Origin of the sequence: Segatella maculosa OT 289 (assembly GCF_000243015.1) — a bacterium.
Taxonomy (GTDB): Bacteria; Bacteroidota; Bacteroidia; order Bacteroidales; family Bacteroidaceae; genus Prevotella; species Prevotella maculosa.
Genome location: NZ_JH594503.1, coordinates 164,792 through 222,462, shown reverse-complemented (window position 1 = coordinate 222,462; position 57,671 = coordinate 164,792). Strand labels below are relative to the sequence as shown.

37 protein-coding genes and 1 pseudogene (1 of these 38 cut by a window edge) are annotated in these 57,671 nt (G+C 49.5%); 24 read left to right on the top strand and 14 right to left on the bottom strand.

Features of this window, described 5'->3' with window-relative positions:
* The 3 genes from HMPREF9944_RS06885 to rnr form a co-directional block, all read right to left on the bottom strand.
* A protein-coding gene (locus HMPREF9944_RS06885) for a zinc-dependent metalloprotease (protein WP_008565402.1) crosses the window boundary here: on the bottom strand, positions 1-1,405 show its 5' portion. The gene continues 1,076 nt to the left of window position 1, outside the view; the window shows 1,405 of its 2,481 coding nt (coding positions 1-1,405); the start codon lies at positions 1,403-1,405; its stop codon lies off the left edge, out of view.
* A 96-nt stretch (positions 1,406-1,501) separates the two neighbouring features.
* Positions 1,502-2,158 (bottom strand): PAQR family membrane homeostasis protein TrhA, encoded by a 657-nt coding sequence (trhA, locus tag HMPREF9944_RS06880; protein WP_044113486.1) that lies wholly within the window; start codon positions 2,156-2,158, stop codon positions 1,502-1,504.
* 231 nt (positions 2,159-2,389) lie between these two features.
* A complete protein-coding gene (gene rnr / locus HMPREF9944_RS06875) occupies positions 2,390-4,585 on the bottom strand; it encodes a ribonuclease R (protein ID WP_008565400.1) in 2,196 nt (731 codons plus the stop codon).
* Between the two features lie 373 nt (positions 4,586-4,958).
* On the opposite strand from rnr, the gene HMPREF9944_RS06870 reads away from it, so the two are divergent.
* Both HMPREF9944_RS06870 and HMPREF9944_RS06865 read left to right on the top strand, forming a co-directional pair.
* Entirely contained in the window at positions 4,959-6,080 is a 1,122-nt protein-coding gene (locus HMPREF9944_RS06870) for an energy transducer TonB (protein WP_008565399.1), read from the top strand.
* A 398-nt stretch (positions 6,081-6,478) separates the two neighbouring features.
* Positions 6,479-6,988 (top strand): VCBS domain-containing protein, encoded by a 510-nt coding sequence (locus tag HMPREF9944_RS06865; RefSeq protein WP_008565398.1) that lies wholly within the window; start codon positions 6,479-6,481, stop codon positions 6,986-6,988.
* Positions 6,989-8,046: 1,058 nt separating this feature from the next.
* Here the strand turns inward: HMPREF9944_RS06865 and HMPREF9944_RS06860 are convergent.
* From HMPREF9944_RS06860 to HMPREF9944_RS06830, 7 genes are all read right to left on the bottom strand, one after another.
* Entirely contained in the window at positions 8,047-8,802 is a 756-nt protein-coding gene (locus HMPREF9944_RS06860; protein WP_008565396.1) for an exodeoxyribonuclease III, read from the bottom strand.
* Positions 8,799-9,428, bottom strand: a complete 630-nt coding sequence (locus HMPREF9944_RS06855; RefSeq protein WP_008565394.1) for a DUF4840 domain-containing protein — start codon at positions 9,426-9,428, stop codon at positions 8,799-8,801. Before HMPREF9944_RS06855 ends, HMPREF9944_RS06860 begins: the two co-directional genes overlap by 4 nt.
* A 74-nt stretch (positions 9,429-9,502) precedes the next feature.
* Positions 9,503-10,096, bottom strand: a complete 594-nt coding sequence (folE, locus tag HMPREF9944_RS06850; RefSeq protein ID WP_025829780.1) for a GTP cyclohydrolase I FolE — start codon at positions 10,094-10,096, stop codon at positions 9,503-9,505.
* Between the two features lie 57 nt (positions 10,097-10,153).
* Positions 10,154-10,858, bottom strand: a complete 705-nt coding sequence (locus HMPREF9944_RS06845; protein WP_008565391.1) for an SPOR domain-containing protein — start codon at positions 10,856-10,858, stop codon at positions 10,154-10,156.
* 85 nt (positions 10,859-10,943) lie between these two features.
* On the bottom strand, positions 10,944-13,031 hold the full coding sequence (locus HMPREF9944_RS06840) for a BT_3928 family protein (RefSeq protein ID WP_008565390.1): 2,088 nt from the start codon (positions 13,029-13,031) through the stop codon (positions 10,944-10,946).
* A 7-nt stretch (positions 13,032-13,038) separates the two neighbouring features.
* Positions 13,039-13,587: a DUF1599 domain-containing protein gene (locus HMPREF9944_RS06835; protein ID WP_008565389.1), complete on the bottom strand. Its 549-nt coding sequence runs from the start codon at positions 13,585-13,587 to the stop codon at positions 13,039-13,041.
* A 71-nt stretch (positions 13,588-13,658) separates the two neighbouring features.
* Positions 13,659-14,066: a hypothetical protein gene (locus HMPREF9944_RS06830; protein ID WP_008565388.1), complete on the bottom strand. Its 408-nt coding sequence runs from the start codon at positions 14,064-14,066 to the stop codon at positions 13,659-13,661.
* 101 nt (positions 14,067-14,167) lie between these two features.
* On the opposite strand from HMPREF9944_RS06830, the gene HMPREF9944_RS06825 reads away from it, so the two are divergent.
* From HMPREF9944_RS06825 to HMPREF9944_RS06775, 10 genes are all read left to right on the top strand, one after another.
* Positions 14,168-15,622 carry a CCA tRNA nucleotidyltransferase gene (locus HMPREF9944_RS06825; protein ID WP_008565387.1) on the top strand — a complete coding sequence of 485 codons (1,455 nt, stop codon included), beginning with the start codon at positions 14,168-14,170 and terminating at the stop codon, positions 15,620-15,622.
* A gap of 710 nt (positions 15,623-16,332) precedes the next feature.
* Positions 16,333-16,566: a DUF4160 domain-containing protein gene (locus tag HMPREF9944_RS06820; protein WP_155814627.1), complete on the top strand. Its 234-nt coding sequence runs from the start codon at positions 16,333-16,335 to the stop codon at positions 16,564-16,566.
* Positions 16,567-16,572: 6 nt separating this feature from the next.
* Complete coding sequence (locus HMPREF9944_RS06815; protein ID WP_008565383.1) at positions 16,573-16,830, top strand: DUF2442 domain-containing protein; 258 nt, start codon at positions 16,573-16,575, stop codon at positions 16,828-16,830.
* A gap of 659 nt (positions 16,831-17,489) precedes the next feature.
* The gene (locus HMPREF9944_RS06810; RefSeq protein ID WP_008565382.1) at positions 17,490-18,689 is read left to right on the top strand and encodes an efflux RND transporter periplasmic adaptor subunit; all 1,200 of its coding nucleotides are present in this window, start codon (positions 17,490-17,492) and stop codon (positions 18,687-18,689) included.
* Between the two features lie 10 nt (positions 18,690-18,699).
* The gene (locus HMPREF9944_RS06805) at positions 18,700-21,972 is read left to right on the top strand and encodes an efflux RND transporter permease subunit (protein ID WP_008565381.1); all 3,273 of its coding nucleotides are present in this window, start codon (positions 18,700-18,702) and stop codon (positions 21,970-21,972) included.
* The gene (locus HMPREF9944_RS06800; RefSeq protein ID WP_008565380.1) at positions 21,973-23,373 is read left to right on the top strand and encodes an efflux transporter outer membrane subunit; all 1,401 of its coding nucleotides are present in this window, start codon (positions 21,973-21,975) and stop codon (positions 23,371-23,373) included.
* Between the two features lie 101 nt (positions 23,374-23,474).
* Positions 23,475-24,257: an acyl-ACP--UDP-N-acetylglucosamine O-acyltransferase gene (gene lpxA / locus HMPREF9944_RS06795; RefSeq protein WP_008565379.1), complete on the top strand. Its 783-nt coding sequence runs from the start codon at positions 23,475-23,477 to the stop codon at positions 24,255-24,257.
* 475 nt (positions 24,258-24,732) lie between these two features.
* Positions 24,733-25,443, top strand: a complete 711-nt coding sequence (rsmI, locus tag HMPREF9944_RS06785) for a 16S rRNA (cytidine(1402)-2'-O)-methyltransferase (protein ID WP_008565377.1) — start codon at positions 24,733-24,735, stop codon at positions 25,441-25,443.
* A 6-nt stretch (positions 25,444-25,449) separates the two neighbouring features.
* Positions 25,450-26,304, top strand: coding sequence for a Cbp1 family collagen-binding glycoprotein adhesin (locus HMPREF9944_RS06780; RefSeq protein WP_008565376.1), 855 nt, complete (start codon positions 25,450-25,452; stop codon positions 26,302-26,304).
* Positions 26,305-26,362: 58 nt separating this feature from the next.
* Positions 26,363-26,941 (top strand): manganese efflux pump MntP, encoded by a 579-nt coding sequence (locus HMPREF9944_RS06775; protein WP_008565375.1) that lies wholly within the window; start codon positions 26,363-26,365, stop codon positions 26,939-26,941.
* Positions 26,942-26,959: 18 nt separating this feature from the next.
* Here HMPREF9944_RS06775 and HMPREF9944_RS06770 read toward each other — a convergent pair whose 3' ends face one another.
* Genes HMPREF9944_RS06770 through HMPREF9944_RS06760 form a run of 3 tightly spaced genes read right to left on the bottom strand, consistent with a single transcriptional unit; the run spans position 26,960 to position 29,169 of the window.
* Complete coding sequence (locus HMPREF9944_RS06770; protein WP_044113481.1) at positions 26,960-27,379, bottom strand: hypothetical protein; 420 nt, start codon at positions 27,377-27,379, stop codon at positions 26,960-26,962.
* Between the two features lie 15 nt (positions 27,380-27,394).
* A complete protein-coding gene (locus HMPREF9944_RS06765; protein WP_008565373.1) occupies positions 27,395-28,603 on the bottom strand; it encodes a porin family protein in 1,209 nt (402 codons plus the stop codon).
* On the bottom strand, positions 28,600-29,169 hold the full coding sequence (locus HMPREF9944_RS06760; protein ID WP_008565370.1) for an RNA polymerase sigma factor: 570 nt from the start codon (positions 29,167-29,169) through the stop codon (positions 28,600-28,602). The genes HMPREF9944_RS06765 and HMPREF9944_RS06760 overlap by 4 nt, the downstream gene beginning before the upstream one ends.
* A 212-nt stretch (positions 29,170-29,381) precedes the next feature.
* On the opposite strand from HMPREF9944_RS06760, the gene HMPREF9944_RS06755 reads away from it, so the two are divergent.
* The 9 genes and pseudogenes from HMPREF9944_RS06755 to HMPREF9944_RS06720 all read left to right on the top strand — a co-directional run bounded on the left by HMPREF9944_RS06755 (position 29,382) and on the right by HMPREF9944_RS06720 (position 48,350).
* Entirely contained in the window at positions 29,382-30,011 is a 630-nt protein-coding gene (locus HMPREF9944_RS06755; protein WP_008565369.1) for a DUF4840 domain-containing protein, read from the top strand.
* A 645-nt stretch (positions 30,012-30,656) separates the two neighbouring features.
* The gene (locus HMPREF9944_RS06750) at positions 30,657-33,134 is read left to right on the top strand and encodes a bifunctional UDP-N-acetylmuramoyl-tripeptide:D-alanyl-D-alanine ligase/alanine racemase (RefSeq protein WP_008565366.1); all 2,478 of its coding nucleotides are present in this window, start codon (positions 30,657-30,659) and stop codon (positions 33,132-33,134) included.
* A 218-nt stretch (positions 33,135-33,352) separates the two neighbouring features.
* On the top strand, positions 33,353-36,502 hold the full coding sequence (locus HMPREF9944_RS06745) for a SusC/RagA family TonB-linked outer membrane protein (RefSeq protein ID WP_244861132.1): 3,150 nt from the start codon (positions 33,353-33,355) through the stop codon (positions 36,500-36,502).
* Between the two features lie 19 nt (positions 36,503-36,521).
* Positions 36,522-37,208 (top strand): annotated as a pseudogene (locus HMPREF9944_RS13515) (RagB/SusD family nutrient uptake outer membrane protein); the annotation flags it as partial.
* Positions 37,194-38,234: a RagB/SusD family nutrient uptake outer membrane protein gene (locus HMPREF9944_RS13510; protein ID WP_406674629.1), complete on the top strand. Its 1,041-nt coding sequence runs from the start codon at positions 37,194-37,196 to the stop codon at positions 38,232-38,234. The pseudogene HMPREF9944_RS13515 and the gene HMPREF9944_RS13510, both read left to right, overlap by 15 nt.
* A gap of 40 nt (positions 38,235-38,274) precedes the next feature.
* The gene (locus HMPREF9944_RS06735) at positions 38,275-40,116 is read left to right on the top strand and encodes a hypothetical protein (protein WP_008565363.1); all 1,842 of its coding nucleotides are present in this window, start codon (positions 38,275-38,277) and stop codon (positions 40,114-40,116) included.
* 40 nt (positions 40,117-40,156) lie between these two features.
* Complete coding sequence (locus HMPREF9944_RS06730) at positions 40,157-41,836, top strand: hypothetical protein (protein ID WP_008565362.1); 1,680 nt, start codon at positions 40,157-40,159, stop codon at positions 41,834-41,836.
* A gap of 103 nt (positions 41,837-41,939) precedes the next feature.
* Positions 41,940-43,667 carry a cellulase family glycosylhydrolase gene (locus HMPREF9944_RS06725; protein ID WP_008565361.1) on the top strand — a complete coding sequence of 576 codons (1,728 nt, stop codon included), beginning with the start codon at positions 41,940-41,942 and terminating at the stop codon, positions 43,665-43,667.
* 624 nt (positions 43,668-44,291) lie between these two features.
* Positions 44,292-48,350 (top strand): hybrid sensor histidine kinase/response regulator transcription factor, encoded by a 4,059-nt coding sequence (locus HMPREF9944_RS06720; RefSeq protein WP_044113477.1) that lies wholly within the window; start codon positions 44,292-44,294, stop codon positions 48,348-48,350.
* Between the two features lie 604 nt (positions 48,351-48,954).
* Here the strand turns inward: HMPREF9944_RS06720 and HMPREF9944_RS06710 are convergent.
* The gene (locus HMPREF9944_RS06710; protein ID WP_044113475.1) at positions 48,955-50,559 is read right to left on the bottom strand and encodes a beta-N-acetylhexosaminidase; all 1,605 of its coding nucleotides are present in this window, start codon (positions 50,557-50,559) and stop codon (positions 48,955-48,957) included.
* 445 nt (positions 50,560-51,004) lie between these two features.
* On the opposite strand from HMPREF9944_RS06710, the gene hflX reads away from it, so the two are divergent.
* The 3 genes from hflX to HMPREF9944_RS06695 are packed head-to-tail and all read left to right on the top strand — an operon-like array spanning position 51,005 to position 57,046.
* Entirely contained in the window at positions 51,005-52,252 is a 1,248-nt protein-coding gene (gene hflX, locus HMPREF9944_RS06705; RefSeq protein WP_008565358.1) for a GTPase HflX, read from the top strand.
* Positions 52,253-52,287: 35 nt separating this feature from the next.
* Entirely contained in the window at positions 52,288-54,135 is a 1,848-nt protein-coding gene (locus HMPREF9944_RS06700; protein WP_008565356.1) for a DUF4954 family protein, read from the top strand.
* A gap of 4 nt (positions 54,136-54,139) precedes the next feature.
* Entirely contained in the window at positions 54,140-57,046 is a 2,907-nt protein-coding gene (locus HMPREF9944_RS06695; protein ID WP_008565355.1) for a M16 family metallopeptidase, read from the top strand.
* The last annotated feature ends 625 nt before the right edge of the window (positions 57,047-57,671 follow it).

Genomic DNA, 57,671 nt, shown 5'->3' with positions numbered 1-57,671 from the left:
TGTCACGTAGCCTCTCAACGGGGGTAGAATTGCTGGCTATCATGTTGTGACGTAGGCCCAGTGTATGGCCCACTTCGTGACTCGAAACGAACCGGATGAGCTTGCCCATGAGGTCTTTTTCGAAGTTCATTGTCTGTGCCCGCTTGTCTAAAGGCCCGCATTGTGTCATGTACCATTTGGTCAATAGGTTCATCACATTATGGTACCAACAGATGTGACTCTCGATGATTTCGCCGCTTCTTGGGTCAACGATGCGCGGACCGTAGGCGTTTTCCTTCTCCGAAGGCAGGTAGCGCAGGAAACTGTAGCGGGCATCATCAGGGCTGATGTCGCTACCCTCGGGCACTTCCTTGCCCACAATGGCATTCTTGAAGCCCGCAGCTTCGAAGGCTTTGTTCCAGTCGTTGATGCCCTGAATGAGGTAGGGCACCCATACTTTCGGCGTTTCCGGGTCGATATAGTAGACGATTTGCCGCTCCGGCTCGACAAGTTTGCCCTTTGCATAGGCCTTTTTGTCTTTCGGAACCAAGCGATAACGCGACACAATGGCATCGTGCTTGCTGGTCTCACGGTCGCTGAATGTCACGAGTTTATTGCTGAAATACCCCACACGTTCATCGGCCAAGCGAGGTTGCATCGGCACTTCAGGGAGTTGGACGATGCTGGTATTGAGGCTCAGCGTCATGTAACCGTCGCGCGAAGCCATGGCCCTTCCTTCGCTGACTGCATAGGTGCGCAGGGTTGAAACCTCGATATTGATGGGGTAGGCCTTGATGGTATCGATGAATGTGCGGTCGTCTTGCAGGCCTCCAAGCTTCACTTGCGTCCGGTCACTGGCTGTGAAACCGGCGATTTTATTGTCACCTTTGAAGAGTTTTGTCACGTCGATGAGCAGCCGTCCCGTCTCTTTATCCTTGCCGATGATGTCGAATTGGTAGACAATGGGGTCTATTGTGGCTTGCTTTACCAGCCGGGCAATGTTGCTGTTTGGGTCGGCTTGCTGCGAATGGGCCCATGAACGAAGGAACAAGGTCTTGTCATCATAGCGTTCAAAATAAATGGTATTGTTGTTCACTTCTTCCCCTCTAAGCATGGAAAAGTCTTGTGGAACCGATACAAAACGCGTCACGGCAAGGAACAACTTGCCCAAGGCCGACTCGGGAATCTCGAAATACCAGTTCTTTTCTATATGTCTTACACCGAACAATCCCTGCTGAACGGAGCCGCCTTTCTGGAGGAGTTTCTCGTATTCGTCTTCTTTCTTCTCTGGCTTTTTCTTGCTCTTTTCGAGACTATCCTTGACTGCTATTGAGTCTTTGTCCAACAAAATCACATTGCGGGGAGCTGCCCATGTGTTGGTTGCCGGCAGCAACAACAAGGTCAGCATTGCGATAAAATGTTTCATTTCTCGTTAAAATTATTTCTTTTGTCGTTTGTTCATTACGTTTTACTTTGCATGTCTCGTCCTCATGGCAATGAAATGGAGGTGCAATCTCGTGGTCTATACGTATTGTATCAGTATGTCCCACACGGCAATGAGGTGGCAGACGCTGCCGGCAAGCACGAAAAAGTGGAACACAGTGTGCATGTATTTCCGCTTGTTAAGGCTATAAAATACGGCACCTGTGATGTAACAGACACCTTCGGCCACGATCCATGCGAAGGCAGATGGCGTGAGTGCGTCGATCAAAGGCTTGAAAGCGATGAGTACACTCAGCCCCATTCCGACGAAAGCCGTGGTCTCTAAGTTGCTGTGGTCTTTGAGATTGACAAAGCTAATGACGGTTCCTGCGATGGCACAAGCCCAAATAAAGCAGAACAAAGTGAGGCCCCAATAGCCTTGATTGCGCAGGGCAATGAGTGTAATGGGGGAGTAACTACCGGCAATATGCCAATAGATGGCAGCGTGATCCCACCTGCGCAACCGCTCTTTCCACTTGCTCCAAGCCGACAAAGCGTGGTAAACTGTGGAAGCAACATACGAGCATAGCATACCGAAGAGGTAGAGAATGACGCCTGCTGTGGCCCATCCGTTGTGCTCACGGAAGCACCACACGAGGAAAATTGTGCCGAAAACAATGCCCAAGGCAATGCCTCCTGCGTGGCTCCATGCGTTCCATAGCTCTTCTCGATGGTTGAAATGTATCTTCAGTTTCATGATTCTTGACTTGCAAGGCAAAGTTAGTTGTTTATCGGCTATCGTCAAATTTTCGTGCCGTTTATTTTTAGTTTTCAGCCAATTTTCAAGGAAATGCTCCTTAACGACAAGCGGATAATCACATTCCTACATGGCCTTAACTTCAACACGCGGTCCAGATTGTTATGCGAAAACGCGCTCTCTTCCAGCTTATGCTTAGGATGAAAGCGCGCGTACTGATGGACATCAGGCCTATTCTGCTACCGTAAAGTCGAGTTGTTTCTTCTCTAAGTCGGCCTTTGCCACTTGAATTCGAATGGCATCTCCCAGCTGATAGCGGTGATGATGCCGCCTTCCTTTCAGGCAGAAGTTGCGTTCGTCGAAGTCATAATAGTCATCTCCGAGGTCACGCATGGGTATCATTCCCTCGCAATGGTTCTCATCTATCTCTGCATAAATGCCGTAACTCGTGATTCCACTGATGTGGGCATCGAATGTTTCGCCAAGCTTATCGCTCATAAACTCCACCATCTTATATTTAATAGAGTCGCGTTCGGCATTTTGGGCCACGAGTTCCATGTCGGAACAATGCTCACACAGTTCCTCATAATGCTTCTCGTTGGCACTCCGTCCGCCCTCGGCATAGCGCGTAAGGAGGCGATGTACCATCGTATCGGGATAGCGACGGATAGGACTTGTGAAGTGAGTATAGTAGTCAAATGCCAGTCCGAAGTGTCCGATATTGTGGACACTGTACTTCGCTTTCATCATGGCTCGTAGCGCAACTGACTGTATCATCTTCGCTTCGGGCTTGCCGTTGCAGTCGTCCATGAGTTTGTTGAGGCTACGGGCCATGGCACCTTTCGTGCCGTCGGTCTTCACTTTGTAACCGAATTTCACGATAAATTGCCGCAAGGTCTCCATCTTCTGCGGGTCAGGATTGTCGTGTATGCGATACGGAAGCGTCTTTGCTTTCCGTCCTTTCTTCACTTTTCCGACGCTTTCTGCCACGGTTCGGTTGGCCAGAAGCATGAACTCTTCAATTAGTTTATTGGCATCGCGCGAACGTTTGAAGTAGCATCGCGTCGGTTTTCCCTGTGCATCGATGTCGAAATGCAGTTCCTCGCGGTCGAATTTCACTGCCCCACCTTTGAAACGACGGGCACGCAGCTGCTTTGCCAAGCGGTCCAAGGCAATCAATTGGTTGGCATTCTCTCCCCGATAGCCGCCTTTCGGAGCCGCCGGAGCAGGCTCTCCGGTGCCGTCAATGACGCCGTTGGCCTCTAAAATCTCCTGCACTTCCTCGTAAGCATAGCGGCGGTTGCTTCGGATAATGGTGTGAACAATGCGGTAAGCCTTGACATTTGCTTCGTCATCAAGATTGAAAATGACGCTATAAGCCAGCTTATCTTCGTCGGGACGGAGCGAACAAATGAAGTTACAAAGCCTTTCGGGGAGCATCGGAATCGTTCGATCTACGAGGTAAATACTTGTGGCTCGCTTCACAGCTTCACGGTCAATGATACTGCCTTCCTTGACATAATGGCTCACGTCGGCAATGTGAACACCCACTTGCCACAGCCCTTTATCGAGCTGTTTGATAGAGAGAGCGTCGTCAAAGTCCTTGGCATCGTGCGGGTCGATGGTGCAGGTGAAGACATTGCGGAAGTCTTCTCGCTCGGCTTCGTCCTGCTTCGTGATTTCTCCGGAAATCCTTTCTGCGGCCTCTTCCACGGCTTTTGGATAGACATAAGGCAGGCCGTACTGGGCCAAAATGGTGTTCATTTCGACGTCATTATTGCCGGTTTGCCCCAAAACATCAACCACTTCGCCAATCAGGTTCTTGTGTTCTGCGTCGGGCCATTGGGTGATTTTGACAACTGCTTTGTCGTTATTCTTACCGCCTTTCAGCTTCTTTTTCGGGATAATGATATCGTTAACGAAAATGTTTTCGGGCGTAACAAGGTAGGCAAAGTCGCGATCTACGCGTAGTCTTCCAACGAAACTGTCTTTCTTCCGCTGCAATATTTCGATGACTTGTGCCTCTTTGATGTGTCGCTGTCTGCGTGCCATGAAGCTCACTTTCACCCGGTCTCCGTTCGTTGCCCACATGGAATTGCGTTCCGAAACGAAGATGGGTGAACCGCCATCGTCAGGCAGAAACGAGTTCTTTCCATTCGATTTGCGCACGAAAGTGCCCTCCTGCACCTGCCCTTTTGTGTTGAGTCGGTAGGAAGTATCGGTCACTTTCGTCAGGAAATCGTCCCAAGCCATCTCCTCCATTGTGTCGATTGCCAGCATTTTCAAGGGGTGTGTATCTAATTTGAGTGCGCGGAATATCTCCTTAAAGCTTAGTGTTTTGCCCGGTTGCGTGGCAAAAAAGTCGTGCAATCGTGCGCTGATTTGCTTCTTGGTCATGCGTTTTCCGCCTTTTCTCCCTTTTCCCATAGTGTTCGTTTTTTATTGTTTTCCATCGCAAAGTAACGAAAAAGAAACGACAAAAGCAATTTTTATCCCGCTTTTTTGTGGGCAGTGAGGGAATGAATTACAGCTTTCCCACTATTTAAAAGATGTGATACAGCATTATAAAAGTAACCGTTCGATAGGACCGTCAATACTATAAATATCCGCAAAAGTGGTAAAACAAAAGGCAATATAGGTAATCATGGTTCGGGATATTCATCGTATCTTTGTCAAATAATTAAAGAAAGATATTAGTTTTTTTTAATGGTTAATTTAGTTTTAGAGTAATAAAACGAGATTTGTCGGGACGACAAGTCTCGTTTTTTCAGTAACTTTGCACATAGAAAAACGATAAACGATGAAGAGAATTCTATTCCTGATGGGATTGTTGCTGCCGGTTTGCGGTGCAAAAGCCCAAAACACGGTGAGCCGAACATGTGTGAGATACGAGCAGCGTCATGTGGTTTGTACGAATGAAAAGGGCGAGATGAACGTCGTCGACATGGATTTCGAATGGCCCGAACGGCTGTGTTACGTCGCTCAACCGGTTCTCCTGCAGCACATCAACGCACTTTTGGGCGACACATGTACGGCACTCGACCGCAAGATTGCGGCCATTCAAGCACGCTACGGACAGCCGTTGCAGGCAAAACTCGACACGATTCCCGACGATAGCAGGTTCTGTTATGCCACTTATTCCGTGCGCGAAGTGGGCCTACAGGAAGGACGTTACATCTCGATGCGGGTTGAAAAGCAAGTCCAACCGGGCGCAAATTCGTCTCAAAAGCAGGAACACCGGTTGGAATTATTTGTGTATGACATTGCCAATCAACGTATTCTTCAGGGCAAGGATGTGCTGAAAACGGAAGAAATCATGGAGAATCCGGCTGCTTCTTTCTATCTGAGTGAGGCACTAACTAAGGGACTTTTGAGCGATTATGCTGTCTCTCTCGATGCACAAAAGCTGTATGGGCCGGTCCCGGTGAACGATGGAACACTGCTGATGGAGGTGGGTAGCGAGGGAAAACCGACTGTTCAGTCGATGTTTCCGACTGCCGATTGGACGTATTTCATGGCATCCAAATTCAAAAAACTGCTCAAAAGTAAACCTGTTATGGGCACTCCCGTGGAACAATCTGATACGCTTTCCACGGCTGACAGTCTGTATGTGTATCGCCAAACCGACGTGGCTGCCTCGTTTTCTTGGTGCGGTAAGACGCTTGGACAATATATTATTGACAATTTGGTGCTGCCACCTTATATTAAGAATGAGGTGCTATCGGGGCGTGCTTTGGCGCGTGTGGTCGTCGAACGCGATGGAAGTCTGAGTCATCTTTCGGTTGTTTCGCCGCTTTCTCCCTCGTTCGACAGAAGCATCATCGCCTTGCTTGCACGCATGCCCAAGTGGTCTCCCGCCCTGAAAAACGGACAAGCGGTGCGCAGTCTTTGTTTTATTCCTGTAAACTTCAGACTGCAATAGGTTTCAAAATGACAGTTTTGAGACTTAGAAAAGGTGCATCTTGATAGCCATCAAGGTGCTGATATTTACAATATGATTTAATTGAAAATAGTTTACAGTTGTGATTGTAAGCCGTTATGGCCTTTTGTGTGTGATAATAGCCCTCGTTTTTCATGGTATGCTGCAATATGTTAGCAATTAGTCCTTATAGAATGGGTATGCTGCTATAGCGGTTTTACAAATTGTAAGCAAAGTGTTTTGTTTTTAATAAGTTTGAAATTGAAAGTAGGGTGTTGGATAACGACCGATTTTTTGAGGAAAAATATGTATAAAATAGTGTTAAAATAAGAACAACGTCATTGGAATTTTCTCTATATTTGCAAAAGAAAGCAGAATAAAAAACTAAAAAGTATACAGTTATGAAGCGAATTCTTTTGATATCCATGCTGGCATTGCTGACCATTTCAAGCTATGGTCGCCGCCATGTTGCTGAAAATGCAGTCGTTGTTGCTGACACTATCTACTATGCGGCTGACAAATCGAGCGTCGCAAACAGCGAACAAGCAAGTTACTATCGCCTTTTGATGAAGCAAGACAAGGGGCTTTCGAAGCGCGATGTGTTCCAAGATTTCTACATGAACGGCACACTTAAGGCCGAAGGTGAGTACAGTTTCATCGACTTAGGCAATGATGCCAACACCGTTCTCAATGGCGAAGTGACGACATATTATCAGAATGGCAAGGAGAAATGGCACGGTAAATACGTGAACGGCATGCGCGAAGGCTACTTTACGCTGCAGATGCGTGAGGGTGGCGTAGCCGTTGTGCAGTTCAAAAAAGGCCATTCGGTGCACAATTATTTCACGGTTACGGCTGCGGATGGCTCGATAGAGAAACGTCCGATTGCCGAATTGAAGGCTTTGATGTAAGCGAACAAGTTTCGCTCTCTTCTCTTCAATCAAAATAAATGAATTAGAAAAGTCTCTATTTTTAACAAGTAAGAATTACAGAGAGGCCTGCTTTGCGAGAAGCGGGCCTTTCTTTTTTTCTGTAAACAGGGGCAGATGCAGCTTTCATATCCTGCAGTTTGCGAGGTAGTGTTTGCCACTCGGTTTGCAACATGAATGACCTCGGTTTGCAACATGGCCCATTTTACCGCGCAATCTCAGCCATATTGCGCGGTAAAATGGGTGAGATTGCACCGCAAAATGGCTGGGATTGAAACGCAGGCTGCAAGCCGTTGATTATCAATGTGGCTGATGCCTTGGTTCGTTTGATTGCATGTAGGGACGCACGGCTCGTGCGTCCGCTCCAATAATCATGTATTTGTGTTTCCATTCACTTTGGGTGGACGCACGAGCCGTGCGTCCCTACATATCTGGACCGACCATATTGCGCAGTGAAACGGGACATATTGCTTACCAAGGTTCTGCTACGACCGCACCCGAAGATATGTCATTCAGCCGCCTGTGCTTCGTAATGTATTGGTCAAGAAACTGCTTCCTTATCAAAAAGATATGTTGTTGCTGGCTTCGGACAACGCCGTTCGGGCCATTTCGTGGTGGCGCACGTGCTGTATAAGCGGAAGCTGTTCATCAAGCTCTGAGCGAGGCATGGGGAAGGTCCTGCTGCTTTGCCATGAATTTGATGTGCGCATGCACTTCCTATAGAAGTATCGTTCCTTGATAACCGCACAGCCGGTCCTCTTCCTACTTAGGTTTGCGAATTATCTTCGTGAAGAGAAATATTTATCTTCACGATGAGAAATTTGTCTCTTCATGATGAGAAATATTTCTCTTCATGAAGATAATTCGATAGGGCAAGTATCTATGGCCTCACACTCCTTATAGGAAAGGTCTTGTATTCCTTATATGACGGGCTTTACAGGTATGAGTGCATGACGAAGTGGATGGAAGTGTCTGGCGAGGCACACGAAAAAGTTCCCCCAAGTGGTTCAGACACTTGGGGGAACTTTGTGAACAAGGCTTCAGAGGTCGAGGTCTACTTCAACCGGACAGTGGTCGCTGCCGAATATCTCGTTATGGATGGCGGCTTCTTTGAGCCGTGGTCGCAACCGATCGGAGATGAGAAAGTAGTCGATGCGCCAGCCGGTGTTCTTCTCGCGGGCGCGGAAGCGGTAGCTCCACCAGCTGTATTTGATGGCCTCGGGATAGAGGTTGCGGAACGTATCTGTGAAGCCATTGCCGAGCAGTTGGGTCATCTTGGCCCGCTCTTCGTCTGTGAATCCGGCGTTGCGGTGGTTGGTCTTGGGGTTCTTGAGGTCTATTTCCTCGTGCGCCACGTTCATATCGCCGCATACGATGACGGGCTTTCGGGCGTCGAGTCGGTGGAGATAGGCCTGAAAGTCGTCTTCCCAAGTCATGCGATAGTCGAGTCTTCGCAGACCGTCCTGCGCATTCGGCGTGTAAACATTGACGAGATAGAAGTCTTCGTATTCAAGCGTGATGACGCGACCTTCGTGGTCGTGCTCGTCGATGCCGATGCCATAGGCCACTGAAAGCGGCTCCTTTCGGGCATAGATGGCCGTGCCGCTGTAGCCTTTCTTGTCGGCATAGTTCCAAAAAGAAGTGTAGCCGGGGAACTGAAGGTCGAGCTGTCCGGCTTGCATCTTGGTTTCTTGAAGGCAGAAGAAGTCGGCATTGAGCGTCTCAAATGTCTGCGCGAAGTCTTTAGAGACGCAGGCACGCAGCCCGTTAACGTTCCATGAAACGAACTTGGTCATGGTCTCTTGGTCTTTGAAAGGAAGATGAAGTAGATGCCGGAGGGCCGGAGTACGTTCTTGTCGGACTTGATTTCGACCGGCGACATGTTCACTTGCAGTTTACTTTTGGTGGGATTATACCAGCAACTCATGGCATTGTTGAAAGTAAGTTGGTGGTTCTGGCTGTCGTAGTTGGCCGTGATGTTTGTCGTGAAATAGTTGGTGAAGCACTGATAGTAGCGTTTGTCTCTGTCTGCGAAGCCCACGGTTGTTATCTTGCTTCTTACAGATTGCGTTGCAGTATGCTTGCGGAGGGCATCTTTCACTTTCTTTCCTTCGGCGTATTCTGTGTTGGTCAAGTAGGCATAAAGGCTGTCAGGGACGTTAGCGATATGGACAATGGTGTCTCGGTCTATCGTAACCGTAACGTTTTCTATAGAGTCTGTGGCCTTGTAGAGCCGGCCCGATTGCTCGTAAACGGCATAAAGGTTGCCTTGATAGGTGCCTTTGAAGGCATTGAAAATCATTTTTGCTTCTTCCGGAGTGATGTTTTGTTCGTCGTTGTCACTGCTTAGGCAGGAAGAAAGCGCTGTGATGGCTGCAACAATGCAGAGCAAGGTGCAGGCGAGGTTACGTGTTTTTTTCATATTCGTTGTTTTTATTGTGGTTCGATAGGGGCAAGGTGAGTGGGGTTTTAGGCCGCTTTCCCGCCGTTGAATGCTTAAATTCGTTTGGATTCGCCACGCAGAAGGCTCATGAATTCCTGCCGGGTGGTGAGGTCGTTGAACACACCGCTGAAGTCGCTCGTGGTGGTGATGGCGTTCTGTTTCTCCACGCCACGCATCTGCATGCACATGTGTTTGGCCTCGATTACGACCATGACGCCTTGCGGTTTGAGCGTCTGCTGAATGCAGTCCTTGATTTGTTGGGTCAGGCGTTCCTGCACTTGAAGGCGATGACTGAAGATGTCTACCACGCGGGCCACCTTGCTTAGGCCTGTGATGTAGCCGTTTGGAATGTAGGCCACGTGGCATTTTCCATAGAAAGGCAGCAGATGGTGCTCGCAAAGCGAGAACACATCGATGTCCTTGACGATGACCATTTGGTTGTAATCTTCCTTGAACAGTGCGTCGGTGAGCACCTTATGCGGGTCTTGCGTGTAGCCGCGCGTCAGTATCTGCATGGCTTTTGCCACGCGCATCGGCGTCTTTTCCAATCCTTCTCTTTGTGCGTCTTCTCCCAAAAGCGTGAGGATATGCCTGTAATGTGTGGCGAGGTCGTCGAGACCGTCGCGGAATTCGTTTTCCGGATTCATAGCTGTTGAGTTGTCTGTATCATTGTTCTGTCCCTTGTTTTGTGCCATATTGAGAATTTAATCCTGCACGATTATCTTTCCTCTGACGATGCAGGCTTGCCGATAGCCCAATGCTTTTACCTTCCGCAGCATGGTTTCGGCCTCTTCAAAGCTGCGATAATTGCCCACACGGCATATCCAATGAGGCGAATAGAAGTGGACATAGACCGGCTGGTCGGGGTATTTCATCTTGATAGCCGTACTGGCTTGTTCGGCTTTCTGCCTGTCCAAGCGAGAGTTTCCGCCCGAAAAAGCCTGCACACGATAGCCTGTTATCTTGTGACTTCCACGCATCACCTTCTTCCGCATATCGATGGTTGGAATGTCAAGTTCGCCTTCTTCCTGTTGTTTTTTTATAGGTTCGGTCTTTGCTGTGGGCGTTTCGTGTCTCTCCACAGGCTTCTCCGTGGGTTCAACCTTGTTTGTGGCAGTCTTGGTCGAGTCGCCGGTGAGGATATGTTGGGGCTTTTTATTTTCTTTCTTCGTGGGTTCGGTCTTGCCGATTGCCGTTTCCTTCTTTACAATCTCTTTCTTCGGTTCGGTCGTTGCCGGTGTTTTCTTTGGCTGATTGCCATTGATGAGTTCGTCGATTTCCTTGCTCTGCGTGACGGTTACGGTGCCTTGTCCCGGCACATTCTTTCTTAAATGGTCGAGAAAAGTCTGGGCATGGGCAGGCATTGCCATAGCGATTGCTACACAGAAGAGCCAAGCGAACTTTTTCATTTTCTTGCGTTTGATATTAAATATTGGAAAGCCGGAACTTCCCGAAAGGGCTTTTTCTCCGGCTTTCCAATTCTTTCTCGTTGGTTTACTTCTTCCAAGCGTCAATGATACCCTTGAAATCAGCGGTCTTCAGTGAAGCGCCACCGATCAGACCACCGTCGATATTCGGCTTGGAGAACAGCTCCGGAGCATTTGATGCCTTGCAGCTTCCACCGTAAAGGATAGAGGTTTCCTCGGCAACTTCCTTGCCATACTTCTCTGCAACGATAGAACGAATGTAGCAAAGCATCTCTTCTGCCTGATCGGAAGTAGCGGTCTTGCCGGTTCCGATGGCCCAAATTGGCTCGTAAGCCAGTATGATGTTCTTCCACTCTTCGGCCGTCAAGTTGAACACACTGCCGTCGAGTTCGGCCTTAACGACAGCATTCTGACGGTTCGATTCGCGCTCTTCAAGCGTCTCACCACAGCAGAATATAATCTTCAAACCATGTTTTAAAGCCTGCTGAACCTTCTCTTTCAGGATCTCAACAGTCTCGCCATAATATTGTCGACGCTCTGAATGACCGAGGATAACATACTGCGCTCCGGTGCTTTTTACCATCTCTGCGGACACTTCTCCCGTGTAAGCTCCCTTCTCTTTGTCGGCACAATTTTCGGCACCGAGGCCCACTTTGTTGGCGTCAAGCACTTGGGCAACGCTTGCCAAATGGATAAACGGCGTGCAAATCACCACGTCGCAGTTGGGCTTTTCGGCCGCCAATGCCTCGTTGATTTCCTTTGCCAATGCGACACCTTCTTGCAGGTTGAGGTTCATTTTCCAGTTACCTGCTACGATTTTCTTTCTCATTTTATTTTCCTTTTGATTAAAGAGTTGATATAATTTGGTTTTGTTTTTCTTTTCTTTCAGCCTCACCCACTTGCTCCAAGCCCATAGACGGTCGGCTAAAGTCAGCAGGAACAGCGGCAGAATAAACCACAGAACGATTTTCAATATCTTGCCCGGAACGCTGTTTTTCGGCATCTTTCCCAATGCAGACTGTGTGATAGGCCGTGAAAGTTCGGCTCCCGGCAGGTCATTATGGCTCCATTTGTTGATGATAGTGCCGTCTTTGAGCAGCAAAAGTCCGGGATTACTGCGCACAATTGTCTTGAGTGTGGTCGCGTCGGTCATATAGAACGGGTATTCAGCTCCCGTGATATCGATCCACCGTTTGATGCCTTTTGCAGTGCTTGCCGTCAGACAATAGAACGGGATATCATGTTGTCCGGCATACTCATAGAGCTGGTCTATGTCGCCGAAGTTGCTGTCATCGGCTTGCTCCAAGTGCGGTGCAATGAGCAAAAATGTGTATCCTTTGCGTCCAAGTATCTTTTTCGTGAGGTCTTCTCCCGTCTTGTTATCCTCGATGGTGAAGTCATGTATGGGCGGAATATAGCCTTCGCTGACTTGCACGGTCTTGCTGTCAACGAACTTCCATGTGGAGTCCGGATAGTCGTTCAAGGTGAATTCCTTTCGCTGTCCGTCCTTTTCCATGATGAAAGTTGTCTCGAACTGCGGTCGTGGTGCACCCTTCGGAATCTGCATTCCCTGCAGAATATTCACGCCGATATGGTAAGGTCGGAAGTCAAACAGCGGCAGATAGTAAAGACTCAGTCCGCTGCTGACGAGGATAAACAGGGCCGTATAGTTGATAACAATCCACTGATTGCTCTCCGAGATAAAGCGGAACATCGCCAAAGGCTTCCGTGCTACGATGATTGAACAACCCAAAAGCACGATGTTCTTTACGAAAGTTTCCGTATTGGTGAGCTGCAGTGCATCGCCGAAACAACCGCAGTCTTTCACCGGATTGGCTATAACCAGCCACAAACTTACCAGCGTCATGGCTGCCATAAAAGCCACGATGAGCCTCGAACAGAGGCGGCGTTGAATAGCAAAGAGCAGGAAGATACCCATGCAGAACTCAACGGCTGCGAGCAAAACTGCCATGACCAGCAACAGCCAATCGGGCACAATGCCTTGCAAATGCACGGCCTCCGAATAGTCTTGCAGCTTATACAGCGTGCCAATCGGGTCGATAGCCTTCACGAAACCCGAGAAGATGAACGTCAGTGCCACGATGATTCGGCAGAGATTGACCGTTACTTTCTGCATTCGATGGTCTGCGCTCATTTGCTTTCTATTTGTTTTCGGCCAGTTTGATGGCTCCGAATACGGCATAATTGATGATGTCCATGTAGTTGGCATCAATGCCTTCGGATACCAAGGTCTGCCCTTTGAGGTCTTCAATTTCCTTTATTCGCTCTATCTTCGTAAGGATAAAGTCGGTGTAACTGCTGACGCGCATGTCTCTCCAAACCTCGTCATAGTCGTGGTTTTTCTTCAACATGAGTTCCAAAGCAGCCTTTGCATGCTCGTCATAGAGGCGAAGTGCTTCGTCAGGATTGATGTCCACGGCATCTACGAACCCTCGTTCAAGCTGGATAAGTCCGATGATTCCGTAGTTGATCAAGCCGATGAACTCGGGCCGTATGCCCTCACCAACGAGGGATTTCTGCTTGATTTCGAGCGATCGGATACGTTTTGCTTTGATGAAAAGCTGGTCGGTCAGGGACGATGGACGCAGTATTCGCCATGAAGCTCCATAGTCATGGAGTTTCTTACTGAACAGCTCACGGCATTCATTTATCGTGTTCTTAAACTGTTTCTCTGTGTTCAAGTTGTTCATAAGTTATGACTTATGATTGCAAAGTTACTTATTTCCCATGAAACAGCCAAATTTTTGGTCTTCAGGTTGGGCTAAGGATGCTGCTGACGGTAGCGAATCATTCGCACAACACCACACATTGCTTCGTATCTTGCCCTTAAAGAATCACATTTGGCACGCAGGATATTACGCTCATACAGCGCACGTTTGCCTTCAAGGGACTGAAGCGTTGCCTGCAAAAGAGAGTCGGTTTGCGCCACGTCGGCCTGTGCCATCTTCAGCGAAGCGTCCTGCCATATTTTTAAAGCTGCCCTGCGTGACGCCACAGCCTCAGGGAAACTCTTGCGCAATTCCATGATGGAATCGAGCGTCTGGCGGTAGTTTCCGGCTTTGTAAAGCGCCTCTATCTGCCCCAACAGCGGTGCGGCTTTCTCGTCTTGTGTCTCAGAACAGCCGCAAAGGGAGGTCATGAAAGCGAGCAGCCAAAAGTATTTCTTCATGCTGCAAAAATATAAAAATCTACCTGAAACGGCTCTTTCTGCCGCTAATTTTTAGTAACTTTGCACGCAATTTAGGGCAAGTTAAGAGAAATTAAGCAACAATGAGAAAGCTAACCGACGCCGATTTGGCGCGTCTCCTTGATGAAGATATATTCCATCTGATTGCAGATGAGGCCGATAAATTGGGACTTGAGTGTTATGTCGTGGGCGGCTATGTGCGCGATTTGTTCCTTGAACGCCCGTCAAATGATATCGATGTGGTCGTTGTCGGCAGCGGAATACAAGTGGCAAGCGCACTGAAAAGCCGGTTAGGCAAGCGGGCTCACCTCTCGGTTTTCCGCAACTTCGGCACGGCGCAGGTGAAATACCGTAGCTTGGAAGTGGAGTTCGTGGGCGCCCGCAAGGAGAGTTACAGCCACGATTCGCGCAAACCGCACGTTGAAGACGGCACCCTTGAGGACGATCAGAACCGCCGTGACTTCACCATCAACGCGCTTGCAGTGTGCTTGAACAAGGAACGTTTCGGCCAACTTGTCGATCCTTTCGACGGAGTTTACGACATAGAAGACGGCATTATTCGTACGCCACTCGACCCGGATATCACGTTTTCCGATGATCCTTTGCGCATGTTGCGTTGCATTCGCTTTGCCACGCAGTTGAATTTCTTTATAGAAGACGAAACATTCGAGGCGCTTCAGCGCAATGCCGAGCGCATTAAAATCGTCAGTGGAGAGCGTATTGCCGACGAAATCAACAAGATCATGCTGACCAAAACGCCCAGCAAAGGTTTTATAGACCTTTATCGTTGTGGACTGTTACAGCTGATCATGCCTGAGTTGGTGGCCTTAGATGTGGTGGAAACCCGCAATGGTCGCGCCCATAAAAACAACTTTTATCACACCTTGGAAGTGCTCGATAACCTCTGTAAGGCGCAATCTGGCAGCGGAAAGTCGGGCGAAATGGTACTTTGGTTACGCTGGGCTGCCTTGTTGCATGATATCGGTAAGCCGCGTAGCAAGCGTTGGGACAACGTTATTGGCTGGACTTTCCACAACCATAATTACGTGGGTGCGAAGATGATTCCAGGCATCTTCCGTCGCATGAAGCTGCCGATGGACAACAAAATGAAGTATGTTCAGAAGCTGGTAGACCTGCATATGCGACCCATAGTCATAGCAGATGACGAGGTAACCGACAGTGCCGTGCGTCGCTTAATGAACGATGCAGGCGATGATATCGACGACTTAATGATGCTATGCGAGGCCGATATAACGAGCAAGAACCAAGTGCGAAAGCAGCGATTCCTTGATAATTTCCGCATTGTCCGCGCGAAAATAGCCGACTTGAAAGTGCGCGATTACAAGCGGCTCCTGCAACCTTGCATCGATGGTAACGAAATCATGGAACTCTTCCACCTTGGTCCTTGCCGCGAAGTCGGGCAGTTGAAGCAGGCGTTAAAGGACGCCGTGCTCGACAATAAGGTTGAGAACGAGCGTGAACCACTGATGAAATTGCTCTTGGAAAAGGCCAAAAGCATGGGGTTGGTGAGCAAGTAGGAGTCTCATTTCCCTTACTCGTTGCGTCCAAACCTTGGATAACGTTATGGCGAAATATCCGAATTAATCGGTTCTCTTAAAGAAAAGGCGCTTGAAAGTCAGTATTGTACAAGCGGTAGTGCATAAAAACAAGAAAGGCAGATCATATAAAACAGCCTTTAAAAAAGGCCAATGAAGCCGATAAAGAAAGAAGTATGAGGGGACATATGCACTTAGGATACCGGCACAAAAGCAATACATAAAAGGTACAGGCTCCTTGGTTAGCCTGATTTCTTTGCCGCAATGATTGCACGTTGTGGCGTAGTTTGTGCCGCGATAGAAATAACGTAGGCACCGTTTGAGGGCTATCTTTCGATGGCAATATGGGCATTCTCGGTTCTTCATGCTCCTATGTTGTTAGATAAAGTCTTACGGCTATTTGCCGATTCTCATGTTGCAAATATACCCTGTTACGTAGAAAACAAACGAAGATTTGTTTAAAAAAACATTAATTCGCTGAATATCGGTGCCTTTCAAACGACGTTTCGGAACATCATCATGCAGCATAAGGCGCATCATTTCATTCTGTTTTCAGTGTCATCTCATGGAGGCTTTACCGCAGTGTCCATGAAAAGGGCATTCGCTTGCTTGCAAATATCAATTTAAAACACGATATTTGCCTTGTGATAAACAATGAAAAAGGAGCGGTATGCCAGAGATAAGTCGATTTTATGGATTATTATCTAATGTATATAGCAGACCATAACCCGCCACATTTCCATGTTTGGTGTGATGATTATAAAGCAACAATGACCATAACTGATGGAATAATCATCGGTTCTTTGCCTCGTAGGGCTATTAAAATGGTGTATGAATGGCTTGATTTGCACAAAGATGAATTAATGGAAAACTGGAAACGGCTCTCTAATTATGAAGTTGCTAACAGGATAGAACCCTTAAAATAAACGATAATGGGACAGCAAAAGAAAGCTCAACTACTGACGGTTACGGCTGCAGTGTACGTAACTGACAACACACTTCGCATCACTTTCAGCAACGGAGAGGAGCGGTTGCTCGACTTCACTCCGCTGATGCAGCAAGGAATTTGCCGAAAATTGCAGGATAAAAACTATTTCAAATCGTTCACATTAGACCCGTTTACGATTGATTGGAACAACGAAATAGGTTTTGCGTCCGAGTATCTTTACGAGCAAAGTGTGCGCTTATAAGGGGCGTTGTCGGTTTCTTCGCGCTGCTGTTTTGTAAATTTTATGGACCAAAAAACAGGCTGTTTCATCCGTGCCATCTGGAGAAGGAGAGGCCGAAAAAGGACTGTTTTTGTGCGTTTTTTTGTGCGTTGCTTCGCTATCTGGGCCATTTTTGCATGCAAAGTGGCTGGTTTTGTGCGGCTGAATGGCTGAAATGACGGACTGAAACGGCAGGTTTTAGCGCGTCATTTCATTCATCTTGCATGTTTTATTGCGTTATTTTGTGTTGTGATTTACTGCAAACCGAATAACTGTTTGGTTCATAGCGCATTGCAAAGTGGCCCTGAAATGCGCATATTTTCAGCGAAATTGCTGCCCGTTTTGAATATCGAAATCCTATGAAGTGCTTTGTAAATAATTTTACAGACTTTATTCTGTTTCCGAAACAGCCTTATTTGGTATTGCTTCATCACCCGTTTTTGGCCGGTTACAGCATAAGAATTGTTAAAAAGAAGGCTCGTATGAAACCATGAAAGGAATTAATTCGTAAATTTGCCTCGCTAAAACTATTTGAGAATATAGGGTTTTCTGAATGGGTTTACAATGGAATAGGATAACCATTTGCATGTATGACCATGTCAAGATAGATAAATTAAAATAAGAATTTAATATATATAGGTATGAAAATGAAGAAAAGTTTGTTTGTAACGGCGGTCGCTGTCTCGCTTACGGCTTGTAGCGGAGGAGGCGGAATGCCTAATTTTGGGAACGATGAGTACCCTGTTGAGACGATAGGTACGAACAGTGCATCGTTGCAATCCACCTATCCTGCAACCATAAGAGGCATTCAGGACGTGCAAGTGAGGCCGAAAGTGTCGGGCTTTATCACGAAGGTTTATGTGCATGAAGGGCAGGCAGTGAAGGCCGGTCAAGTGCTTTTTGCCATCGATAGTGAGACATATCGGGCCGCAGTTCGGCAGGCTCAAGCCGGTGTTAACACTGCTCGTGCACAGTTAAACACGGCGCGTTTGACTTACGAAAACAATAAAAAACTGTTTGATAAGCATGTGATTGGGCAGTTTGAATTGGCCACTGCGCAGAACAGTTTCGCCACAGCTCAGGCCTCATTAGCGCAAGCTGAGGCTTCATTGGCATCTGCAAAGGAGACCTTAAGCTGGTGTTTAGTGAAGAGTCCTGCCGCAGGAGTGGTGGGCAGTTTGCCTTATAAAGCAGGCGCATTAGTCAGTGCTTCGTCGCCAGATCCATTGACTACGGTTTCTGATGTCAGTACGGTTGAGGTGTTCTTCTCCATGTCCGAGCGTGACATTTTGGGGCTTACAAAGACCGCAGGTAGCGTAGGTGAGGCGCTGAAAGAGATGCCTTCGGTGAAGCTTTTGCTTGCCGATGGGACCGTATATGGCCACCCCGGCAAGGTAGTAAAGGTGAGTGGGGTGATCGATGCGGCCACGGGTGCCTATTCAATCATTGCACATTTCGCCAATCCGGAGCGTTTGTTGAAGAGTGGGGGAGCTGGTCAGATCGTGATACCTCGCACAAACAGCAACGCAATCGTCATTCCGCAAGAGGCCACAGCGTCTGTCCAAAACAAGTTATTTGTATATAAAGTGGGCAAAGACAACAAGGTAAACTACTCCGAAATCAAGGTGGATCCGCAGAATGATGGCAATACTTACATCGTTACAAGCGGACTTTCGGTAGGTGATCGCATTGTGGTTAAAGGCCTGACAAAGCTGACCGACAAGATGAAAATCACGCCGGTGACGCTCGCAGCCTATCAAAAGAGCATTGATGATGCTGCTAAACTCGGTGCAAAACAAAGCTCGGCAAGTGGCTTTGTGGGTGCAATGACAGGAAAATAAAAGAAGAACTATGACATTTACAAACTTTATCAAGCGCCCGGTATTATCGACGGTGATATCCATCTTCTTCGTCTTGCTGGGTACTATAGGTCTGGTTTCGCTGCCTATCGAGCAGTATCCGGACATCGCACCGCCTACCATATCGGTGATGACCAGCTATACGGGAGCCGATGCACAGACAGTTTTGAACTCTGTTATTACGCCGTTGGAGGAGAGTATCAATGGTGTGGAGAACATGACCTATATGTCTTCCACCGCAACCAATGCGGGAATGGCGATGATTACCGTGTATTTCAAACAGGGATCTGATGCGAATATGGCGGCTGTCAACGTGCAGAACCGTGTTCAACAGGCTCAGGCTTTGTTGCCAGCTGAGGTGACTCGCGTGGGTGTTACGGTCTCCAAGCGACAGTCTTCCAATGTAATCATGTATTCATTGACCACGGAAGACGGTCGATATGATGGGCAATTCCTGACCAACTACAACAATATTAATATTGTTCCTCTGCTGAAACGTATCAAAGGTGTAGGTGATGTTCAGACGCCGGGAACAGAGACTTATTCCATGAGAATATGGTTGAAGCCCGACAAAATGAAGCAGTATGGCCTCGTTCCTTCAGATATTATGGGTGTATTGGCAGAGCAAAATATCGAAGCAGCCCCTGGTTCTTTGGGCGAAAATGGGTCAGTTGCCTACGAATATGCATTGAGATATAAAGGTCGTTTGAAGAGTGCTACGGAGTTTGAGAACATACTTTTGACCAGTTCAACGACTGGTCAGACATTGCAATTAAAGGACATTGCCAAGGTAGAATTAGGCTCATTGATGTACAATGTGAAGCTGAATAACAACGGACAGCCTGCAGTTTTGGGTATGGTTAACCAGATTGCAGGTTCCAATGCGACCGATATTGCCACGGATGTAAAGGCAGCTTTGAAAGAAGCCAGCAAGAGTTTCCCTCCCGGAATGGAGTATACCATCGAACAAGATACCACGGAATTCCTCTTTGCTTCCATTGAAGAAGTGATAGTAACGCTGTTCATTACGTTGGCATTGGTGTTCTTTGTGGTCTACATTTTCCTACAGGATATGCGCTCGACACTGATACCTTTGATTGCTGTTCCAGTGGCATTGATTGGTACTTTCTTCTTCCTTTGGGTCTTCGGCTTCTCAATCAACCTGCTTGTTCTTTCAGCCTTGCTGTTGGCTATCGCTATTGTTGTGGACGATGCCATTGTAGTTGTCGAGGCTGTTCACGCCAAATTAGACCAAGGTTACAAGGATGCTATGAGCGCATCTATTGATGCAATGAATGAAATATCGGGCGCAATCATTTCCATTACCTTAGTAATGGCGGCCGTGTTTGTGCCGGTTTCCTTCCTTGGAGGAACGTCCGGAACCTTCTATCGCGAGTTCGGTGTGACGATGGCGCTATCGATTGTCATCTCAGCCCTCAATGCTTTGACGCTCTCTCCGGCTTTGTGTGCTATCCTATTGAAGCCACATGACGAAGAAAAAGACGAGACTAACAAGAACTTCGTACGTCGTTTCCACAGCAATTTCAACCGTGTTTTCGACAAAACAACAGAGAAATATAAGAAAGGTGTCACCCGTATCATCAACCATAAGCTATGGGCTTCGCTTGCTGTTGCAGTGGGAATAGTGGCTTTGATCATTACGATGGCGACCACAAAAACAGGGCTTGTGCCCAATGAAGATACGGGAACGCTGTTCATAATGATATCGGCTAATCCGGGAACAAGCCAGGAACGAACGGTTGAAATCGTTAACGAAGTAGATAAGATGCTGGCAAGTAATCCTGCCATTCAGCGGCGCGAAGCGATTATTGGCTATAACTTCATTGCCGGACAAGGGTCGGATCAGGCTACTTTCATCATCAAGTTGAAGCCTTTTGATGAGCGTTCTGGTGGCTTCTTCACCCGTATCAAGAATGCGATTTCACAGGGTGATCTGATGGCTTTGTTTGTAAATCCGCTGGAAGCCAATTCTGTTTTGGGTATGATTTACAAGCAAACGGCTTCTATTAAAGATGCCCAAATCTTGGCATTTGGCCCTCCTATGGTTCCGGGTTTCTCTGTTCAGAATGGTATTACGATGACCATGCAGGACAAAACTGGTGGAGATTTGAACAAGTTCTTCACCATAACGCAGGACTTCCTCAAGGAGTTGAACAAGCGACCTGAGGTTCAAAAGGCCATGACAACATATAATCCAAACTATCCACAGTACATGGTTGACGTAGATGTTGCTAAGACAAAGCAAGCCGGAATCTCCCCAACTGTGGTGTTATCTACGTTGCAAGGCTACCTTGGAGGAATGTATGCGTCTAACTTCAACGCCTATGGTAAGCTCTATCGTGTGATGATTCAGGCCGCACCTAACGACAGATTACGTCCCGAACAGCTGAGTAATATCTACGTACGCACAGCAAGTGGGAAGATGTCTCCAGTCTCTGAGTTCTGCAGTTTAAGGCGTGTTTACGGTCCATCCAACATTGCTCGCTTCAATTTGTTCACGGCTATTAATGTCAGTGTGACCACAGCTACGGGCTATTCTACAGGACAAGCCATGGAAGCTATAGCCGAAGTGGCAAAGAATACGCTGCCCCAAGGCTACGGATATGAGTATTCCGGACTGACAAGATCAGAAGCCGAAAGCAGTAATACCACGGCCATTGTGCTCGTGCTCTGCGTGATTTTCGTCTATTTGATCTTGAGTGCGCAGTACGAAAGCTATATTCTTCCGTTGTCGGTACTGCTCTCTATCCCATTCGGATTGGCTGGAGCGTTCCTCTTTACGCAGCTTTTTGGCCACTCCAACGACATCTATATGCAGATTTCGCTCATCATGTTGATTGGTCTTTTGGCCAAGAATGCCATCTTGATCGTGCAGTTTGCGCTTGAAAGACGACGCACCGGAATGGCCATTAAGTATAGTGCTATCCTCGGAGCTTCCGCACGTTTGCGTCCGATTTTGATGACTTCGCTGGCCATGGTCATTGGTCTTCTGCCGTTGATGTTCGCAAGTGGCGTCGGAAAGAACGGTAATCAAACCCTCGGAGCAGCTGCCGTCGGCGGTATGTTGATTGGTACCTTGTGCCAAATCTTCGTCGTTCCGGCTCTGTTTGCGGCTTTCCAATGGTTGCAGGAGAAGTTTACTCCGCTGAAGTTTGAAGACGAATTGAACGAGGAAGCAGCCACCGAACAGGCGCAATATGCCCATAGTAACGGTGCTGTAACCCCACAAAAACATAACATCTGAATGATAATGAAAACGAATAAAACGCTATTGCTCATGGCATTTGCAACCATCTTGCTGACGGGTTGCAAAAGCCTTTACGGCAAATATGAGCGTCCCGAGGTCAACACTTCAGGCTTGTTCCGCGACGCTATGGCCGACCGTGACACGCTGGCTGTCAGAGATACGTCGAGTTTCGCCAACATTCCGTGGCGCAAAGTCTTTACCGATCCGCAGTTACAAGGGATCATCGAGAAGGGATTGGCCCACAATCCGAATCTCCTCAACGCTGCTTTAAGCGTGCAGATGGCCGAGGCTCAGCTCAAAGCTGCCAAGCTTTCGTTCCTCCCTTCGTTTGCTTTTACGCCCCAAGGCACTATCTCTTCGTGGGACGGAAACCCCGCATCGAAGATTTATAGCCTGCCCGTTAACGCAAGCTGGAACGTGGATTTGTTCGGAACCTTGCTCTCTTCGAAACGCTCGGCACAGGTGGCAATGCTGCAAAGCAAGGACTATCAGGTGTCGGTTCAGACCAAGTTGATTGCCAACATCGCCAATATGTACTACACATTGCTGATGCTTGACAAGCAAATGGAGCTGGTGACAGACATGGAAAAGCTGACGAAAGACACCTGGGACATCATGCTTTTGCAGAAAGATGCAGTCATCGGAGTGCGCTCAACGGCTGTCCAAAGGGCCGAATCCAACTACTATTCGGTGCTTACTCAGAAGGTGGATATCAAGCGACAGCTGCGGGAAACCGAGAATGCTCTTTCGCTTTTGATAGGCCAACAGGCCCAAACAGTGAGCCGAGGCAAGCTCGAAGACCAGCGTCTTCCGACCGAATTCTCTACCGGAGTGGGTGTTCAACTGCTCAAAAACCGGGCAGATGTGCATGCTGCCGAGATGGCTTTGGCCCAGTGTTTCTATAATGTGGAGACCGCACGCAGCCGATTTTACCCCGGACTTAACATCAATGCTGTCGGTGCTTTCACCAATAATAGCGGCATGGGTATCGTGAATCCGGGCAAATGGTTGCTCACTGCGGTGGGTTCTCTCACGCAACCTATCTTCCAAAATGGCCGACTTGTGGCTGGCTTAAAGGTAGCCAAAGCTCAATATGAGCAGGCATATAACACTTGGCAGAACGCCATTCTGGCAGCCGGAAGCGAGGTAAGTAACGCCTTGGTGCAGTATAACAGCGCCGAAGAAAAGTCGAAAGTAGAGGCCAAACAGATTGAGGTGCTCCGCAAAAACGTGGACGATACCAAGGATTTGATGGCCAGTGCAGGCAGCACTTACCTTGAAGTCATCACCGCACAGAGCACTCTTCTCAACGTCGAACTCTCCAAAGTGGCCGACGATTTCAGCAAGATGCAGGCCGTGGTCAACCTCTACAGTGCTTTAGGAGGGGGAGCTAAGTAATGTGAAATGAGGAATATGGAATATCAACTTCACATTCAACATTCCTCATTCTGCATTAAAATAACTTCACATTCAACATTCATCATTCAACATTAACAGCTATGTCAAGTGAAATAAATCCAAGAGCAGAGGTGTCGCCTAAGGCAAAAATCGGCGACAACTGTAAGATATTCCCGTTCGCATACATTGAGGATGACGTGGTGATCGGCGACAATTGCGTCGTTTTCCCATTCACGAGCATTCTCAACGGCACGCGTATGGGCAACAACAATAAGGTACATCAGGGTTCAGTCCTTGCTGCTTTGCCGCAGGATTTCAACTTCTGTGGCGAGCAAAGTGAGCTTGTTATCGGCGATAATAACATCATAAGAGAGAACGTAGTCATCAATCGTGCAACGCATGAAGGCTGTAAAACGGTCATCGGAAACGGTAATTTCTTGATGGAAGGTGCCCATATCTCCCACGATACTGTGGTGGGTGACCACTGCGTTTTCGGTTATGGAACGAAGATAGCCGGCGACTGTTGCATCGAAGATAACGTCATTTTCAGTTCCAGTGTCATTGAAAATGCGAAGACACGTGTGGGATGTTGCGCCATGATTCAGGCCGGAACGACCTTCTCGAAAGACGTTCCTCCCTACGTTATTGCAGGCGGAAAGCCCGTCGGTTATGGCGGTCCTAACACGGTGATGATGGACGCTAACGGCATAGAAGAGAAGGTTCGGAAGCACGTAGCCAATGCTTATCGGTTGGTATTCCATGGACAAACGAGTCTGTTCGACGCCATTCGGCAGATCGAAGACCAAGTGCCCGACGGTCCGGAAATACGAAACATCGTTGCTTTTCTCAAGGCAACGCAAGCCGGAATCATTAGTAAAATATAGCTATACCTATGCTTTAACTCTGTATTTGGGGAGGGGTTTGCCGTGAGGCAAGCCCCTTTTTGATGCAAGAGGGAGCCTCCTCCGACCCCTCCGCAGGAGGGGAGAGCGAACAGCATGGGTCAATCGGGAAAGCATAGTTTGGAGATTGATAATCAACCGTTTACATCTTGCGTTGCAATCTCAGCCATATTGCGCGGTAAAATGGGTGAGATTAGCGGCTAATATGGGTGAGATTACACGGTAAAATGGGTCATGTTGCAAACCGAGGTCATTCATCATGGTCGGCTCCCTCATGGCTCTTGCGAAGCAAGCATGGGCATATCGGGCGGCAATATGGGCCTGAATGACAGTTTGTAAGCCTTGAAGTATGAAAAAAAACAAATCTTACCACTTGCCAGTTTATATTTTAAAAATTGCAAAGAAGCCCCGCTTTATTTTGCACATCTTGGAGAATTGTATATATTTGTGACTGAATATGGGAACGTTATACATTGTGCCTACGCCCGTTGGCAACATGGAAGACATGACGCTTCGGGCCATTCGGATATTGAAAGAAGCCGATCTTGTGCTGGCAGAAGACACCCGTACGTCGGGAATCTTGCTGAAACACTTCGACATCAAGAACCGTTTGATGGCACATCATAAGTTCAATGAGCATGGAACGGCACAAGGAATTGTGGAGCGATTAAGGGCAGGTGAGACCATAGCATTGGTGAGTGACGCCGGTACTCCGGGCATTAGTGATCCCGGTTTTTACCTGTCTCGCGAGGCTTCCCAAGCCGGAATAGAAGTCCAAACGCTTCCCGGTGCAACGGCATTCGTGCCAGCTTTGGTGTCATCGGGGCTGCCGTGCGACCGCTTCTGCTTTGAAGGTTTCCTGCCACAGAAGAAAGGTCGGCAGACACATCTGCTCGCATTGCAGGACGAAACGCGCACAATGGTGTTCTATGAGTCGCCTTATCGCCTCGTGAAAACGCTGACGCAGTTTGCCGAAGTGTTCGGCGAAGACCGCCGGGTGAGCGTGTCGCGAGAGATATCCAAGGTGCATGAGGAGCATGTGAGGGGCACTTTGAAAGACGTTATAACCCATTTTACGGAAACAGACCCGCGTGGTGAGATCGTTATCGTGCTGGCGGGACGAAGTATAAAAAAGAATAAAGATCAGAAATCAAAATTAGAGGAGTGAAGAATTATGAAGAAATTATTGTTCGTAACAGCTGGTGTAGTGTTGCTGGCTCTTACAAGTTGTAATCAAGACAAGGCGAAAAACCATCTTGCAAGTGTTGAACAATCCGACTCATTAAAGCAGATTCTTGCGCAGAAAGATACGGAAATCAACGACATGGTGGGCCTGATGAACGAGGTTCAAGAGGGCTTTCGTCAGATTAACGAGGCCGAAAACCGCGTCACGATAGCCAAGGATGGCGAGGGAAACAATAGCAAACAGGTGCTAAGAGAGAACATTAAGTTCATCACAGAGCGCATGAAAAAGAACCGAGAACTCATCACTAAGCTGCGTCAACAGCTGTCAACAAGTTCGCTAAAAGGCACACAACTCAAGTCAACCATAGACAATTTGGTGAAGCAATTGGACGAGAAAGACCAGCAAATGCAGCAACTTCGCGCCGAATTGGACGCCAAAGACATTCACATCGGCGAGCTGGATGAGACGATAAACAACCTGAATTCCAACGTAAGTCACCTGACAACGGAGAGCGCACAGAAGACAGCAACGATCAATGCGCAGGACAAACAGCTCAATACAGCATGGTATGTGTTCGGCACAAAGGCTGAGTTGAAGGAGCAACGTATTATTGCCGACGGCAAAGTGTTGCAGGGAAACTTCAACAAGAACTACTTTACGAAGATTGATATCCGCGTGGATAAGACCGTCAAACTGTATTCCAAGTCGGTCAAGATCCTTACGCTTCACCCGTCAAGTAGCTACACTTTGACCCGTGATGTCAACAAACAATACACCTTGAACATTACAAATCCACAGCTATTCTGGAGCACAAGCAAGTTCTTGGTCATTCAAGTGAAATAAAAAATAAGGTAGATAAGGCTCCCCTTTACATCAGAAAGGGGAGCTTTTTCATGTATTTATGATCAGTCAACTCGATATTTGGTTTCTTGCCATAGCCTTAGGCATGGATTGTTTCGCTGTTTCAATGACGTGCGGCATTATCGTCAAGCAGTTTGTTTGGCCCATTACGCTCCGCATGGCCATGCTTTTTGGGCTCTTTCAGCTACTGATGCCGTTGGCTGGTTGGCTTGGAATCAGTCTCTTTGCCCACTATTTAGAAGAGGTGGACCATTGGATTGCCTTCGGTTTATTGGCTTTCTTGGGAGGCAGAATGATTAGGGATGCGTTCCTTCCTGCCGAACGACACTCGATGAACCCACACACATTGAAGACGCAACTGATGTTGGCTGTGGCCACAAGTATCGATGCTTTGGCCATAGGAATATCGTTTGCATGCATGGGTTTCAGGCACATTGCGACGCTTGCCTACCCACTTTTCGTCATTGGGTTGGCCGCTTTCATGCTGTCTGTCGCCGGAATGTACCTTGGAACCCACTTCGGTAAGCCGATAGAACGCAGGCTGAAGCCCGAATTGTTGGGTGGACTTATCCTCATTGCCATTGGCATTAAGGTGCTTGTCTCGCATCTTTGTGAATAAAGTCCCGCTTTTCGGGCCTTATTCCGTCACTTCTTTGTCAATATACTTCCTGTCAACGATGAGCAGAACGAACGGTTGCATTGTATAAGATTGCTTCTTTCCGCGTGTAATCTTGCATTTCAAGCGCAACGTTTTCCCCTCTTCCGTCAGCGAAAGCGGCGTGATATGGGTCAGAGTGTCGGTCTCCGGCAGCACTTTTGCAATGACAAACTGCTTCTTAAAGTCTATTTCTGTCGGCTGACCGTCCTTACCCATGAAAGCAGCCATACCGAAATACTTACCGAATTCCAGCTCCGTTGTCATCTTCAATGACATGGAACGCGGCGAATTATTGACGAAAAAGTAGTTCTTGGCCACCTGATATTCAACGGCTTTTTGACTCTTTGTGCAGCCCATCAACAGAAAAGCGGCACACAACAACATGATAATTTTTTTCATATTCCTTTGTTTTGGTTATTTGATTCTTACTCCTATCTGCAGTTGGAAGCCCGTAGGTTTATCCTTATAACTGTTTTGTAGATCGCTTCCATTGTTGAAATAGTGGCTCACACCCGGCTCCGCATACAGATGAAGCTGCTTGGTGAGCCGGTATTCCAAGCCAACCGCCGCGTTGACCGACCATTGCAAGCGATGCTCTTTGAGCGAAATTGTCTCCGAATGTTGCTGCTCTTGCGCCGATACCTGCGTGAACTTCAACTGTCCGTTGACCAATTTTTCGACCTCACCTCCTACCGTTGCGTAGACACGAAGCTGCTTGTGTTGCCATAATCCATAGCTTACGGCCAGCGGAATGCCTACGTAATGCAGGCGTTGCAGCCCGTTTTCCGACTCCGAACCCGTCAGATTGACGTCGGCCGACATGTAACTATAGGTCAAACCCGTGTGAACCGACCACCTTTCACCCATGCGATAGCCGACGGAAAGCCCCACTTTCACGGGCTGCCGATGATGATATTGTAATGCATGATAGCCCGGTGCGGCTATCGGCTTTTCGCCATTGGGCTCCCGAAGCATGACATTCAGCAGCCGTTCATTCCCATGCAGGCCGTTTCCGCCACTGTTTGAAAGACCGGTTCCCTCGGTATAGGCACTCCATGACAGGCGGTGAGCGAGGCGAGATGCCGGGTGTGAGGGGATATTCGCAGGGCCGTTAGTGGGCCGTCGGGCTGGTCTTGCAGGCCTTTGTTCAGGGGGCTGCACCGTTGTTTCGGTGGTCGAGGCGACCGAAAACGGCTCTGTAGGCACGGAATTCACGGCCGAAGCAGCTTTAACCTCTTGCACGTTCCGGGCCGCTATGGGCCTTATGGGCTCTTTGCCGGCCCATACAGCAAGCCGTTGCCGCAGGTTTTGCTGTCGCAAGTCGGCCACTTGCTCAAGAACTTGTGTCGGTTGGTCGGTCACGGCCTGCTTTTGGGCCGTGAGCGGCATTGACGTTGGCTCCGAATGCTGCAGCCACCACACGCCCACACCCGCGATAACGGCCGTCAAGCAGGCTGCCGCCCACCACAGTTTACCCGTTCCGACGTGGGTGGTTTGCGAAGAATGCGCCGGCGTAAGGCCGCGACGCTGCAGCTCGGCCTTGATATTGTCGAGCAATTCTTGCGGAGGCGCCTGTCGATGTCCCTGCAAGCGTTGTCTGATGTCGTCTGTCCAATTCTTCATACGCGCTGTTCTTGTTGTTTCCGGTGTTCTTTAATCATACGTGCAAGCATTGCCTTCGCCTTGTGAAGTTGCGAGGCCGAGGTGTCAACTTTGATGCCTAACAGTTCCGAAATCTGCTGATGACTCATTCCTTCCACCACATATAGGTTGAAAACCATGCGGTAACCCGGCGGCAACCGGCCTATCATGGCCGTTATTTCCTCGGCATTCAGCGTGCTCACATCGGGCGTTTCATCGGTCTGATCGGGCAGGTCTTTGTCTGTAAACACCATACCTGACGTTGCTATTCGGCGTAGAAAGAGCAGCGATTCATTGATGACTATGCGCGTAGCCCAGGCTTTTAGCGACCCTTTTCCACGGTAATTGAAGCCCGAAGCATTGCTGAACATCTTGATAAAAGCCTCTTGTAAGACGTCTTCCATGTCGTCTTTTCGAGGGATATAGCGGGCACATACCGCTGTCAGATGGGGAGCATACGTCGCATATAGCAAGTCTATGGCAGTGGCATCTCCCCTGCTTAACTTGCGAACAATGGCCTCTTCCTTGTCTGTAGTGAATAATTTCATGCCGCAGTGAACCCTATCTACTCTTAGAACGTCATTTCCGTTGTTTTCTTATATCTGCCGTTTTCCTCGTTTCACCTATTAAATACACAGAAGCGGATAGCTTGCCTCAACTTTCAATGTTTAACCTTTCTTAACCAAACGTCAGGCAAGTTTATGCGCTTAATGCACTTTATAGGGCAAAGATACGATTAATTTTTAAATTCAAAAAGACAATGAAAACATCTAAAAAACAACTTTCTTTCTTGGGTTGCCTCGCAATCCTGTCGCTCATGTTCGTTGCTTGTGACCCCGGTAACGATGATACCAAGGTGCTGACACCTGCAGAAAAGCAACAAGCCTACCTTGAAGTGAAGGGCAACTACGCGGGCGATTTCATCTATCCGGCCAAGAATGAGAAGAATCCGAAGGACAATTCCGACACATTGAAAATCAAATGGGACATCATGACCGACAGTACGGTCTTCATAAAAGACTTCCCTTTGAGTGTATTTGCCAACTATGTGAAGGACAAAGACCTGAAAGAAGCATTGAAAAAGGCCCCCAACAAAGACCTGAAATGCCTGACCAACTACTATCGGCTCGCCCCTGCAGGCTTCTTGTTGAACCCGGTTAAGCAAGAGTTTACACTGAAATTCGGTGGCAAAGACCATAAGGTTGCCGTCTATTTCTATATCAACAACCGTTTTTCTTTCGGCTTGGTTGTCAAGAAACCTAATGTACGTATGCAGATTGTTGCAGGCGCAATACAGATGGATGCAGCCTCGAACAACTACCTTCAAGTGCCGGTTGCCTTAGTCTTCGATGGCGCTCCGCTTCCAAGTTCCAGCCCCAAAGGCAAGTAATCCGTGCGGCGACGTTGACAACGGACAAGACATAGCGCCCTTGTTTATGGCCACATACCCCGCCATCTGACGGAGAACAGCGGACCGAAACAGGCATAAAAGAAACAAACGCGGGTGTATCATCATTCATTTGATGGTGCACCTGCGTTTCAAATAGCGCATATTGCGCCCCGGAAAACCGATTTCTGTTTCGGTTGGTGAGTAGCTTCCGACACATGTTCTTTCTTATTGAAATGTCATCAAATCCATATTGATAATCAACTACTTACATCCTGCATTCCAATCTCACCCATTTTACCGTGCAATCTCAGCCATATTGCACGGTAAAATGGGTAAGATTGCGCGGTAAAATGGCTGAAACAGTATTGCAAGATGGGCGGAACCGGTTTGCAAGACGGTTGAAACCGAATCGCAGAAAGGTGAAAATGGCCGCCAAGGGTCAATCTTGCTTGCTTCTCGTTCACAGTTTCTTCGGTCGCGAAGTGTTAAGAACGGAGATTTGATTTTTGCAAAACCGATGGCGAGATGCTGCATGTGCGAAGGCATTTCACTGTTGCCGGGCATCGAATTCGTCTCGTTTTTATTTTGATATGTCGTTGGTTTGCATTAATTTTGTAGTCAGAACAACAACATAAATCATACACGATGACATATACTATTGAGAAAGTAACCACACTGATAGGTGCGCGTCGTTTTGGTGAACACGTGGCAAGAATAGGCTTTATCCTTGCAGACAGCCGCTCACTTTGTTTTCCTGAAGAGACACTTTTCTTTGCGTTGCGGTCGGAACGCAATGATGGGCATCACTATATTCCCGAGTTATATCGTCGTGGTGTAAGGAATTTCGTGGTGACGGAGGTGCCGTTCAATCGCGAGACCGACTATCCCGATGCCAACTTCCTGAAGGTGGTCGACACATTGGAGGCACTTCAGCGCTTGGCCGAGCGACATCGTGACGAATTCAACATACCGATAGTCGGCATTACGGGCAGTAATGGTAAGACAATGGTGAAGGAATGGCTCAATCAGCTGCTGAGTGACGACCTGTTTGTGACGCGTTCGCCCCGCAGTTACAACTCGCAGATAGGCGTTCCGCTTAGTGTTTGGCTGCTGAACGAGCACACACAGGTGGGCGTTTTCGAAGCCGGCATCAGTCAGGTGGGCGAGATGGCGGCCCTGCATGACATCATTCAGCCCACCATTGCCGTGCTGACGAACCTCGGAGACGCCCATCAAGAGAACTTCAGCAGCAAGGAAGCGAAGTGTAAAGAGAAGCTGAAGCTTTTCCGCGACGCCAAGGTTGTTGTCTATAATGGCGACGACGAGCTGGTGGGTCGCTGTGTGAGCGAGCTAAAAGACCTGAAGGGCGAGCGTCTCTTCTGGTCGGTTGCCGACAAGCGTGCACCTTTCTTCGTGAAAGCGATAGAGAAGAAAGCGCAAACCACCGAGGTCACCTATATATATAAAGGTGAAGAGCATCGCTATTCCTTGCCATTCATCGACGAAGCATCGGTCAATAACTCGTTTGCCTGCGCAATTGTTGCGCTGACATTGGGCATCGGGGCCAACAAACTCGGCGAGCGCATGCGGCAACTTGAGCCGATTGCCATGCGTTTGGAGGTGAAACAGGGGCGTCATGGCTGCACGTTGATTAACGACAGCTATAATTCGGACATCAATTCACTGGATATTGCGCTCGATTTTATGAACCGTCGGCCCGATCATCAAGGACGTCGGCACACGCTTGTGTTGAGTGACATCTATCAAAGCGGCATGACCACGCACGAACTTTACGAAGAAGTGGGTCGATTGTGCCGGCAACGAGGAGTTGAAAAGTTCATCGGCATAGGCGAAGAACTAAAGAAACACGCCGCAAGCATCAAGCTGTCCGAGGAGTATTTCTTTGACAACGTTGACGAACTGATAGGCAGCGATGTGTTTAAGCAGCTGCATGACGAGGTGATTCTCATCAAAGGGGCACGGCGTTTCGGCTTCGACAGGCTGACGGAACTGCTTGTTCGGAAGGTGCATGAAACGACGTTGGAGGTTAATCTCAATGCCGTTGTGAAGAACCTGAACCGCTATCGCTCGTTTATGAAGCCCGAAACCAAGCTCGTATGCATGATCAAGGCCGATGCCTATGGTGCCGGTAGCGTTGAAATCGCCAAGACACTGCAGGACCATCGCGTGGATTATCTGGCTGTTGCAGTGGCAGACGAAGGCGTAACCCTGCGGAAAAACGGCATCACGAGCAGCATTATGATCATGAATCCCGAGATGACGGCCTTCAAAACCATGTTCGATTACGACCTCGAGCCCGAGGTTTATTCGTTCCGTCTGCTGGATGCGTTGGTGAAAGCGGCCGAAAAAGAAGGCATCACGGGCTTTCCCGTCCACATTAAACTTGATACGGGCATGCATCGTCTGGGTTTCGACCCGCAAAAAGACATGGATGAGCTCATCAAACGGCTGAAACGCCAGACAGCAGTCATTCCCCGGTCGGTCTTCAGCCACTTCGTTGGTTCCGACAGTGATGATTTTGACGACTTCAGTGCCCGTCAATACGAACTTTTCAGGCTTGGGGCGGATAGACTTCAAGCGGTATTTGACCACAAAATCCTGTTCCACATGGACAACAGTGCCGGAATTGAGCACTTCCCCGACCGCCAGATGGATATGTGTCGGCTGGGATTGGGACTCTATGGCATCAATCCGCGTACCAATGAAACCCTTGATAATGTCAGTACCTTGAAGACAACGATACTCCAGTTGCGCAAGGTTCCGGCCGGAGATAGCGTCGGTTACAGTCGAAAGACCATTCTTGAGCGCGACAGTATGATAGCCGCTATACCCATAGGTTATGCAGATGGACTCGACCGGCACTTGAGTAACCGCCGTGGTTACTGTCTTGTCAACGGTCAAAAGGCTGACTATGTGGGCAATATCTGCATGGATGTGGCTATGATCGACGTGACCGGGATCGATTGTAAAGAGGGAGACAGCGTCGAAATCTTTGGCGATCGCTTGCCGGTTACTGTGCTTAGCGACATCATCGGAACCATTCCATACGAGGTGTTGACGGGCGTCAGCAACCGTGTCAAGCGCGTTTATTTCCAAGACTAAGGCTCTTCCTATACATGGGGCTTGGTGTTCTGTTTCGATACAAATCATACTGTTTGTAGAAACATTTCATACAGTCTTCGTAACTTTTGGTGTCTACGTTGAAAACATAAAGACGTAGTGCTTTGTCGTGTTTTAATTAAATTTGCAAACGAATGACTTCGATAGTCGCAAATCATGGAATACAGATAAAGTAACAATAACCTAAACACAAAGTAGCTATGAGGAAAAAGACGCTTATGCGGAGCAAAGATTTCTTTTGCAAGGTTGTCATGACGGCTTTCATGCTGTTATGGACAACGAGTATCTGTGCCAAAACGGTCACAGGAAAGGTGTTGTCGGCCTCAGACAACGAACCTTTGCTGGGAGCAACCGTGATTGTGCAGGGCAAACAGGGTGGTTCTGTGACCGACCTTGATGGTAACTTCTCTATAGAGGCCAATGATGGGCAGACGCTTGTCGTCAGTTATATCGGTTTTATCACGCAACGTGTGAAAGTGAACGGCGACAATTTGGTCATCAAATTAGAAGAAGAAGCCAACTCCCTCAACGACGTTGTCGTCATTGGTTATGGTGTTCAGAAGAAGAAACTCGTCACCGGTGCCAACATTAATGTTAAAGGCGACGACATTGCAAAGCTGAATACCTCCAATCCTTTGCAGGCCTTGCAGGGGCAAACGCCCGGTATGACCATCATTTCGCAAAGCGGTCAGCCCGGTTCGGGGCTGAAAGTGAACATTCGCGGCATGGGAACTATCAACGGAAGCGACCCACTTTATATCATAGATGGGATACGTGGCGACATTGCTTCGCTGAATCCGGCCGACATTGAAAGCATCGATGTACTGAAAGATGCGGCTTCGGCTGCGATTTATGGCTCACAATCGGCCAATGGTGTCGTGCTCATCACGACCAAGAGCGGCAAGGAGGGACGCGCAGTCGTCAGTTTTGATGGGTATGTCGGCTGGCAGAACAAACCACGTTCGGTTAAAATGCTCAACGCGCATGAGTATATGACGATACTTGATGAGCAGGCTATCAACTCAGGCAAGCAGCCTTACGATTGGTCGGCTTATAAAAGCATTTACAATGCAGATGGAAGTGTGGTCGATACCGATTGGGTTGACCAGATGTTTCGGAAGAATGCGCAGACGGGTTCTTATAATATAGGTGTCACAGGTGGCAGTAAAACCGGGAATTATGCCCTCACTCTCGGCTATATGAACCAAGAAGGAATCGTTGGCGGCAAGGATGTCAGCAACTATGAACGCTATAACTTCCGTGTCAATTCGGATTGGCAGGTGAAACCTTGGCTGAAAATAGGTGAGCAGGTGAGCTTTATCTACACGAAGAATCGCGGTGTTTCCGTGGGAAATGCCTATAATAACACTTTAAAAGGAGCTTTTGGAATGTCTCCTTTGGTTCCCGTCTATGGCAAGAACAACTACAAGAGCCCTTATTTGAACACGAAGTTCATGGATTGGCAAGATGTCCAAGCGATGGGAAATCCATACGGTTTGATGATGACCAACACCAACAATGAGAACAATGCGGCCCGTTTCAGTGCCAATGTCTATGCCGATGCCGAATGGCTCAAGGATTTGCACTTCCGAACAGTTGTAGGTTACGAGTATTATAGCTCAGATTACCGTAATTTCACACCCATTTACGAGTTCAGCGACTATTCGCGGAATATCAATCAAACGCGTGTTAGCCAGAATGCAAGCCACAATCATCAGCTTACATGGACCAATACGCTGAGCTATAGTTGGAAATGGAAGGCGCATAGTCTCAATGCGCTCGTCGGAACCGAGGCCTATCAGTTTAGTGGAATCGGCGTAGGTGCGGGTCAAGGTAAGCTAAAGAGCGGCTTCGATGATTGGAGTCACGCCTATATCAGCAATGGAACCGCCTCTTCTCCTGAAGACGGACTGAGTGCAAGTGGTGCTCCTGCTTTGAAACAACGCATGTTTTCTTACTTCGGACGTGCTGGTTGGAATTGGAAAGAGACCTATATGCTCAATGCAACACTGCGTGCTGACGCCTCAAGTAAGTTCGCGCGGGGAAACCGTTGGGGCTATTTCCCCTCTGTAAGTGCAGGGTGGTTGGTTTCAAATGAGCGCTTTTGGAAGCCGGTAGCCAACATTTTGGATTATTTCAAACTGCGTGTCAGCTGGGGACAAGTGGGCAATCAGAATATCGGAGACCTGATGTTTGTATCTCCCATCACTACGGCTGGCGTTTATTATCTGTTCGGTAATCAATATGGTGCTGCCGCTCAGGCCCCATTCTATGGAGCTTACGAGAGTAGATTGGCAAATGAAAAGGTGAAATGGGAGACATCAGAGCAGATAGACCTTGGTTTTGATGCCCGAGCCATTGACGGTCGGTTGAATATTAACTTCGATTGGTATTACAAAACGACGAAAGATTGGCTCGTAGTTGCCCCGATTTTGGCTACAGCCGGGACGGGTGCACCTTATATTAATGGTGGAGACGTAAAGAATACCGGCGTGGAAGTGGGCTTAAGTTGGAGCGATCGCCTTGGTAAGGACCTTCATTATTACGTCAATGTCAATGGAGCTTATAACCATAATGAGGTAGGAAACATTCCAACGGAGGACGGAATCATTCATGGAACCGACGGCAATGGGCAGCTTTATGATAATTCCACGGAGTTCTATCGTGCCAGTAACGGGCGTCCTATAGGCTATTTCTGGGGCTATAAGACAGCAGGAGTCTTCCAAAATCAGCAAGATATCAATGATTGGATAGCTGCCGGGAACGGTGTTTTACAGAGCGATGTGCAGCCGGGTGACGTGAAATACTACGATATTGACCATAATGGGGTCATCAATGACGCTGATAAGGTGAACCTCGGCAATGGAATGCCCGATTTTACTTATGGTTTTACCTTGGGTTTTGACTATAAAGGCTTCGATTTTAATGTCACTGCGAATGGTATGGTGGGCAATGATGTCGTACAGGCTTACAGGAATGTTGGTACGAAAACGGCGAACTACACGACCGAAGTATTGAGTCGGTGGACTGGAGAAGGCACAAGCAACAAGTATCCTCGTGTAACAGAGAACAATATTAACTGGCAGTTCTCCGATTTGTTCATTCATGATGGAAGCTTTCTACGTGTAAGTAACATCACGTTGGGCTATGATTTCGTGAAAATACTCAATACACAGTTGTTCTCTCAGGCTCGTTTGTACTTCCAAATTCAGAATGCTTTGACGTTCACCAAGTACAATGGCATGGATCCGGAGATTGGATATGGAGTGAATAGCTGGGCTTCAGGCATCGATCTTGGCTATTATCCCCGTCCCCGTACGATTTTAGTGGGCGTAAATCTTAAATTCTAATTAGCTAAAGACATTAAATATGAAAACAAATATAATAACAATGGCGGTTTTGTCCATGTTTTCAGCCGTAGTTTTCTCTTCGTGCGGTGACAATTGGCTTGACGTAACGTCGAAGACAGAGAGCAATTCTGCAAATTACTACAAGAGTCAGGAAGATGGTTTGCGTGCTCTTTATGCCTGTTATGACGGTTGGCAGCGAACAGTTTCGGATGGACCAAGCTTCACTATCTATCAGCTTACCGAGACAATGAGCGATGAATGTTTTGGAGGAACGGGCAATACAGATGGTCGAAACACGCAGGTTTTGGATCGTTTTGATATGAATCAGGCGCCATCTTACACAGATATGCACAATACGCTTTGGGCTTCGTATTATGCGGCCATCTTTCGCTGCAACGAATTCATTGATAAGGCCGGCGGAATTGCATGGGATGATGACCGAGCACGCGCCACCTATCTTGGTGAAACGTATGCCATTCGGGGCCTATGTTATTTTGATATGGTGCGCACATGGGAGCATATACCTCTCTTGTTACATGCTTCTAAGGACAATATCCCGCAAGCTGATCCGGATTCTGTCTATGCTCAGATTGTGAAAGACCTTACCTATGCTGCAGAAACTATCCCTTCAAATGCCTATCCAAAGGCAGATGCTGCCAAGAACGATGGTCATATCACGCGTTATGCTGCAATGGGAATGCTGGCTCGCGTCTATCTGTTCTATGATGGCTATTATAATCATAATGAAGGTAAGCCTGTTCCCGGCGGACTTACAAAGGAAAAGGCCTTGAGTTATTGCGAAGAAGTAATCAAAAGTGGCGAATATGGACTGATACCTCAATTCAAAAATCTCTGGCCTGCAGCTTCTGATGACAAAACAGGCAAGTATCTTGACCATTGGGTGGACAAGTCTTCGTATGCAGGTGTAGGAAACAAGGAGACAGTTTTGTCGATGAAGTTCAACTATACGGCCGATTATAACGGCAATAACGATGGAAACCGTTTTGTCGTAAACCTCGGTATGCGAACCGGAGCCAATGTTTACGATCGCTATGGTCAGGGATGGGGCGCATTAACCGTCAATCCTAAGCAGGCTTCTGTCTATGGTCCGGGCGACACCCGCCGCCAAGCTTCAATCATAGATTGCCAACAACTGCGCGATTATGAAAAGAATTACATTGCTGACCAGCGTGAGTACACCGGCTATGCCATCAAGAAATACACTCCACTCAGCAAAAACATGACGGCAGAAGACGGGACAACGTCGTTGGTTTCCTACTTGCAAGGCGACATGGCCGGCGATTTCATGATCTCTCAATATCAAGATTGGATTCTTCTTCGCTATTCTGACGTACTCTTAATGGCTGCGGAATTGGGCAGTAGTAAGGCACAACAGTATTTGAATGAAGTGCGCAAGCGTGCTTATACACAGGACGATGGTTCGCTAAATGGCAATTATGTTGCTGTTACTCCTACGAGAGAGAACATCTGGAAGGAGCGTCAAAGGGAGTTCGCCTTTGAAGGTATCAGATATTGGGACCAACTTCGGCAGGGATTACGGGCCGCTGCAAACCAGATTGCAGAGCATAATACCGTGCTGTTGAGTGGTGGTGTGAGGGAAAGAATCAGCATTGAGGCTGAGAATATCATCAAGAAACGCGGCTTCTGCCAGATACCTCTGTCACAGATTACGTTAAGTAATGACGTACTTAAGCAGAATGCGGGTTGGTAAATCAGTGAAATAAGTGCATAGAATAAACATTTTTAGACGAATGATTATGAAGACAAAACAATCTATATACTTGCTGGCAGTCGTTGTCATGATGCTTTTGGTGACCGGTTGCTCTCCCGATGCTTTCAGTTTGGGTGGAAAGGATTTGTCATCCGACGACCTTGTCGAAGGTATTGCCTATGAAATAAAGCACGATGTGTCAAATCCAAATATCGTTATCGTGAAAAGTTTATTGCCAAGTGGCTACGCTGTCATCATGGATACACCTCAAGGACGTTACCAAAGCAGCGAAGTGACATTGAAGATTCCCTTCAGTGGCACCTATAAAATAAGGATGGGAGCCGAGACACGCGGTGGTTTTGTGTGGGGACCGTATGCAACTTTCACGGTAAAAGACTTCTTCGCCGGCTTTGTCAACGACCCTTTGTGGACTAAAATCAGTGGTGGAGTGGGCCATTCCAAGCGTTGGAAACTCGATATCGATGCCAACACCGTGACGAAACACACTGATTTATGGGCCGGACCTTTGGGGTTCTGGGGCGTTGATGACAATTGGAACAGCGTGATGTTGGGCCAAAAAATAGCCGGAGACAGCTGGAATTGGACTCCTGACATTGCGGGAAACGGTTGGGTGATGAGGCCCATGGACTATGGATATATGGAGTTCGACCTGAAAGATGGGGCACATGTGACGGTTCATAATGCCGAAACAGGAAAAACCATGCGTGGAACTTACATGCTGGATACGGAAAATCATACGATAACCTTCAGTGATGCGCAGTTATTACACAATTCCGGGCACGATGGGGTAGTGACGAATTGGAGTGCAAGCCTGTCACTTTTCGGTTTAGATGACGATCGTTTGCAGATAGCTGCCTTGCGTGACAACTCAAGCGAGAAGCCTTGCAGACTGTGTTACAATTTTGTTTCGCAGGAATATTGGGATAATTGGAAACCGAATCCGGGGACTGGCACCGCAGATGTGCAGCCGAAGCTCATCGAAGGCTGGAAGAATTTGATTGAAAATCCCACGAATCGCGAGATAACCTACAAGTTGGCGAAAGACGATCAAGGTGCAGCTTTTGATTATTGCAATCTTGATGGCACCCCAAAAGGCCTGACTTTCACGGCAGCCTCGGGAATTGAGGACGCCAAACTCGTAATCTATTACGGAACGAACGCCGAATCGCGCACTTATACCTACACGGCTCCCGATGGTTCTCAAGTGAAAGGCACCTATACGCTAAGCAACGAGGGTGTCATCACGTTCTCTAAAGGATTGGGAAACACGGCCTTGGCGGCGAACTTCAATATGAGTGCGAATGCCGACAACAGTCTGCGTATCCTTTCCGTGTCCACTGATGCCTATTCCGGGGCATTAAAAGATCTTTGGTTAGGGAAATCGTGTGTTGACGACCAAGGCCAACGGTTCCAATATCAGGGATATCATTGGGTGGCACAAACGAAAGGAGCGGCTGATGTGAAGCGTTACACGGGCAAGCTCTACATCTTCGACTCGGGATTTAATGCTATGTCGAGCGCTCCCACGTTCATTACGACCGATGGAAATTATACATTCACGCTCAAAGGCAAGCAGACCGATGCCTACGGTGTATATCTTGACGTTCCAAAATTGTATAAAGACCACCACAACTGCGATGTAAAGATTGTCAGTATCAAGGTCGATGGCCGCAGTGTGCCGTTTGATGACACGGCAATAAACCGCGGAACGGCCGACAACGACCACTCTACGGCGCGTCGTTATCTGGTGAATCCGTGGGGAGACACGAAAGATGACAAGCAATATTACAACTTCTCCGACGCTGTTGTCATCACTGTTAAGGTCAAACTCGACTGCGGTACCAACGTCATGGAGCCATAAGGGAACGTCATTAAGTATAGATTAACAAACAAACAGAACTATGAAACCAAGAGATATTGCAGGCATCGTGTTGCTGGCTTCGCTTTTCGTCATGTCTTCCTGTGGTGACGATGATGATTATTCCGTGGCAACAGATGTGATTATCAAGAAAGTAGAAACGGGAAGTGCCACTGTTACGGCCGTTTCGGCCACGACCACGGGACGCGTGTTCGACCTTTCAAGACAGCATTCCGCCTCATACAGTGTCGGAGTCGTATATGGAACCGATCCTGACCCCAAGGCTGTTGGCAGCAAAGTGCAAGGAACAATGGGCGCAGATGGGCTTGTGACGACAACATTACAGGGGCTAACCAAAGGTAATACCTATTATTATGCCACCTATGTCACGCTGGCCGGGAAGCTGACCTCCTATGGCGAGGTGAAGCGTTTCGTCACTACTGACGCCCGAATTGGTACGGCTGATGCGGCAGACATAACGGCTACGAAGGCTACGGTCAAGGCCGTGACGACAGGACTTGACGGCATCATGGTCGAAGGTGAGACGGAAATGCACTACGGTTTCAAGCTTTCTGCCACGCAAGATGGCGTGCGGAACGGCGTAGATTTCCCCATCTTGTCTACCAGCAACTCAGTCTCGCAGCGCTTGACGGGGCTTGTTCCGGGCAAAACTTATTACTATACGTCCTATTTCCAATTGGGCGACGGACTCATCTATGGTGAAACCAAGAGCTTCAAAACGGCAAGTCAGGTGATGGAATACGTGGATTTGGGCCTATCCGTCATGTGGGCGAAATGCAATATCGGTGCAGAGGCCGAGCAAGAGACCGGTGTGCTGGCCGCATTCGGCGACCCTACCGGCCTTAAACAGAGCGAATACCTGTCCGATTACCCGATTGACGGCAGCAACGACATTGTCAAGGCGGCCGATATCGATGGCCCTTCTTCCCTGAAATCGGCCATTCCGACAGAAGAACAGGTGGCTGAACTGATTGCCAAGACCACCCGGAAGGAAGAAACCGTGAAGGGTGTGAAGGGAATGCGCTTCATTGCCGCCAATGGCAACAGCATCTTCCTGCCTTATACGGGCTATCGCAAGGGCCAAACCGTGAATAATTCGGGTACGGAAGGGCTTTATTGGACGGCCAGCAGCTATGACATTGTCAAGGACTACGGCCACACGTTGAAGCTCACAGCGGGCACTGCGGCAAGCGGTTTCTCCCTGCGTAGCCTCGGATTGGGTGTCCGTTCCGTGCGAAAGAGCCCTCATTTGACGCCGCTTTCAGACCGGCTTGTCGTCGGAGACCTTGAAAATAACGGGCGCATAAGGATTGAAATCTATAACGAATATGGTGCAACCAAGGCCCATCCGGCTGTTAACCCGGCCCAAATCAAGTTTTCAAAGAACATGGTTGTCACCTTTAAGCTGGCGGGAATCAACGGAAACCTGAAGTCATCTGCACCATATCAGCATATTGCCGGACTGGAATTTGCCGACGATTCGTGGGACCCAAGCCACTGGAGCAGCCTTTCGGGCGACAAATATGACGCCAAAGTAACGGGCGACGGCACCTATAAAGTGTTTATGGAGACTGCTGCTGCGGCCGAAGGGGCCAAGGTGTTCTGCATCGATATCAAGGACTTGGCAACCGATCTTGTCGATGTTTCGAAGTTGAAAGCGAGCGTCTTGCACATCGATTTTGATGCCGACAACGTCAACTGACCATGCCTTTTCTTGGCGATTTCCATGCATCTTATGAACGATAAGTGGAAAGAAAGAGGCCGAGATGGGTTGTTTAAGGAAAAAACAGAATAAGAAAAAGCGTATGAAAAGAATAAAATTATTGTCATTGTTACTGATGACGTTTACCATGCTGGCCTTTTCGGCTTGCACAAAAGACGAAGACAAACCTTCGGTAAACACGACGTTCACACTGTCGAAGGCCGAATTGCAGTTTGCAAAATCAGGAGGTGAAGCGTTGTTTTATGTGCGTGGGGCTGCAACGCCCTCGATTTCGTCGTCTGAAAGCTGGCTGAAAATCACGCCACAGCCGTCAACCTCGAAAACGGTTTATAAATATCAGTTTGCAACCGAGGCCAACACGGCCTTCAATGACCGCACGGCTAAGGTCTCAATCAGCGTCGGTGGCGAGACAAAAACGGTCACCGTGACGCAGCTTTCCACTGAAGGCCTGGTCATAGAGTCTGCGAAAACGCTGAATGTCGGGGCCGATGGCGGCGATATAGAGGTGACATTACAGGCCAATGCGCCCTATACGGTGACGCTTGGTGCCGAATGGATCAGCGAAACGAAAGGCTCCCGGGCTGACATGAAGGCCTATCTTCATCGGTTCCATGTAAGCAAAAACGTGGGAACGGCACGCACTTCGACTGTCAGTTTCACCCTTTCAAAGGGCGATGTCAGCCTGACCGAGGCCGTTACCATAGCGCAATCGGCAGGCAAGGCGGGAAACATGTCGCTTTCTGCCATGGAATTGGCTGCCTTGATGTATCCCGGTTGGAACTTAGGTAACACGCTTGAGGCCGGCGACTTGGCCAACAATTTCACCAATAAAGGTGGTCTGGCGACCGAAACGGCATGGCAAAGCACGAAGACATCGCAGAAAATCATCGACGAAGTGAAGGCACAAGGCTTCAAAAGTGTGCGTCTTCCGATTGCATGGGTGATGGGACACCTTACCGATAAGGCCCGAATGACCATCGACGAACAGTGGCTGAACCGCGTGAAAGAGATTGTGAACTATTGCGTTGCCGACGGTCTTTACGTGATTATCAACGACCATTGGGACGGAGGATGGCTCGAAGTGGACGGCTTCAGCAGCTCCCGCGACCATTTCCAAGCCGTAGATGAGGCCACCATCACGGCGAAAACAGCGCAGTTGAAGAAGCTTTGGACCAACATCGCCCTTGCTTTCAAAGACTATGATGAGCACGTTCTCTTTGCAGGACTCAACGAACCGTTCCAAGAATACAAGCTCTTCCACGGCCATCACCAAGCGTTGACCCCGATACTGCAACGGTATAATCAGGCTTTCGTGGACGCCGTACGGGCCACGGGAGGCAATAATGCGTCGCGTGTGCTGGTGGTTCAAGGTCCATCTACTGACATTAACTCCACTTGTAGCTATCTTCAGATGCCCAATGACACCAAGACTGACCGCTTGATGGTTGAAGTTCACTACTATGACCCATGGAATTTCACCAGCGGAGCCACAGACACTTGGACCGATACCAACAGCGTTAAGATGCAATTCGACAAGCTCAAGACGACCTTTATGGATAAGAAAATCCCGGTTATCATCGGTGAATGCGGTGCCAACTGGCAGAAAGACGATGCCACTTTCAATGCTACGCTGAAGCATTGGTACAAAACAGTGTTCCAATATGCCGGCGAACGCGGCATCGTTCCCTTTGCATGGGACATCAATGTGTGCAGTTTTCCGAAGATGACCATTATCAATCGGGCCACACAAACGGTTTGGGGAACGCCCGCAATGCAGGGAATCAAGGAAGGTGTGGCCGCCGTGAAATGACGAAGTAGCCGAGATAGAGATGGAGGGACTTTGACCTTGAACGTTGAACTTTGAGGACTTTGAACTTTGAATTTTGAACATTGAACTTTAGGATTAACCGAATGGCAGAATGATTTGCGGGCAAGAGGCATGTAGGGACGCACGGTTCGTGCGTCCGCTCAGCGCGGAACAATCCACTTGTTCGCTTGTTTATTTGTCGACTGTCAACTGAAATGCAAGCGGATGCACGGGTCGTGCGTCCCTACATTCGTCAAACTGATAATCAATAACTTATACGTTGCTTCCTAATATCAGCCATGTTGCCGTGCAATCTCACCCATTTTACCGCGCAATATGGCTGAGATTATCGCGCAATATGGCTGAGATTGGAAAGTAGGTTCGCGTAGTTCGCGCACTCGCTTGGTGCGGAACAATCCACTTGTTCGCTTGTTTACTCGTCAACTGTCAATTACAATGCGAGCGGACGCACGGGCCGTGCATCACTACATTCGGCAAATTGGCAGGGCTCCCGGCCCGGATTTGATAATCTGGTGACGGACTTCATATGGAAAAAACGGGCGGAAAACTTGTTGATGCTATGGAAAAACGCTAACTTTGTGACAGTCTTAATCTTTTGTTCATGGCATGAAGCGTCTTTTTCTCTTTGTCCTTTTGCTCTTAAAATGGTCGTTATGTCCGGCATTACCGGCGCAAAACGCATTGATGTTCCATCGGTTGGGCATTCGGGAAGGCTTGTCTAACGGTCAGGTGAACAGCGTCTTTGAAGACTCGAAAGGCTATATCTGGCTGGGAACCCAGTCGGGGCTCGACCGTTTTGACGGGTTTCGCTTCAGCAATTACTTTAATAAGGCGGGTGATGAGCGGTCGTTGCCCAACAATGTGGTGGACAACGTTCAGGAAGACGTTGAAACCAACCTTTGGTTACATACGGCTGCGGGCTATTGCAGGTTCATCAGGAGCGAAAGTCGCTTCGATTCGCACTTGAACCAATGGATGGCTTCGAAAGGAATGCAGGGAACGCCTTACTATGTGAAGATTGACGGACGGAAGAATATGTGGATTGCCGTCCACGACCACAGGGTTTATTATTATAATGTGCGAAACAAGACGGCGATTTTGTTCTCATTGCAAGGCAAGGGCGGCCGAAAACTGCCGAAAGGTACGGTCTCTGACATGGCAGACGACAAGGATTGCGTCTTTATGGTATATGCCGATGGGACGATAGTGAAGGCAGATGGCCGGCAGGGTAGGGTACTTTGGGTGAACAATGAGTTGAAACAGCGGAGCAATGGACGGCATCGGTATTATTCAATCCACGTGGACCGCGGCCGGAACTTGTGGGTTACCTATACGGGACACACCAAAGTGTGGAGCGCATCGGCCCATCGGTGGTTCGAAACGGCCGATGCTTTCTTGCAGGCGCAGGGCTATCGGCTTCCCGTCACGGGCATTATTGCGAAGACTTTGAAGACCGATGCACGGGGATGTCTGTGGATTGCGACCGATCATGACGGCTTGTTGTGCCTCAATCCCGCCGACCACAGCGCGGTTGTTTATCAATATGAGCGCGAACGCAGGGAGAGTTTGCCCGACAATACCATTCAAAGTATCTGCCTCGATGGCCGGGGTGGGCTCTGGTTGGGCACCTATAAGAACGGTGCAGCCTATTGTTCGCCGGGCGAAACCATGTTCCATACCGTCCCGTTGGGCGACGTTTGCACGATAGTCGAGGACAATTCGGGCAACTTATGGTGTGGAACGAACGACCGGGGCATCGTGGTTTACGACCCGTCTACGGGCAGTCGGCGATGGTTTCGGGCTGCACAGACGGGCTTGGGCAGCGATATCGTCGTCAGCAGCACGGTAGGAAAAGACGGTTCGCTGTGGTTTGGCTCGTTCGACGGCGGACTTTCGCGTTACAAAAACGGTCATTTCACGGCCTACAGGGCCACGGGAGGCAAGGGAGAGCTTGCGAATGACAACGTCTGGGCATTGGAAACGGACGCCGAGGGCAACATCATCATTGGCACATTGGGCGGCGGTTTGCAGGTAATGAACCCGCAGACGGGCCGCTTTGTCACTTATAACACGCGCAATTCGGGCCTGTCTTCCGATTTCATTCTTTCTCTTTCGTTCGACGCGCAGGGGAATATCGTTATGGCACATGAGAAGGAATATTCCGTGTTGAACGTGCGCACGCATAAGATTATCAAGTATGACAAGACGCGTTCGGGCCGACGTTTTGCCGTTTCGTCCATCAACCAGTTGCTCGTAGACACGCGGGGACTGTTGTGGAATGCCGCTTCTTCGGGTCTTTCGGTGTATGATTTGCAGACCGACCGCGTGGAAGAGGTGTCTTTGTTTGCAGGCGTTCGGGGCGTGGCTGCCTGCTCTGTCGTCGAAGATGCGGCCCATTCGCTTTGGGTGGCCACTGATAAAGGCATCTCACATGTGGTGCCTGCACGGGAAAACGGCGTGTGGAGCTTCTTCGTAACCAACTATTCTGACACCGAAGGTCTGCAAAGCAGGCAATTCAACAGCCGAGCCATCTGCCTTTGCCGCAATGGGAATGTCGTCGTGGGTGGGCAAGACGGCATCGATATCCTGCCTCCGCAGCGTGGCAGGAACTATGCTTATCCGGCCAAGGCTTTATTTTCCGGCCTGCTCATCTTCAACGAACCGCTGCGCGTTGGCGATGCTTATAACGGGCGGGTCATCTTGAATGAGGAGCTGCACGACGGAGGTGAACTCACATTGGCCCATTCCGAGAACGCCTTTACCATTCAATTGGCGTCCGACGCCATCAAGATTCCCAACAAGAGTCGCTTCCTTTATCGCCTGAAAGGCTTCGACGACAAGTGGTTATTGACTGCCGACGGCATGCCGGCCGTCACATTCACCAACCTATCTGCCGGCAGTTACACGCTCGAAGTGAAGGTGGTCAATGCAGACGGCACGCAAAGTAGCGAGGTAAGCCGGCTGAACATTCGCATACGTCCGCCCTTCTACCTCTCGACATGGGCGTTCCTCGGCTACATGTTGCTCGTCATGCTGCTGTGTTATTACGTCAGCAGGGTGCTTATCCGGCGGGCACACGACCGGCTGATGCTTGAACAAGTGAGGCGCGAGGCCGAACAAGCACGACGACTCGACCGCATGAAGCTCGATTTCTTTGCCAATGTCAGCCACGAACTACGTACGCCACTCTCGTTGATACTGTCGCCGCTCTCGGCTTTGATTGGCAAGGAGCAAGACGAAACCAAGAAGAGAAAACTGCAACTGATGCTCCGCAACGGCAGCCGACTGCTGGGATTGGTGAACCAAGTGCTCGACTTCAGGAAGCTGGACGAAGACTATCGCCGCTTGACATTGGTCACGGGAGACGTCGTAGAGTTTGTCCGCGTCATTTGTCAAACGTTCGATGAGCTGATGGAAAAGCCGGTGTCGCTCACCTTCTATAGCTCCGTCGAAACGCTGATGATGCCGTTCGACGACGATAAACTGCGCAAAGTGATGAACAATCTGCTCTCGAACGCCTACAAGTTCACGCCCGAAGGCGGACGCATCGACGTGGCCCTGCGCCTCGTTCCACGCCAAGAAGCGGGCCCTGCGCAGGAAGACCGGCTCGAAGTGAAGGTGAGCGACACAGGGAAAGGCATTGCCGATGCCGACAAGGCGCACGTCTTCGAACGTTTCTATCAGGCTCCGGGCGCAGCCGAAGACGACGCCAAAGGAAGCGGCATCGGCCTGAGCCTCGTGAAGAAGTTCGTCGAGATGCACGGCGGTTCGGTCTCCGTTGCCGACAATCCCGGCGGCGGCTCGGTCTTCATCTTCTACCTTCCCGTGCGCAACGTGCCGAGCATGCCTCGCGATGTGCCCGACGTTGCTGTCCAAACGCAGGACACCACCGCACCACCGCCGGCGGAAAGCCCGCAACACGACCTGCTCGTGGTCGACGACTCCGAGGAGTTCCTCGCCTTCATGGCCGAAGAACTGTCGGCGAAGTTCAGCGTGCGCGTGGCCCACGACGGCGCCGAAGCCCTTGAACGCATGGCAGAGCGCAGGCCCGACGCCATACTCTGCGACGCCGTGATGCCCGGAATGGACGGCCACGCGCTGTGCAAAGCCCTCAAAGACGACCGCAACACCGCCGCCATTCCCTTCATCATGCTGACGGCCCGCGCCTCCGACGCGAATGGTTTGGAAGAACTGCGGGCCGGAGCCGACGACTACATCGCGAAGCCCTTCGACATGGAACTGCTGGAGCTGCGCATCAGGAACCTCATCAAGTGGAACGAAGGACCGCAGAACAGCCGCATCGAGCCCAAGATAAGGCAGATGGACATCACGTCGATGGACGAGAAGCTCGTGAAGGCTGCCACCGACTACATCGAAGACCACCTCTCCGACGCCGATATCAGCGTCGAAACCCTGAGTGCCTCGCTCGGCATGTCGCGCGTGCAGCTCTACAAGCGACTGACCGCCGTGACGGGCATCACGCCCTCCGAGTTCATTCGCAACATACGCCTGCGCCATGCCGAGCAACTCTTGCGCAAGAGCCAACGCAGCGTCAGCGAGATTGCCTATCAAGTGGGCTTCAACAACCCGCGCTACTTCTCGCGTTACTTCGCCGAAATGTATGGCCTCACGCCCTCGCAATACAAGAGTCGCTTCGGAAAGTAGCCACGCCGCCTCCCGCCCACCGGTCCTTCGTCGCCACCTTCGGGCCGTCCGCCGCTGACGCAAGGCCAACCTGCCCGCAAGCCCCTTCCCCCTCTCTTCTAAAGGGAAGGGGCTTTTCTTTCCCAGTGCAGCTACAAGCCCCTTCATATCGGGACTCCTCCCTTTTCCTAACGTAGATGCAAGCCTCTTTGTATAGGGAATCCTTGTCATTTGGTAGTAGGATGTACGATTTCCCACCGCGGTGAAAAATATTTCCCACCGCGGTGAAAAATTCTTCCCACCGTAGTGAAAAATAATTCCCACCGCGGTGGGAAATTAGGAATCCTTATAGCAGGTCGATAGGAGATGTATTGCTCATGGGCACGTTGTCCTATAATGAAAGGCAGGGGAGGCCTTTCTTGTGGGCAGGCGGCAAGGTTTTGGCGGGCGGATTGATGCAGCGTGGGGAGCGGGTGGGGGATAAACGCAGGAAAGGGCCGGCGCTGCGCACCGACCCTTTCGCTTGATAGGCGTGCCCGCCGAGGCGGACAGCGGGGGGATTTCCTTGTTGATGTACTGACAGCGTGGGGCGTTCAGGACAGGACGCTCGTGCCCGTCATGAGGGTTATTTCTTGTAGATGTCTTGGCAGGTGTTCCAGCCGAACTGCTTGTAGCGGGCGTTGAGGTTGCGCATGCGCTGCTTGAACGATGCGAAGTCTTTCTTGTCGTTCTCTGTCCAGCCCGTCTCGGCGATTGCGGCGGCGCGGGGCAGGAGCTGGTAGAAGGCAAGGTCGCGCGAGATGACGTATTCGGTCCAGAGGTTGCCCTGTATGCCCTTCACGTGTTGCTTGAGCGCGGGCGAGGCGTCGGCGGGCACGGGGTCGTAGGCGTAGGCCTTGTCGATGAAGAGCTCGGCGTCGCGGAGGAGCAGGTTGCGGTCTTTGTTCTGATAGTAGTTGAGGTAGCAGAAGTCTCGCGGTGTCATCACGACGTCGAGGCCGCGCTCCACGGCTTGCAGTCCGCCCTTGACGCCGCGCCAGCTCATGACGGTGGCACTCTTGTCAAGGTCGCCTTCGAGGATTTCGTCCCAGCCGATGACGCTTCGTCCTTTCTGGGCAAGGTATTGGGCCACTTGGTTCATGAAGTGTATGCGCAGCTGTGCCTCGGGCGAGGTGCCGGGTGCGCCTTTGAAGCCGAGCCGCTTGATTTCGGCCTGACAGCGGGGGCAGTTCTTCCATCGGTCGCGTGGGGCTTCGTCGCCGCCGATGTGGATATACTTAGAGGGGAAGATGTCGAGGACTTCGTCGAGCACGTTGTGCACGAACTCGTTGGTCTTGGGGTTTCCGGCGCATAGAATGTCGGGGAATACGCCCCATGTCTCGCCCACCTTGTAGGGGCCTCCGGTGCAGCCCAGCTCGGGGTAGGAGGCGAGCACGCTCTGCGTGTGGCCGGGCACGTCGATTTCGGGAATGACGGTGATGTATCGTTCGGCGGCATAGTTCACGATGTCGCGCATCTGGTCCTTGGTGTAGAAGCCTCCGTGGGGTATCTCGTCGTAAATGCCGGTGATGCGTCCGATGACGGTGCGTGCCCGCTTGGAGCCGACTTCCGTGAGCTTGGGGTAACGGTCTATCTGCACGCGCCAGCCTTGGTCTTCGGTGAGGTGCCAGTGGAAGGTGTTGAGGTTGTGGAGTGCGAGCATGTCGATGAATTCCTTGATGAATTCGGGTTTGAAGTAGTGGCGGCCGCAGTCGAGCATCGTTCCGCGGTAGCCGAAGCGAGGATAGTCGACGATGCGTGCGGCGGGGAAGGTGACGCTTTGTGCCTGTTCCAAGGGCAACGACTTGCGGAGCGTCTGCACACCGTAGAACACGCCGCGCGGTGTTTTGCCTTCGATGGTGATGCCTTTGGCCTTCACGGTGATGACGTAGCCTTCTTCTTGCTCGACCTTGGCGTTGAGCTTGAGCGTGATGGCGGCGGCTTTCTTGTTCGTTCCGGTAGGATTGATGCCCGTGGCCTCGCGAATGTATTCCTTCAGGAATGCCGCGTTGCGCAGCATGGCTTCGTCGGTGCCGACTACGCTGACGGTGGTGTTGCCGTCGAGCACAAAGGCGACCCCTTTCTCGGCGATGATGCTTTGCGGAAGTGGCACTACTTGATAATTCGCGTCTGTGGCATGCAGCGAGAGGGTCGCCATCATCATTGCCACCGATAGTAACATTTTTTTCATTTGATGTTGTCTTAAATTTAAGTATTAATCAATATGGTTTGTATTTTTCACGGCAAATATACGGAAAAAAAACGATATACCGTGCCCTTGTGTGCTTATATTTTCCGGTAATGCTTGGGAAACGACGGGCAGGGGGCGTAGACCGTAGGCATAGAAAACGGTCCCGACTTCGCGTCGGGACCGTTTCTTTCTTTGAAATGTTTCAGAGGTTTGTCTTTATGTAGTTAATGTTTATTGAAAATCTTGATTGCATACATCATTCATACGGTGCAAAGATAGGGAAAAGGGAGATATATCCGGAAAATCGTAGGGCTTATTGTGCAAATAATTACGCAAACGTTTGCGACGGCCTCGGCTCTCTTTCCGCATAAATTCTTCGGCGCTTTATGCGGATTATCAGCCTAATTTCGTAAATTTGCACCATATTATATTAGGGACACGATTGATGAAAGAATTTGTTATATCCGAAGTGAAGGCCGAGACTGCCGTGTTGGTGGGGCTGATTACCGACGGACAGAACGAAGCCAAGACGAAGGAATACCTCGACGAGCTGGAGTTCCTTGCCGACACGGCCGGAGCGGTGACCGTCAGGCGGTTCACGCAGAAGGTGAACGGGCCGAGCGCGGTGACCTACGTGGGCAAGGGTAAGTTGGAGGAAATCAAACAATACATCGAAGACTGCGCGGAGAACGAGGAGCCTATCGGTATGGTTATCTTCGATGATGAGCTTTCAGCCAAGCAAATACGTAATATAGAGAACGAACTGAAAGTAAAGATACTCGACCGAACGTCGCTCATTCTCGATATCTTCGCCATGCGCGCACAGACGGCCAACGCCAAGACGCAGGTGGAACTGGCGCAATATCGCTACATGCTTCCACGGCTTCAACGACTCTGGACCCACTTGGAACGCCAAGGAGGTGGCTCGGGTTCGGGTGGTGGTAAAGGCTCCGTGGGACTCCGTGGCCCGGGAGAGACGCAGTTGGAGATGGACCGTCGTATCATTCTTCAGCGCATCACGTTGCTTAAACAGCGTCTTCTTGAAATCGATAAACAAAAGACTACGCAGCGAAAGAACCGCGGACGACTGATTCGTGTGTCCCTCGTGGGTTATACGAACGTGGGCAAAAGCACCATTATGAACCTGCTTTCCAAGAGCGAAGTGTTTGCCGAGAACAAACTCTTTGCTACGCTCGACACCACGGTCCGCAAGGTAGTCATCGAGAATCTGCCGTTCTTGTTGGCCGATACCGTCGGGTTTATCCGCAAACTTCCCACAGACCTTGTCGACTCTTTCAAGAGCACGCTCGATGAGGTGCGCGAAGCCGACCTGCTGTTGCATGTGGTAGACCTCTCACACCCCGACTTTGAAGAGCAGATACAAGTGGTTGAACGGACGCTTGCCGACTTGGGTTGCAACGAAAAGCCATCGATGATAGTCTTCAACAAGATTGACAATTACCGCTGGACAGAGAAAGATGAGGACGACCTCACGCCCGAAACGCGTGAGAACATCACCTTGGAAGACTTGAAAAAGACATGGATGGCACGTCTCGACGAGAGTTGTATGTTCATCAGTGCCAAGGAGAAACTGAACGTGGAAGCGTTCCGTGAGACGCTATATAAAAAGGTACGCGAGCTTCATGTGCAGAAATATCCGTATAACGACTTTCTGTATCCGGAGGTAGAATAAGCCCGATTATAAATTATGAATTTTGAATTACTGCCATGCGACAACTAACTGATGAAGAAATAAGGGTTCTCGAAGACCGTAACTGCTGGGCCGAGGACTGGACAAACGTGTATGTGTCAGAGGATTTCAAGCCCAATTACATGCACCGTGTGATGCTTTATGGTGAAATCCGTATCGGTGACTTCGACAAGAACATCGAAGTGAGCCGGGGGTTTCTGAAACATTCGGGCATCAATAACGCCACTTTGCGTAACGTCAGCATAGGTGATAACTGCCTGATAGAGAACATCGGCAACTACATCAACAACTATACCATCGGCGACGGCTGCTATATCAGCAACGTCAGTTCGATGGAAACCACCGATGGGGCGACTTACGGCGAGGGCAACCTCATCTCCGTGCTCAATGAAGTGGGCGACGGCAACGTGATACTCTTCAGCGATCTCAACAGCCAGTTCGCCGCTTTCATGGTGAAACATTTCCACGACAAGCCCCTTAAAGATGCCATCCGACGCCTTATCAATGAGGAGATTGCACGTAACCGGCATGACCGAGCGTCCATAGGAAACAACGTAAAGATTGTCAATACCAAGGAAATTACCAACACGGTTATCCATGATGACTGCGAAATCAACGGGGCCGCGCGCCTCAGCGACTGCACTATTCTGAGCTCACCTGCCTCAAATGTGTATATAGGGACAGGTGTTATCTGTGAGAATTCAATTATAAGTGAAGGCTCAAGTATCATCAACAGCGTGAAGATGCAGGATTGTTTCGTGGGCGAAGCCTGCCAAATTAGTAATGGTTTCACGGCTTCTTCGAGCGTCTTCTTCGCCAATTCTTACATGAGCAATGGCGAGGCTTGCGCGGCATTCTGCGGTCCGTTCACAGCCAGTCACCATAAGAGTAGCCTGCTCATCGGCGGTCAGTTCTCATTCTATAACGCTGGAAGTGCGACCAATTTCAGCAATCATGCCTACAAGATGGGCCCCATGCACTATGGCATTTTGGAGCGCGGAACGAAGACAGCCAGTGGAGCTTACGTGCTCATGCCGGCCAATATCGGGACCTTTTCCGTGTGTTTTGGCAAGCTGATGTACCACCCCGACACGCGTAATCTGCCCTTTTCTTACCTCATAGCTTATGGAGATACGATGTATCTTTCGCCCGGAAGGAACATCACAACCGTTGGTCTTTATCGCGATATTCGCAAATGGCCGAAGCGTGATGTGCGTCCTTCAGGCAGTCAAAAGAGCATCGTCAACTTCGATTGGCTGTCGCCTTTCTCGGTCGGAGAGATTGTTCAAGGCAAGAAAATCCTTGAGAAACTGCTCGATGCCAGCGGCGAAAACGTCACTTCCTATACCTATCATAACTACGTCATCAATCCAAGTTCGCTCAATAAAGGCATCAAATACTACGACATTGCCTTGCGTATCTACATGGGAGCCGTGCTAAAACGCGTCGTAAAAAGCCTTGGTGCAGTAGAGCCTCCGACCACGACCGTAGGCCAAGGTAAATGGAATGACCTCAGCGGACTGCTGCTTCCGGAAAGCGAAGAGATGCGCTTGCTCGACGACATCAAGGACGGAGAGATTGAAACCATACAGGACGTGCTCGACCGTTTTGAGGAAATCAACCGCAACTATCGCGAATATCAGTGGGCTTGGACCTATCAATTGATACTCGATTACTATCATCTGACGGAGATTACCGATGCAGATGAGGCACGAATCCGCGAAGATTACGTGCGTGCCCGACGTGCGTGGATAGCCGAGATACGCAAGGATGCCGAGAAGGAATATGCCATGGGCGATGTCGAAAAGCACGTCCTTGATGACTTCATTGACAACCTTGACCATGAAATTGACTTCGAAAACTAACAATATGAGACGAAAAACTATCTTGTTTACATTGACTTTGGCTCTCACCGCATCGGTTTCGGCCAAGGATTATCACTTCACCACCGTCAAGGGAGACGCCATGCAGACCCGCATCTACACCCTCGACAACGGCTTAAAGGTCTACATGAGTGTCAACAAAGAGAAGCCCCGGTTGCAGGCAAACATTGCCGTTCGCACGGGATCTCGCAACGATCCCGCCGAAACAACGGGCTTGGCGCACTACTTGGAGCATCTGATGTTCAAGGGAACCCAGCAGTTTGGCACCACCGACTACGCTAAAGAGAAACCTTATCTCGACGACATCGAACGGCGTTATGAGCACTATCGCACGCTGACCGACCCCACTATGCGCAAGCAGGCCTATCATGAAATCGACTCAGTGTCGCAACTTGCTGCCCAATATAACATTCCCAACGAGTATGACAAGCTCATGGCAAGCATCGGATCTGAGGGAAGTAACGCCTATACGAGCAACGATGTGACTTGCTATGTGGAGAACATTCCGTCGAATGAGATTGAGAATTGGGCCCGCATTCAGGCCGACCGCTTCCGGAATATGATTATCCGTGGCTTCCATACCGAGCTCGAAGCCGTTTATGAAGAGAAGAACATATCGATGGGAAGCGATGGAACCAAAGAGTATGCTGCCCTTTGGAAGCTCCTTACGCCCACGCATCCCTATGGCACGCAGACCACGATTGGCGAGCAGGAGCACCTGAAGAACCCTTCAATCGTCAATATCAAGAACTATTTCCACCGCTATTATGTGCCGAATAATGTGGCCATTGCGCTGGCAGGAGACTTTGATCCCGATGCCACGATTGCCGTTATTGACAAGTATTTCGGCACATGGAAAGCCGGAAAACGGCTCACTCGGCCCGAGTTCCCAGCCCAGAAAGCCATCACGATGCCAAGAGATACGAGCGTCGTAGGGCAGGATGCAGAGAACGTTATGATGGGTTGGCGCTTCAAAGGTGCCAACCAATTGCAGAACGACACGCTCGACATCGTGCGGAGGATGCTGTCGAACGGCAAGGCTGGTCTGCTTGATATCAACATCGACCAGCAGATGAAAGCCATGGAAACCGGTGCTTTTCTTGACGACCTTCACGACTATTCGGCCCTCATCATCGAGGGAGTGCCCGCACATGGCCAAAAACTTGAAGACCTACGTAGCCTCATCTTGGCCGAGATTTCAAAGCTGGGGCGTGGCGAATTCAGCGACGATCTGTTGCCGGCTGTGCTGGCTAACAAGAAACTTCAATACTTTCGGTCGCTCGATAATAACCGAAGTCGCGTCCAAATGATGGTAGATGCCTTCATCAACGACAAGAAATGGGCCGCCACGGCCTTGCAGATTGACCGCCAATCCAGGCTCACCAAGCAGGACATCATCGGCTTTGCACGCCGCCATCTGCGCATGGATAACTTCGTATGTGTCTACAAACGCATGGGAATCGACTCCACTTTGAAGAAGATAGAGAAGCCTATCATCACGCCGATTCCTGCAAATCGCGAGTTTGAAAGCCCGTTCCTCAATGCCATCCGCATGGCAAAAACCAAGCCTATCCGGCCCGTCTTCGTTGACTATAACAAGGAATTGGCACAGGGAAAGCTATCTTCGGGCCTACCTTATATTTATAAACGGAACACCGATGACGGCCTTTTCAACCTCGTGTTCCGCTACGACTTCGGTTCAACAGCCGACAATCGCTATGGCTATGCAGCCGACTATCTGAACTACATCGGCACCCGCGACATGACGATTTCGCAAATCAAGCAAGCCTTCTACAAGCTCGCTTGCAGCTATTCCGTCAGTGTTGGCGAGCGAAACATCAGCATTTCCCTCAGCGGACTTAATGAAAACATGCCCGAGGCACTGCAACTTTTGGAGAAAGTGCTCCATCAGTCAAAGGCCGATAACGACTCTTGGAGCCGCTATTGTGACCTGACTAAGAAGTCACGCGCAGACGCTAAGACCGACCAAAAGGCCAATTTCAATGCGCTTTGGGACTATGCTGTCTATGGCAAATACAATCCAACGCGCAACATCATCGCTACGCAAGCGTTGCGAAGCATGGACCCTCAGCAGTTGATTTCATTGCTCGACAAGCTCAATGGCCTGAAGCACACCGTGCTCTATTACGGACCTTCCGATCTTAAAACGTTGGAAGCCGTGATTGTCAGCACCCATAAAACGCCGCAAAAGCTGGCAGCCGGTCCCGTGAACAAGCTTTATGAGCCACAGAATACCGACAATAATGAGGTCCTCATTGCCCCATACGATGCCAAGAATATCTATATGCGGCAGTACAATAACAGGGGAGGGGAGTGGTCACTTGCGCGGACTCCCGTTGAAACTCTCTTCAATCAGTACTTCGGCGGAGGCATGAACAGCGTGGTATTCCAAGAACTTCGCGAGACAAGAGGGCTGGCCTATAACGCTTATGCCGTGTATAAACGCCCCGAATATAAGGGAGAATCCGAGAGCTTTTTCACGCATATCATCTCGCAAAACGACAAGATGAACGACTGTATCAAGGTCTTCCACGAAATCCTCGTCAGCATGCCACAGAACCAAGCTGCCTTTGATTTGGCCAAACAGAGCCTCAGAAAGTCAATCCAAAGCAGCCGAACGACGAAGTTCGGTGTCATTCAACGCTACCTGTCGCTCAGGCAATTGGGCCTCAATCACGACTATATGCAAGACGTATATGCCGCATTGCCGAGGCTGACCTTGAAGGATATCGTCAACTTTGCCAACCGGAACATCGCTCAAGAATCTTTCCGTTACGCCGTTCTCGGCGACGAAAAGAACCTCGATATGACGTTGCTTGAGCAGATAGGTCCTGTTCAACGCCTCACCACCGAGGACATTTTCGGTTATTAATCGCCTGCGGTTACACTGCGAAGTAGAAGAAAGTGTAACGCATTCCCATTGGGATAGGCGTATAGGGACGCGCGGTCCGTGTGTCCGCTCAATGTAAAACATAAATCAATCGACGCACTATTTTTAGGCAGATTGATGGAGCGGACGAATGGCCCCTGCGTCCTTATTCGTTTCTTTCGGTAGAATGGAATAACAGCCTGTCCCATTGTGAATTGCAATCTCAGCCATATTGGCGTGCAATATGGCCCATTTTATCGCGCAAAATGAGTGATATTGCGCGCCAATATGGCTGGGATTGCGTCGCAATGTTCCCCATGTGGAAAACCACGATGAATGCATGTGGGACGCACGGTTCGTGCGTCTACCCGCATTTCAGTTGACAGTTAACAAGTAAACGGGTGAATAAGTTGCTTGTTTATGTGCATGTAGGGACGCACGGCTCGTGCGTCCGCCCACATTTCAGTTGATAGTTGACGAGTAAACAGGTGAACAAGTTGCTTGTTTATGCGCATGTAGGGACGCACGGCTCGTGCGTCCGTTCACGTTTCAGTTGATAGTTGACGAGTAAACGGGTGAATAAGTTGCTTGTTTATGCGCATGTAGGGACGCACGGCTCGTGCGTCCG

Excerpts from the sequence above, each read along its gene's own strand:
- HMPREF9944_RS06750 (WP_008565366.1), top strand. The coding sequence starts at position 30,657 with ATGACATATACTATTGAGAAAGTAACCACACTGATAGGTGCGCGTCGT.
- rnr (WP_008565400.1), bottom strand. The coding sequence starts at position 4,585 with ATGGGAAAAGGGAGAAAAGGCGGAAAACGCATGACCAAGAAGCAAATC.
- HMPREF9944_RS06845 (WP_008565391.1), bottom strand. The coding sequence starts at position 10,858 with ATGAAAAAGTTCGCTTGGCTCTTCTGTGTAGCAATCGCTATGGCAATG.
- HMPREF9944_RS06760 (WP_008565370.1), bottom strand. The coding sequence starts at position 29,169 with ATGAAATTATTCACTACAGACAAGGAAGAGGCCATTGTTCGCAAGTTA.
- HMPREF9944_RS06700 (WP_008565356.1), top strand. The coding sequence starts at position 52,288 with ATGCGACAACTAACTGATGAAGAAATAAGGGTTCTCGAAGACCGTAAC.
- hflX (WP_008565358.1), top strand. The coding sequence starts at position 51,005 with ATGAAAGAATTTGTTATATCCGAAGTGAAGGCCGAGACTGCCGTGTTG.
- HMPREF9944_RS06810 (WP_008565382.1), top strand. The coding sequence starts at position 17,490 with ATGAAAATGAAGAAAAGTTTGTTTGTAACGGCGGTCGCTGTCTCGCTT.
- HMPREF9944_RS06710 (WP_044113475.1), bottom strand. The coding sequence starts at position 50,559 with ATGAAAAAAATGTTACTATCGGTGGCAATGATGATGGCGACCCTCTCG.
- HMPREF9944_RS06725 (WP_008565361.1), top strand. The coding sequence starts at position 41,940 with ATGAAAAGAATAAAATTATTGTCATTGTTACTGATGACGTTTACCATG.
- HMPREF9944_RS06780 (WP_008565376.1), top strand. The coding sequence starts at position 25,450 with ATGAAGAAATTATTGTTCGTAACAGCTGGTGTAGTGTTGCTGGCTCTT.
- HMPREF9944_RS06835 (WP_008565389.1), bottom strand. The coding sequence starts at position 13,587 with ATGAACAACTTGAACACAGAGAAACAGTTTAAGAACACGATAAATGAA.
- HMPREF9944_RS06870 (WP_008565399.1), top strand. The coding sequence starts at position 4,959 with ATGAAGAGAATTCTATTCCTGATGGGATTGTTGCTGCCGGTTTGCGGT.
- HMPREF9944_RS06805 (WP_008565381.1), top strand. The coding sequence starts at position 18,700 with ATGACATTTACAAACTTTATCAAGCGCCCGGTATTATCGACGGTGATA.
- HMPREF9944_RS06755 (WP_008565369.1), top strand. The coding sequence starts at position 29,382 with ATGAAAACATCTAAAAAACAACTTTCTTTCTTGGGTTGCCTCGCAATC.
- trhA (WP_044113486.1), bottom strand. The coding sequence starts at position 2,158 with ATGAAACTGAAGATACATTTCAACCATCGAGAAGAGCTATGGAACGCA.
- HMPREF9944_RS06775 (WP_008565375.1), top strand. The coding sequence starts at position 26,363 with ATGATCAGTCAACTCGATATTTGGTTTCTTGCCATAGCCTTAGGCATG.
- HMPREF9944_RS06830 (WP_008565388.1), bottom strand. The coding sequence starts at position 14,066 with ATGAAGAAATACTTTTGGCTGCTCGCTTTCATGACCTCCCTTTGCGGC.
- lpxA (WP_008565379.1), top strand. The coding sequence starts at position 23,475 with ATGTCAAGTGAAATAAATCCAAGAGCAGAGGTGTCGCCTAAGGCAAAA.
- HMPREF9944_RS06720 (WP_044113477.1), top strand. The coding sequence starts at position 44,292 with ATGAAGCGTCTTTTTCTCTTTGTCCTTTTGCTCTTAAAATGGTCGTTA.
- HMPREF9944_RS06825 (WP_008565387.1), top strand. The coding sequence starts at position 14,168 with ATGAGAAAGCTAACCGACGCCGATTTGGCGCGTCTCCTTGATGAAGAT.
- HMPREF9944_RS06745 (WP_244861132.1), top strand. The coding sequence starts at position 33,353 with ATGAGGAAAAAGACGCTTATGCGGAGCAAAGATTTCTTTTGCAAGGTT.
- HMPREF9944_RS06770 (WP_044113481.1), bottom strand. The coding sequence starts at position 27,379 with ATGAAAAAAATTATCATGTTGTTGTGTGCCGCTTTTCTGTTGATGGGC.
- rsmI (WP_008565377.1), top strand. The coding sequence starts at position 24,733 with ATGGGAACGTTATACATTGTGCCTACGCCCGTTGGCAACATGGAAGAC.
- HMPREF9944_RS06860 (WP_008565396.1), bottom strand. The coding sequence starts at position 8,802 with ATGACCAAGTTCGTTTCATGGAACGTTAACGGGCTGCGTGCCTGCGTC.
- HMPREF9944_RS06820 (WP_155814627.1), top strand. The coding sequence starts at position 16,333 with ATGGATTATTATCTAATGTATATAGCAGACCATAACCCGCCACATTTC.
- HMPREF9944_RS06815 (WP_008565383.1), top strand. The coding sequence starts at position 16,573 with ATGGGACAGCAAAAGAAAGCTCAACTACTGACGGTTACGGCTGCAGTG.
- HMPREF9944_RS06800 (WP_008565380.1), top strand. The coding sequence starts at position 21,973 with ATGATAATGAAAACGAATAAAACGCTATTGCTCATGGCATTTGCAACC.
- HMPREF9944_RS06855 (WP_008565394.1), bottom strand. The coding sequence starts at position 9,428 with ATGAAAAAAACACGTAACCTCGCCTGCACCTTGCTCTGCATTGTTGCA.
- HMPREF9944_RS13510 (WP_406674629.1), top strand. The coding sequence starts at position 37,194 with ATGGGAATGCTGGCTCGCGTCTATCTGTTCTATGATGGCTATTATAAT.
- HMPREF9944_RS06840 (WP_008565390.1), bottom strand. The coding sequence starts at position 13,031 with ATGAGCGCAGACCATCGAATGCAGAAAGTAACGGTCAATCTCTGCCGA.
- HMPREF9944_RS06735 (WP_008565363.1), top strand. The coding sequence starts at position 38,275 with ATGATTATGAAGACAAAACAATCTATATACTTGCTGGCAGTCGTTGTC.
- folE (WP_025829780.1), bottom strand. The coding sequence starts at position 10,096 with ATGAATCCGGAAAACGAATTCCGCGACGGTCTCGACGACCTCGCCACA.
- HMPREF9944_RS06865 (WP_008565398.1), top strand. The coding sequence starts at position 6,479 with ATGAAGCGAATTCTTTTGATATCCATGCTGGCATTGCTGACCATTTCA.
- HMPREF9944_RS06695 (WP_008565355.1), top strand. The coding sequence starts at position 54,140 with ATGAGACGAAAAACTATCTTGTTTACATTGACTTTGGCTCTCACCGCA.
- HMPREF9944_RS06765 (WP_008565373.1), bottom strand. The coding sequence starts at position 28,603 with ATGAAGAATTGGACAGACGACATCAGACAACGCTTGCAGGGACATCGA.
- HMPREF9944_RS06730 (WP_008565362.1), top strand. The coding sequence starts at position 40,157 with ATGAAACCAAGAGATATTGCAGGCATCGTGTTGCTGGCTTCGCTTTTC.